The sequence below is a fragment of the Pseudoalteromonas sp. KS88 genome (assembly GCF_004766475.1).
GTDB lineage: Bacteria > Pseudomonadota > Gammaproteobacteria > Enterobacterales > Alteromonadaceae > Pseudoalteromonas.
In genome coordinates, this window is the sequence record NZ_PYHV01000014.1 from 173015 (window position 1) to 230685 (window position 57671).

Genomic DNA, 57671 nt, shown 5'->3' on the forward strand with positions numbered 1-57671 from the left:
CAAAGCAAACGGTGATCACAGCCAGCTATATTGGCCACCAACTGCAAAATGCTAAACGCCAATCTCAAGCTGATTTAATTCGCATATTATCGCATGAGCTAAATAACTCGATCACCCCTATGGCATCCATGGCAGATACACTGCTAAGTGCAGAGACATTAAATGAAAAACAAACCAGACAAGTATTAGAGCGAGTAAAATCACGCAGTGAATCACTGTTACAGTTTATAAAAGCCTACTCTGAGCTGAGTCGATTACCCGCAGCAAAACCACACGACTTTAATTTAAAAACTTTAGCTACACTAAACGCAGCAGAGCAAAGTATTCACCTTAACTTTGACGGTGAATCACAATGCTTTGCTGATAAGCTGCTTATTGAGCAGCTATTAATTAACCTATTTAAAAATACATTTGAAGCCGTTAATAGTGCACCATGTATTACTTTAAGGTGTTTTCAGCAAGCTAATATGCAAATACTGCTGCTCACCGACAACGGCCCTGGCTTTGCAAATCTAGACAACGCGCTCCAACCTTTATATACAACTAAAAAAACCGGTCACGGACTTGGTCTAGCGCTATGTAATGATATTGTGCAAAAGCACAGCGGCCAGCTACAGTTAGCAAATACCGAACATGGCGCGCAAATCACCATTAAACTTCCACAAGGCACAAAGAACAATTATAAATAAATTGTGCCTTGCATGTAGCGAACAGCCCGCCCTGTTAAAGTTACCGTATCATCACATACATCACATTGCATATGCCCACCCCGACTTGAAGCTTGATATGCGCTTAGCGTGTTTTTACCAAATTTCTGCGCCCAGTAAGGTGCAAGCCCCGTATGAATTGATCCCGTTACATAATCTTCATCACCGCCACTGGCAGGCCAAAAATAGCGCGAGACAAAATCGTATTGTGTGCTTGGCGCAGTGGCAACAACATCAAATGGATACAATGTTTTAAGTAACCCTGAGTCTGTTTTAAGGTTTAATACATCGTGCTCGTTATCATAAATAACAAAGTAAGCTTGCCTATTTTTCAACACCTTAGAAGGTTGTATAGACAAGCCATTTAGAAGTGCTGGCGGAACGGTATGTATCTCATCTGGCGCTTGCTTTGGAAAGGGCATGGCAAAACTGCCATCGTCATTTTTATTTATGATTAACTCACCCACTGCATCTGCCTGAAAGCGAATTTGAGATACATTATGCTGCTCACACAACACATAGGCAGCGGCAAGTGTTGCATGCCCACAAAAGTCTATTTCCATTAACGGTGAAAACCAACGTATTGCAAAGCTTCCATCGGCTTGTTTGCACGTAAACGCGGTTTCAGACACATTATTCTCAGCGCCTATTTTTAGCATCAACTCATCACTGAGCCACGCTTCAACATCGATTACCGCAGCATAGTTACCTTTAAACAGTTCATTAGTAAACGCGTCAATTTGATGGATAGTTAGTTGCATTAAAAGCTCAGTGTATGGAAACCTATATAGGATAAGTTGCCATACACGGAGTTAATTGAACATCAAAATTATTTCACTTTTAGTAGGCTAAGCTGCGACTGGGCGCATTTTGTAATATTGAATACAGCCAAGTTGTGCAGCATTCGTCAGCAGTATCATGACAAACGTTAAGATGTGAGAGGTGCTTGGGGTCGCCATGGCAAGTTCGGCAAATAAGCCACATAAGCCCGCTATAAACTGCAAGCTAAAGTAGCGAGCACTTAAATTGCTAATATCACCACTGCGAAGTGTTTTATAGGTTTGTGGCATTACTCGCACTGAGCTCATGATCAAGCCAACAAACGTCAGCCACGTAAGTACTTGAGCAGCCTCTAACTGAGGATTTAACAGTAATAAAAAAGGAAGCAATGAAAAACCTAGCATCGCTGCTAACTGGATCCGCTGCTCACGCTTGGCATTGTAGCGCGCAAAGTAATACAAAATAAGGCCACTTAAACCACCCGTTACGACAAAGGGTAAGACCATGTAAAAACGCTCAAAATACACGTTATAGGTAATAAAGTACGTACTTTGCGCTACGCCAAACGTCATCATCAATAATGATAATCCCGATACACTTCGGTTTTTGCGGATTTTATTTAGTAGTGGTAAAAAGCTAAACACTAAAATAAATGATGATAATATAGGCAAATAATGCGCCAAAGCAAACCTCGCTAGTTACAAATCAGTTAATAAGTTAAGGACTTTTAAATAAAACAAAATAAAAATGTAAATCACTGTTTTTGTTTGATTTATGTAAGGCGCGGCATTGTATAGATCTAAATCTAACACGCAACTATTGATGAAAAAAAAGACAAGCTTTGTTGGCAAGTTTACATTACAGTATGAATAGATTTTAAACGCATTTAGCATCAAATTGATTAAGAAAGAGATGAGCAACCCAGTTTAACTTTCTTGCTTAATTAAAAAGTGTCCTTCAGCGTCACTTAAAAATAAACGGGGGGATTATGAAGTTTTCTTTTATATTTTTTATATGCTTACTCGCAGGGTGCGCCTCAACAACCACACCCAAAGCGTCCTCAATTCAGGAGGTTCCTTCATTAACACAGCTGATTAATCATTCGCTATTCACACTTGAATCCGTGCCTTCTGAGCAGCAGCTTTTTCAACTCCCACAGCAAGAACAGCAAAAATTTATTGCTTACGTAAAGGCAAACCGCTTACTAGGCGAGTCTGACGAACTCATTATATATAATTACATTGAAAGTAGTTTGGGCGGGTTTACTTATCATGGTGATACCTTAACGGCTTCGCAAACACTCGAGAAAGCCCAAGGCAACTGTATAAGTCTAGCCATTGTGACTCAAGCGTATGCCAATATTATTGGGCTAGAAACAGCCTTTCAAGAAATGACCAGCGAACCTGTTTATGCCAAAGAAGGTAATTTGGTATTTATTGCAAATCACTTTAGAACAAAGCTGTATAAACCGCTTGAAAAGCAAGAAGGCAAAATCGTTTTTATCCGCCCTGGTGTCATCGTTGATTACTTCCCATCAAGGGGGAGTTTTTACTCTGGTAGCGCAGACATTAATGACCTCATTGCGAAATATTACGCTAATCTCGCAGCCGAAGCGCTGTCGCAAGAAAACTACAATTTAGCTTACAGCTTATTAACGAAAGCCAATACGTTCACGCCTAATGATCCTGAGTTGTTTAATTTAGCGGCTATTCTTCACAAGCGCGTGAATGATCAAGCAACAACTCAGCGTATTTACCAAAGTGCATTTGACCACCAACTAGAAAGCCTAAACTTATTAAGCAATTACAAAGCATTGGCTGAAGATATTGGCAACGAGATGCTAGTTGAACAGATTAACCAAAAATTGGATCTAACTGAGAAAGATCCTTATCAGCTAATTGTGTTAGGTGAAACAGAGGCATTAAGCGGACAATACCTGCATGCTAGAAAATATATCAATCAAGCCATTGATAAAGCCCCTTATTTATCAGAGCCCTATGTTGCATTAGCAAAAATTCGCTATCAACAAGGTCATTTAGGTGCTACTAAAAGGCTGTTGGAGCAAGCGATGAAGCTTGAGCGAGATGAGACGCAGCGCAATGTATATGCTGCAAAGCTGGCGTCAGTATTTGCTAAATCAAAATAAGCCTAACCCAAACGACTTCAACTAAGAATATAGGCGGTTTGAAGTCGTCGTTAAAATGCCTTGAAATACATCAAGGCATTTGCAAGATTAAAGAGAATAATAAAAGCCTAACCATCCTCTTAACTCATCCTCAAAGCTATCGCCTTCTACTTTTGCCAGGCCAAAATCAACATGAAGGTCGTTGATACCCGCACTTGCAAGGCCAAAGCCTATTGAGTCTTGAAATTTAATGCCATAGCTTTGCGCAAAAACTTCACTGTCAATTTGATGCTGCTGATAATAAAGCCACGGCATCCCTTGGGCGAAACTTGCCCCACCGCCGTAGCTCAGGTAACGCTCTGCCGTTGTTGCATGAAAAGGAAGTTCTTTCGCAAACACATAATCTGCATGGGTATTGTTAGCAATTAATGACGAACTATACCCACCAAGCGTCAAACTGGCATTATCACGATGCCGTTGTTGGTAGTTCACATATAAAGGGATGTCATACACTTTACCAAAAACATTGGCTGCAAAATCATAACCTTGCCAATCATTTTCATCATTATCTCCCTCATACCATTGAGCAAGAATATTTTGACCAATCGAAAATGATTGACGGTCATGATTCCAGCGCTGTGAAACACTCGCTCTTAACCACTGCTGATTACGTTTACTGCCTAAATTTGTATCTATATCAGTGTAGTTATATGCAATTGAGGGGGTTATTTTTAGTTGGCCGATACTAAATAAGTATTTCGCATCAACATAGCCACCTTGTTTGGCATATTCAGGGCTATTTGTTGCACGTGCTTGCTTTGTGCCATCCATATCAAACATAAAAAACTTAGCGTTATATTCAAGCTGGTTCAATCCATATTTTACTTCAGCAAATCCCCCTGAAAGCGCCTCATTATCAAGACTGGCACTGTAGCCTATTTGCCAATCAAGTTGTTTGAGTAAGTCACTGCCTTTTAGGCTTACATTAAGTAATGATGATGAAGCCGAGTTATATTGCGCTCCCAAAGCTGCCGTTGCATTTTGTTGCCACGGATCATACTCAAGCGATTTACCAACTTCTGCAGTGTATACCTGTGCTGCCGGTAATTGGTGCTTCTCAACTATAAATTGCGGCGCGAGGGTGTTTGTTGCAAGCTCGGTTATAACCTCGCCTTTGTAGGTAGGTGCAAGTTGTTTAAAGTCTAACCCTTCATTTGTAATGGCTAGATACAAAATAGTGCCATCACTCATAACCTGAGGATAAGCGACCGCTTCTTGGCCTTGGGTCATTTGGACTAATGTATTTTCAGCTATATCAAAGCGATAAATATCCAGTGCGCCATTCAACCCCGCCACAAAATACAGCGATTGGCCATTATGCCCCCAGCTTGGCTGAGACAAGTATTGGTAGCCTTTTGGCATAGGTACTCGATGGCTGCTTCCAGCGTCAAAATCTTGTATACACAACTGCCAATTGTGATTATAGGTTGTTCTTAAATAAGCTAATTTAGCTTTATTTGGGCTAAGTACTGGGTAATCAAATACATCTTCTAAGCTTTTATTAAATAGTGGCGTGGCTGTGGCCGTTTCAATATCGTATTTAACCAGTTCAGAGTAACCTGAACGAGAACGCTCAGCGTATAAGGTCTGGCCATTGTCAGCTATACTAAAGCGGCGTAGCCCAGCAAGCTCAGTGAGTTGCTTTACTTCGCCCGTACTAACATGCCAGCTAAAAATATCCGCCACTCGGGTATTCTCAATATCATCATTACGTGTGTACGCACCAAAATATATCTCCTCATCATTTAGCCACTGAGGATTTTGAATGCCCGCACGATTAATTTGGTTCAGTACTTTTTGTTGTTTTCGTTTAAATACCGCAGGGGCAGAATCTACAATATCAAGTGGATCGTTCTTCAGAATCTCTTGCTGAGTTTGTGCAAACTCCTCTGCCGCTTGCGTATTTTGCTCTGTACTGTAAATGACGAGTTTTGTTTTACCGTCTTTATCCCTTTCAACAACCGCAACTTTTTGCTTGTCTGGCGATAAAGCAGGGTTACTAGCGTGATACGCTAAATCGAGCCAAGGTGTGCCCTTTGGTTTAATTTCTGTTTGCTCTTTAGCCATGGCTTTGTAGGTGTATTCAGCAATGAACCGACGGTAAAGTGACTTAGCAGAATCACCGAATACACCGCTAAATGCCTCATCAAAATCACGCTTTTTAACCCCTTGCATACGCGTCCACACAGCATCTAATGTATCTGCTGAGTGACGCTCCTCTAACCAACGTAAAAAGCGAGCTCCTAACAAGTAAGCCATAGAACCTGCCATATAGCCCCCCTCAACATCACTCAGCTGGTCATAACTAGGTAATGAACCTTGCTGAGCAAACTCGGTCAAAATCGCTTCACTGTAATTATCATATAGCCGCCCACGCCCTGTCATTTTAGACTCTAATAACGTTGCATACCCTTCAGCGGCCCAACGCGGCATAGACTCATATGTTAAATCGTATATATCCCACACCTCTCTGATAGCTTGGCGCCAGTCACTGCGTGTAGGTTGTGCTAAATGTACCAAGTGAACATATTCATGCAATATGAGTAATTGCTGCCAACCGGCAGTATTTGACACGACAGTGTCAGATTGAGGAGGTGTTGTAAAAAGTGCCATCATAGGATTAGTTGAGGGCGGAATCGCAAACCCATTTGCGCTGTTTAGAGGGTCAAAAACGATAACATCGATTATTTCATCTAGCGCACGATTTTGCTGCGCTAACACCTTAGTCCGCACTATTTCCAATTCATTTGCAGCGGAGCGAGCCCAATCATGAGACTCTTGCGTGTAATGAACATTAAAATGTTCTGTGTGGATAGTTTGCCAGTTTGCTTGCGCATAGAGGTTGGTTGCGAGCAGTAAAAATAGAGTGGCGAGTACTTTTTTCATCACGATCCCTGATATTTTATTTTCAGATATTATGCGCGTAATCGACAAAAAAAGTGAGTGTTTAAATGTAAAAAAACGTGTTATTCAATCTCTAAAGGCTGCACTAAGCTAACGAGTAAACTGACTATAAGCACTGAAACAACAAAGACTAGCAATGCCCTCAAGAGCCCAATACCACCACTATACATAGCCAACGTAATTAAACATCCGACTGTTAACACGCCACAACGAGCACATAAAAGTGATGCTTTTTTACAGCAGCGAATATGAAACATTAATACCAATACACAGCAAAACGCTAATAAACATAATGTTAAAACCATCATATCCCTGATTCTTTAAAAACTGATATTGATTAGTATAATATCAGTGTGAAAAGAGTCAATGCAATTGATAACTATTTGCAATAAAGGTATTTTACATCCAATTTCGTTTCTCTGATTCAGCCTGAAACATCGTAAAGTCGATTATACCGTTAGCGATGTCTTTTTTAAGATAAGGTAATGAAACCGTGCCTGACGCTAGTTGTATAGACAAGCTTTTCAAACCACTTTTACGCATAAAGTAGGTGCTGATGCTATTAGCACTTTGCGCTTTATATAATTCAAATACGCGATATTGCACACCCAGCATGCCGCTTCTGAAAATGCCGTAGTAGCGCCCCTCATGTTGATAAAAATAATACCCGTATCGTTTATATGACAAAAATGCGAACATACTTAATAAAGCAAAAATAAAAATACAAAACAGAGGATTAATAACTTCAGTAACATAGCTAAAAGCAGCCAATAAGACACTTGGAGTCAGCGCGTAAAAGCAAAGATTTTTTAGCAGCAAAGCTCTCTCAACACCTTTAAAGTTAAGTGCTTTCAAGTCAAATCCTGTTTGATCCAGCCAAGGGTAAATCCATAACAGCATTTGGTTGACTTGCGTAACATCGAGTACAGGCATGACTAAACTTTGCTTGTTTTTTGCACCTATCGCATGCCCACTAGTGGCCTGAAAACATTGGATGGTGTAACGTTTTAAAACACGTGCGATCAGGTTTTGTTTAATAGATATTGATTGAACCTTTTCCAAGCTCACTGATAACTGGTGTCGCTCTAATAAGCCCGCAATACGTTTAAACTTACCTTCACTGAAATATAACTCATAATTATAAAACCGTATCAGCGCCATCACCACAGACAGGAAAATTGCGACGATAACGACTAAAAATAAAATCGAAAATACAGCCAATGCAGCTGCATTTACTAGCATGCCAACTTCTTGCTCATAAAAAGTTTCGAGACGATTAATAACCGCCTCTTCTAAAAACTCAAATAAAACATTCATAAACGGTGCTAAGGCAGCAAGCGCAAGAATAGCCATGTTCGACATTAAGCCAAACTTAGCCACCTCTTTATTACTGAGCGTTAAGTTGCGTTGCGATTGCTCTTCAGCCAAATCAGTTGTAGAAGGCTCTGAGCTCTGCTCTTGCTCATTTTCTTTATAAGTAAGTACACGCTCACGCATGGCATCAGCATATTTAGCCGTTACACCAGGCAATATAACTTCTTGTGACACACTTCCTGCGGCGTCGAAAATACAATTAACCAAACCTAGGGGCTTAAAATAAAAAGGCTCGGCTACATTTACATTCTGTACCCGCAAAAAGCTCAGCGTTAAACGCTCTTTTTTGAATACACCTTTGTTAAGTAAAATATCGTGTTCATCAGTTATACAAAATCGAAAGTTTATATAATAAGCAACCGAATAAATAAGTAATGCTGTAACAGCAACAACCGCAGCAACTTGACCCCAAAATAGTTTATTTTGGACTTGAGTAACAAACAGGACTGCGATTGGTAATAAATTAAAAATGCCATCTTTTATAAAGCGAAAAGCAAAGTGTAATACAAAGTACACTAACGCCCATGGCGATACTCGTTGCCATTGTTGCTCATCCATTGCTTGGGGCTTCACTTATCGTTGCGTCATTGAGCTGAGTATTTGAGTGTGTTGGCTGAGTATAATCTTGTACAAATTGGCGAATGTCTTTGCAATCATGGTGGCTTAAGCCACTAATGCTTAAGTCTGCACTCATCCCCCCAGCACTGTATAAACGAAGGCTACCAAGGCCTAACTTTCGCTCTAAAGGGCCTCTGTGTATTTCTGTATGTTGTACCCGAGAGAGCGGCAAAATTGTAACTTGCTGCCAAATAACACCTTTTTTAAAGGCAATATCATGATTTCGTACTGCGATCCCCCGCAGCCTGACACTTAGCACGTTATAAGCTAATGACAATATTAAAATAATCGGGAGCGCAATTAACAAGGGAGTTTGCGCCATGCTGGCAAATTTATCATTAAAATAACAAACAGCAGCTAGAATTAGCATTAAGGGCACGTAAAATAACAGCCAACTCAGTTGCACATAAAGTAATGCATTATCTGCAAGCGGTTTAAATACGATATCTTGGTGTTGCGGTAAAGAGTCGAGTTGGTAATTTTCAAACACGGTGCATCTATCCTTTTACAAGCCAACATAAAGTACGTTGGCTTGGTTTTGCCTGTAAACGATTAAACCCAACTAATGGTCGTGCCTAATGTGTGGCTTTGCCCAGGCGCCACCGTTGCACTATCATCCATCACGTTTGCAGCTTCTAAACACAGCATTGTATGGTATTCATCATCAGCAAAGTTAGACAAGCGCTTTGATTTATCTATCCACGGGTTCCATAGCACACAAGACGTTGAGTTTTCGCGACCCACTTCGATAATCCCATCAGGGGTAATAATTCTTTGTGTAGCAGGTGCTTGGGTATAAACCATGTCAGTCTCACGCGCAAACCCGACCAGCTCACTTTGATCAAATGGACCTTCACCGAACTCTATGAATTTAGAACCTTGAAGCCCGTCTACTTTAGTTTCTTCAATTGCGGGCGTAGGAAAATACGTATGTAAAGCTTGAGTAAAAGTAATTGCTTGGTCGCTAAGGTTAGTTGTGGTTAAACGAACTTCAAGCTTACTCGTTAATATGAATTCAACTTTCAAGGTCGATTTATATGGCCAATAAGTCTCATCTATTTGCGTCATTGGGAGCGTTAAGCTAACCCGAATTACGCCATCATTTTCTGATACTTCATCTGCACGCCAAAGATGAGTGCGTGCTACACCGTGAATAGGCCAATCAGGATTCGAGTTAACGCCAAACCAAGGCCAGCAAATAGGAATACCACCACGTATACTTTTACCTTCTTGATAATCTTCTTCACTTGATACCCAAATCAGCGGCTTTTTCCCCGCCGGCGTGAACTGGGTTAACTGCGCGCCTTGGAGGTAAATTTTAGCCGTGCACGTGTCGCTTGCGACATTAATGTACTCTAAGCCTGAATCAGAATGTTCGATGCTTACAGATGGAGATAACTTCATAATACGTCCCATAATAATGAAAAAGCCTGCCATACCTTACCCAATACTTTACGCAATAGTAAATATTTATTAAGCGTTTTTAGTTCAAAGTTATAATTTCTCACTCTGTCGCCTAAGTTCAGTAGTGTGAGTGTGAGTGTGAGTGTGAACAACATTTAATAAAATGAGAGCCCAGTTAAGTTATTTTCATTTCAACTCAAAGCAATTTTAACCTCCTTTGCATCATATCTATTAAGCTAAAACCATTCACTTTCTAAACAACATCTCGATTACCTTTACTTTGCCCATACACAAATTATTGTGCATGGCTTATGCTATATAGAGCGACTAGCAGCAATATATTGACTAAACTTTGCCCTCAACACACAAACACATTTTTCTATTTGAACTCTATTTATTTGAAGTGTAATATTTATCAACTGCGATCGCGCTAAGATCGTAATAACCTCCCTTTTTACGAGATACAAAATGCAAAAATATGATGAGTTACTGGTCGCTTTACGCCGCGTGATCCGGGCTATTGATCTTCATTCAAAGCAATTAAATAAAACATCTGGCTTAACAGGCCCCCAACTACTTATCATGCATGAGGTTGATCAAAGCGATGGCATAACAGCTAGCCGCATCGCTCAGAATGTCAATTTGAGCCCTGCAACTGTAACGAATATCCTCGACCGTCTTGAAAACCGCAACTTGGTTAGTCGTGTACGAAGCCAGTTAGACAAGCGTCGGGTTAGCTTGTATCTAACACAGATAGGTAAAGAGCTGCTCGCTAATGCCCCACAACCTTTACAAGAGCACTTTATCGAAAAGTTTACGGCCTTAGATGAGTGGGAACAAAGCCAGTTATTATCATCTATGCAACGAATTGCAGCGATGATGGATGCAGATAAAATAGATGCCTCCCCATTACTTGAAGTAGGTGCGTTAACAAAGCAAGCTGAGCAAAAAACACCTGAACAATAGAGTTTGCAAGCCTATCTGAATATAGGTCGCGCTGTGATTAACGCAACGCGAGACTAGCAATCAGTAGGCTTCATAACAGCTGAGAAATTCCCTTATTAGCTCGCATTCTTACCACAATATAATAAAAAGCTATTTATTCAAAACGACTTAAGTTTTGAAATTTATTGCTTTTTACGTCTAATTTACCGTCAAGACTTGGGTTAAAAGCTAATTTAATCTATCCTAAATAGTACCTAAATTCACATTAGCGATGACTCATGCTTAAACCTTCAAAGATAGCCCTCGCAATTATGCTGGGCGCCGTTTCAACCTCTTCAAATGCATCAGATATTGATGACATGCAAGCTCAGCTAAAGCTACTGCAACAACAGATGCAGCAACTCCAGAAAAAACTAGATGCTGCCGAGCAAAAATCGACACAACAACAGCAAGCCATTGATCGACAAATAGCGAAACAACAAAAAGTTGAAGAGCAACTCGTTGCTGAAGCTAAACCTGTTAAAGAGTCGCAGGGTATTAAAGTTGGCGGCGCAGTAAGAACCAACTACAGCCACACATCTTATGATGAAGACAGTAAAGATCGTGGTGGTGACTACGACTTTGACATTTTCAGACTGAATTTCTCTGGTGATGTTGGCGGCGTGATGCTCAATGCGGAAATTCGCTTTTTTGATTACATGACCGCAGTTAAATATGCTTATGCTGCTTATGACTTTGCCGATGATTGGCAAGTCCAAGCAGGTATCACTAAAGTGCCATTCGGCAACTGGCCATATAATTCTCATAACTATTTCTTCGGTACTACATATTACATTGGCCTTGAAGATGACCACGATATGGGTGTGCTCTTCAAGCGTAAAATCGCCGACAACTGGCAGCTTGACCTTGGCTTTTTCAAAAATGATGAGCAAGGGGGAGTTGATGGCTATGTTGATAACCGCAGCGATCGCTACTCATATGATGTTGTTGGCTTTAGAACTGTTGATGAAGGCGTTTACGCTGAGCCTGCCAGTGCGATAGGCGAATACAATACTTTTTCAGGGCGCTATGCTTATCACCTTGAACACGAGGGTGGTACTACAGAGTTAGGTTTCTCAGCCTTAGCTGGTGGTTTACATGACGGTGTTGATCGTGCTGGTGATTACAATGCATGGGCAATGCACTTAAATAGCACTGTAGGTCAGTGGAACTTTCAGTTACAACACGGTGAATACAATTACGACGTTGATAACGCCAACCGCATGGCCGTTGGCGCTTATTCGTTCTATGACAGTATTGCTGCAGAAGCAACCATGACCAATGCAAACATTGCTTACAGTGTACCTGTAGAATGGGGCCCTGTAACAGGCCTACAGTTTTATAATGACTATGGCATCATTTACGATAAGTCAGATAATACAGAAGATACTTGGATGAACGTAACCGGCTTTTCAATTGCCGCTGGTGGCCTGTTCACCTATGTAGATTACGTCTTCGCGAAAAACCAACCATTTGTCGGCGGCTCAATTGCTGGTGATAGCAGCGAAACCGAACGCCGCTTCAACATAAATGTTGGTTATTACTTTTAAGCCCCCCTCAGCCCGGTAGTCATACTGGGCTGACCTTAAATCAAACAGCTGCTTTTAAAACACACGAATACAAATAAAAACTATTGTCATTTGAGTAAATTGACGTTAGTATCCGCCCCCTTTTTAGAAACCTTAAATTGGTGCGCCTTGGAACGCTATTATGCTGAAGTATTAAGTTATATTTCTCGCTCTGTTGGATGCAAAGATAAAGCGCAAAACATCGTTCAAGAAGCATACACACGCTTATTAAGCTACCGCAAACGCAACCCTGAGCATGACACATCCCAGCAGCGGGCTTTATTTTTCAAAACGGCTAAACACATCGTTATTGATAACTATCGCCGTAATTACACCGTTACAGACCCTGTTGAGCAAGAGTTGATCGCACCTAGCGATTATGAACCCGAAGCAAAGCTGGCCAGCCAACAACAGCTCAGTCTGCTTTATAGGTGTATTGAGCAATTACCTCAGAAAACTAAACAAGCCTTTGTACTTTATAAATTTAAAAACCTAACGTACCAACAAGTTGCAGATCAGATGGGGATTTCTGTCAGCATGGTTGAAAAACATTTAGCCATCGCTATGCTGGCATGTCGCAATACAATAAAAAAATAACCACGGGAATATAAGCAATGGACCGTCAGCAAACACAATTGCAACTGCAAGCAAATACCTGGCTTGAAAAACAAAAAGTTGGGCTAACTGCATCACAAAAACAGGCTTTTATCCAATGGCTCAATACTAGTAAAGCGCATCAAGCCGCTTACCAAGAAAGTGTGCAGATTGAACGGCTATTAACGCAATTTAGTGAACATGAAATTGAACAACTCAATACACCACAACCTAAAAGATTTTTATCTACATGGGCTATAGCAGCATGTGTTGCCTGTTTAATGCTCACTATTACTGGATATCAATTGTGGCCAAATGAGGCATCGCCCACCCAGTATACAGCTCATTATAAATCAAACCGAGGTGAACAATTTGATATTGCCCTACCCGATGGTTCTCAGCTAAGCGTAGATGCAAAAACACAAATTTCACTCGACTTTAACCCTAACTCACGTAAAAACAAACTCGTTCAAGGGCGTGTATTTTTTAATGTGGCCAGTGACCTGCAGCGTCCTTTTATTGTTAGCACTGATGATACAAAAATCACTGTACTGGGCACTCGCTTCAGCGTTGATAAAAAAAAGCATAGCACGCGTATCAGCGTCGAACATGGTAGGGTAAAGATACAAAACAACCACCACCTAATTGAGTTAGTACAAGGACAGCACGTTGTATTTAACGAGCTTGGAATGAATGTGCAAACAATAGACCCTACACTCGTTGATGCATGGCGTAGTGGCCGATTAGTTTTTAGTAACGCACCGCTTGTGGAAGTATGTGCTGAATTTAACCGTTATCATGACACAGAGTTTACGTTCTCCGATAATCGAGTTGCTGCGCTAAAGTTATCTGGGACATTTTCAGCTGTTCAACTTGATAACTTTCTAAATCTATTACCACACGTGCTCCCTGTTGAAATTAAAAGCCATAATAATCAAGTCATTATAAGTAAAGCGGACAATTCTTAAAAATAAATCATCTTTTTATTGAGGGATTCTCATTATCATTCGTTTTCATATAAACAACTTTGCATTATATGGAACAATTGCAATGAATACAATAACTCGTTACGGTATTAAACTATCTCCCATCGCCTTAGCTTTAGGGGTTGCTGTTAGCTTTCCCACAACAGCTCAAAGTACCTCCACTATAGTAACGTTTAATATTGCTCAACAGCCTTTGAGTACTTCACTTAATTTGCTCGCTGAGCAAGCAAATATGAACCTCATTGCAGATGCATCTTTATTGCGAGGGCTAAAAGCACCAGCCATTTATGGACAAAAAACACTAATAGGCGCTTTAACATTTACATTAGAAGACACTGGCCTCAGTGCAAAAATTGTCAATAACAGCATTATTATCCAGAAAAATGGGACTATAAAAGAAACAAAACAACAAAATAAGCGCGATTTGCACAATAAAAAAACGAATAAGCATGCCCATAAAGATACCCCTGAAAACATCGAAGTCATTGTTGTAAGTGGCAACAAAATTCAATTAGACCGCCACCAGCTCGACCGCAGTAAAGGCAGTTCAAATTCAGATATTTTTTCAACGTTTACCGGCATCGACGCAAATAATTTACGTAACGAAGCTGGCGCACTCGATATTGGTATTCGTGGTGTTCAAGGTGAAGGTCGAGTGCCTATTTTTATTGATGGGAGCTTGCAGTCCACCCACACAAACCGTGGTTACATGGGCACCTCAGATAGAACCTACATCGACTCAGATTTTATTAGTACTGTTGCCATTGAAAAGGGTGCAACAGCAAAAAGTAGCGCATTTAGTGCTGGCGCAATTGGCGGAACAGTTAATATCAGAACACTCAACACCACTGATATTTTGACAAAGGATCAAAGCGTTGGCGCGTTGATTAAGCTTAAAACGTATAACAATAATCACACACCTACAGTTTCCGATAACCCATGGCAGCAACAGTACTATCAGGTGAGTAACCACAATAGCACTAGTGACTTTGATAATGGCGGTATTTTACTCGCAGGTGCATTTAAAACGGATCAATTAAATGCTGTGCTTGCCTATAGTGATAAAAAAACAGGTAACTATTTTGCTGGTAAACACGGCTTTGAAAACTTTGTTGAAACGTATGAGTGGGGCCAAGTATTACCCCCTGTTAATCAAAACGGTGAAGTAGTCAATACCAGCTTTGAAAGCGAATCCTACCTTGCAAAAGTACAGTATGCTTTTAACGATGAACATGACATTGAATTAAATACTCGCCATCACCAGCAACAAGCGGGTGAAATGTTGGCTTCATACTGGTTCAAGCAACGTAAAGGGGATTTTTGGATACTCCCTGATGGTGAATATGGCACAATACCCGCTAACATAGAAACCATGCCACAATGGCAGCCTGGTACAGCGCTGGTTAATAGCGCAAGCTTGCTTTATCGCTTTCTACCCACGAATAATCCATTAATCGATTTAAAAATCAACGCATGGACAACCAACGTAAAATTACAACAGTATAACGCCTTGGCCAGTAATTTAGGCCCTAATGCACTGCAATACTTTCACGAATACAGCAACCAACGCCACGGTGTCGGAATTTATAACAGCGCTGCTTTTACTGTTTCTTCAATCCCCACAGTATTAATGTATGGCGCTTCTTGGCAAAACGAGGTACTAAAACCTAAAGCAGGAGCACTGGAGTATTTTTACACAGATAAAACCACCTCTCGTGACGGCAAACAAACTGTTCGCAGTGTGTTTGCAAATGGCCAGTTTGATTTCGATCCCATTGAGTTAACCTTGAACCTAAACCACCATGATTCTAGTACGCATGACTATCAAGGGGAGCATGAAATAAAGTTTTCGCCAAAAACAGATTTTACAGCACTGCTTCATTACAATGTATTTGATAACACCACGCTAAAAGCAAAGTACAGCAAAGCGTATCGAATGCCTAATATCTACGAGACGACTATTTCAAATGAAGTATTTACCTACTCGTCTGATTACCCTGTTATACCTGAAAACAGCAACACCTTTGAATTAGGTATTGAAAGCCACTTTAGTAATGCGTTAATTAAAGGGGATCGTCTAACGCTATCCGCTAGCTATTTCGACACTCGTATTGAGCACATGTTAGCAACCGCACAATTGCCAAATAAAGATCCGGATGCTGAACCATGGCAAACTACAAAATATACATTCACCAATTACGATAGCTTTGAGTTACCAGGTATTGAGCTTAATCTTAATTACCAAAGTGATTTATTTTACAGCACAGTTTCATATACCAATTACACCAATATAAAAATCTGTTCTGCCTTAATTAGTGATATTGAGCAAGTTGATCGCTGTAACGGTCAAGGTTTTTCAGGCAGTTTAACGCCCCTTCGTATTCCTCCTAAACGAAACCTTGTTGTTGGCTTTGGGAGCACCTTTATTGATGATCAACTGGACATCGGCTTCACTTATAAAGGGCATTCTGACAAGCAGCATCCTGCAGGATTTTTAAGCGGTACTGGTGCCAAGGCAGTTAGTAAAATTCCAGCAAGTTATCAACTCGATTTTTACGCGAACTATAAGTTTAACGATATGTTCAGCGGATTTACCACAATCACTAACCTCACAGATAGATACATAGTGTCATCCGGTTCAATTGTTGCCATGCCAGAGCCAGGCAGAACTGTAACTTTGGGGCTAGAGATAAAGCTATAGCTAATTAGGGCTATTCACTTAGCCCACTTTTACTTAAACCGTCATAACTAGGAGTCAACATGACTAGCACCACTTTAGCACCCTCTCGTGCATTACAATTAAAAGCCAGTACAGCTGACGTACATGACAACATAGATAAAAGCATTATGGATAAAGACCCATTTGCAAACACTGAAAACTATATCCAGTTTTTAACGTTACAATATTATTTTTTAAGTGATGTAACTGCGCTTTATGAACACAGTGAATTAAATATGGTCATTGAAAATTTAGCAGCGCGCCGACGTTTAAATATGCTTGAGCAAGACTTTCAAGATCTTGAATACCCCGTGCCGGCATCAGCGTTCACTTCATTAATTAGCAATGAAACTGACTTAGCAACAGCGCTGGGCTGGCTTTATGTAGTAGATGGTTCAAAAGTGGGCGCTGCAATGCTAGGCAAACAAGCGCAAGCTAGACTACAGTTAACAAAAGAGTATGGCGCTCATTATTTAGCAGGCCCAGGTGCAGGTCGTGGCAGTGACTGGCGTCATCTAGTACAATTAATTGATAGTATTGAGCTAAATGACACACAAGAGCGCGCACTGATTGATGGTGCTCGCCAAGCATTTACTCGATTCCAACTTTTTCAGGCGCATGTCTATTCATGAATTTAAAGGTCGCTTTAGTCGCATATAAGAATACGGGATACCAACTATTAGGGTTAGCGTTAGTTGGTTTGGGCATCATTGGCATTTTGTTACCTGTCATGCCCACCACTATTTTCTTTATTTTGGCGTTGGCATGTTTTACACGCTCATCGCCAAAGCTTGCGACTTGGTTACTTGAACATCCTCGTTATGGCGCGACTTTGCGCCATTGGCACAGCCATAAGGTCGTGCCACTAAAAGCTAAATGGTTTGCTGGCATAGGCATGCTTGCAGGATTTATTTTATTAGTGTTAAGCACCCCACCCATTTGGATCATTGCTCTTGTTGCGGGAATTGAACTAGCTGTTATGGCCTACTTATTAACGCGCCCTTCTCGTATACCAGAAATGTAAACTTCGTAAATTTTATTGTTATAGTTAATACAAATCATTATCATAAACAAAATAATTAATTTTACTTTGTTACCTATGCCATTTATGAATAAGCGTGCGATGTACAGTATTAGCCGTATGCTGCATATTTACCTTTCTACCGCCCTGTTATTTTTACTCATTTTGTTTTGTATCAGCGGCATTGTATTAAACCATGTTGATTGGCTTAAGGGCGACAAAACAGATGGCCATCAAACCATCGCATTGCCCGAAGCCATGATAACTAAAGCCAAACATAATATTGATGCGCTTCCTACTCTTTACCCTGAAATAGAAGCCTATTTAGCCGCAGAGTATGGCTTAACACAGGTTAAAAGTATCGACTGGGAAAAAGAAGATGCACTCGTCATGCTCGACTACCCACTTCCTGCCGGCTTTGCCTTTGCTGAAATTGATTTTATCAGTGGTGAGCTCAATCTTGAATATCAAACAGGTGGTTTATTGAGCCTAATTGGTGACTTACATAAAGGCCGCCACACCGGTAAAGCATGGAGCTGGGTGATTGATATTTCTGCTGCTTTGATGATTTTATTTGCTATCACCGGCATGGTTATTTTGTTTCAAAATAGAAAAAAACGCTTGGTAGGAATATGGCTAACAGTGCTTGGGGTCGCAACGCCTGCTGTCATTTATTTATGCTGGGTTCCACAACTAAAAGGAGTGTCTTAATGTTAAAAATTAATACGTTATGCAGTGCAATAATACTATTTACAGCTGCTTTATTTCAATCAAATACCAGCGCGGCAGAGCTCGAAATAGAGCTCACCTTACCAGAACTTGATGTACAACCTTACCACCGCCCGTACGTAGCAGTGTGGCTTGAAACTCCCAAACGTAAACATGTGACCACTGTTACACTCTGGGTAGAAAAAGCTGAATGGTTTAAAGATTTACGTCAATGGTGGCGTAAAGCAGGTAAAAGCGATGCTAATTTTGATGGCGTAACAGGCGCAACAAAGCGCCCTGGCAGCTACACAATTAACTGGGATGGTAAGGATCTAGAAGGAAACCCCGTCACGGCTGGTAAGTATTTACTTAATCTAGAAGTAGTGCGAGAAGAAGGCGGCAGAGACTATAAACGCATGGAATTGGATCTGAGCGAAGATGGAAAAATGACGATTGCAGGCAAAAAAGAATTCTCCGAGAGCTTCATCACGATCAAAGCCAAATAACAGCAATAACTAGCAAGTAAAAATGCTTATACATTATTTAAATAAGGAAAGATCATGAAAACCAATTTACTTAAAAGCGCATTATTAGGCGCGCTAACATTAACCGCCCTTGCCTCTAGCTATGCAAGTGCCCATGCACAGTGGTTAGTACCTTCGCATACCTCTTTATCTGGTGATAAAGCGCATTATGTAATGATTGATGCCAGTATCTCTAACGAAATTTTTTCTGCTGATAAAGCTTACCGCCCAAAACAAAAAGGGGCAGAGTATGACGATAACTTGATTATGGCTCTTGACCCTAATGGTGAGCTGGTAAGTGATAAAATTCGCGCCTACTACTTACAACGTAAAAACTCAGCAGCGGTAAAGTTAGCTGATGAAGGCACTTATCATATCGCCATGAAACGCGAGCCGCGCATAATGACTTTTTACAAAGATGCGCAAGGCGAACGTGGCCGCGTATTTGGCCCTAAAAATAGCAAAGACATTCCAGCCGGCGCAAAAGATATCAGAACCATGAAGTCATTCTCAACTGTTGATACTTTTGTTAGCCGTAACGGCACATCTAAGCCAGCCCTACTAGGTAGCGGTTTAGAGATCAGTGGCCCAACTCACCCAAATGATTTATTTGTTGGTGAAGAAGCACGCTTTCAATTATTAAAAGATGGTAAACCAGCTGCAAATGTTGAGCTTGCGATTTTAAAAGGTGACACACGCTACCGCAACGAACGCAACGAAGTAAAAGTAACAACTGATAAGCAGGGCTTCTTTACAAATACTTGGCAGCACCCTGGTTTATACCTTATTGAGGCAAGTGTCAGCGAAGACTCAACAGAAAAAGGTATCGACACTGTTCGCTACGCTTTGTTTACTACTTTAGACGTTGCCCCTGAATAGTCGGCTTTTATAGAGTGGTTAACAATGTTAGCCACTTTCACTACTTTTTAGTACTGCGCGCTAAATGCGTATTGGATTATTTAAACTAATATAAATTAGTTTCTTATAAAACAGTATGTTAAATATTGGCTTTGTTTTTGCTTTTAGAAACCTAAGCAGTTAATCTAAATAAAAAACGAGCATACTAACAATGATGAATAAATCACTCTCTTTACTCACTAAAGCACTTCCTATTGCAACAAGCCTTCTTTTGATGAGCGGCTGTGTTGTTCATATTTCTACGGCAAGTGCCAATATAGAACAACAGCAACAACTTTCTTTATCAGCGGCTCAATTACAACAACTCGATATTGAAGCAGAAGCCGGCTCACTCAAAGTAATAGGCTCAAACACCGCCACTGAAATCACTGTTGATGCAACCATCTTCACTGCAAAAGCAGATGACCCTTATATCTTAACGCTTGAGCAAAAGGGCGACAAAGCAGTCCTTGTTGCCAAAAATGAGAGTGCATCGGGCATGGTCGTTTACCAAGGCAGCTCTCCAAGTATCGATTTAGTTGTGACTGTACCAAATTCATTCAACCTTGATATTGAAGATGGCTCTGGTGATATTAATATTAATGGTGTGCTGGGCAATATGGACATCGATGATGGCTCAGGCAGTATCAATATAGAACAAGGCCATGACCTCGAAATAGATGATGGCTCAGGCGATATCTACTTACAAAACATTACTGGAAATATCGAGATAAGTGATGGCTCAGGCAGTATCACCGCAAAAAATGTTGCTGGCATGATGGACATTGAAGACGGCTCAGGCGATTTAAGCTTAACTGATATTACTGGTAGCGTAGAGATTGATGATAATTCTGGCAGCATCAATGCCGAACGTTTAGGTAATTATTTAACGATTGAAGACGGCTCTGGTGATATATATGTCGAGCATATTAATGGCTTAGTCACTATTGAAGATGGCTCAGGCAGCATTCGTGTTAATCATGCTAAAGGCCTGACCATTATCGATGATGGATCTGGCGATTTGAGTATCGACAATATTAATGGCCCAGTAAAATTAGACTAACAAATTTTACTGTCGCAATTTAATTTAAAAACGGTCAGTTAGTTGGCCGTTTTTGATTTTGGTTTGGTGTAATCAATCGTGTGATCACAACTTCCCTCATTTTCACAGTCGTTTATCCCGTCACCATCACTATCCCAGCTAGGGTGCATAGTTTTTATGGTCATGTTGCCATCGTTGTGTTTAATGATAGTTAGCTTGTAACTACTCGTTTCATTGCGTCTGGCTGCATTACGCATTAAATAAACCCGCACAATATAATCGCCGCCTTTACTAAGCTGATACTTGGCATAATGACCCTCAACTGAGCCAATAAACACGGCTTGGTTACTCTGTGCGGGTAGAATATTAAAATAGTTACTCAAATTTGAAGGTGTCAAAGTCACATTAAGAGTATCGCCAGCATCAGCACTCACCTGATAATCATTAAACTCATTACCCGTAATTTGTTGTTCAAACTCAATGCGCTGAGTGCTAGATTGCGGATCGAAGACAACCTGATGTTGCTCGGCCCACACCGGTTTTAACAATACTGCGACGGCAAGAACCGGTAATAATATGAATTTAAGTAATAACTCACTATTCATTTTAACACCTTATAAAAACGACTCTATTGAATGAACTGCAATTTAATGACTAATATTCATCCTTTTAGAATGAACATATACTTAATCAGCCTTGTTCCTCCTATGAATTTTCGGCTAAAGACATAAAAACATTTATTATTTAATATCATTAAATTACTAAATATCTTAACTTGAGCTCGGTTGACTAATTCTAGTCAGTTATTCTGATTGATGACTACAATTAATTTAAGTTCATAACGTACATTTGTACGTTGTTGCTTATCGGAGAAAATTAAATAAAAGTGGTAAGAACAGTGTAGTACCGAAAAAGAATTTTATTCCGCTGTAATATAACAATTAAGGCATAATAACTCAGCCAAGCACTATCAAAGGACACACCATGTTAGAGATCGCGTTAATATATCTAGCCGCAGCGATTGTTGCCGTACCTATTGCTAAACGTTTGGGCTTAGGCTCTGTGCTTGGCTATTTATTAGCAGGGATACTAATCGGCCCATTTATCTTAGGGTTAGTAGGTGATCAAACCTCGGTGATGCACTTTGCTGAGTTTGGTGTTGTGATGATGTTATTTTTAGTAGGCTTAGAATTACAACCTGCGCGATTGTGGAAATTACGCCACTCTATTCTTGGCCTTGGGGGCTTGCAAGTAACACTAACAGCCACATTAATTTTTGCTGTTTGTTATTGGTTGTTAAACATGCAATGGCAAAGCGCATTGGCTATCGGCTTAATGCTCGCGTTATCTTCAACCGCCATCGTATTACAAAGCCTTGAAGAGAAAGGCTGGCTGAAAACAGAGGCTGGGCAAAATGCATTCTCAGTGTTGTTATTTCAGGATATTGCCGTAATTCCTATTCTGGCATTATTGCCGTTGCTTGCATTTGAACCACAATTAAATGCCACTGACATAAATCATTCTCTCACAGCAGGCTGGCCAGTATGGGCACAAGTAATGGCATCGGTCACCGTCATTGCAGCGATTATACTTGCCGGTAAATATATTTCTGCACCTTTATTTCGATACATTGCTGAAACACGTATGCGCGAGATATTCACAGTGTTTGCTTTATTTTTAGTGGTTGCGATTGCGCTTATTATGCAAAGCGTTGGCTTATCACCCGCACTGGGCACTTTTTTAGCTGGGGTCGTATTAGCAGAAAGTGAGTTTCGCCATGAACTTGAGGCTGATATAGAGCCATTTAAAGGATTGTTACTGGGGCTATTTTTTGTTGCCGTAGGCGCCTCGATCAATTTTGCACTGTTATTTGATCAACTGACTACAGTGGTGATGCTGGTGATTGCCTTAATCGTCACAAAAGCTGCGATCTTATACGCATTAGCGCGCGCCTTTAAAATTCATCATACTCAACAACTACTGTTTACGTTAGCCTTAGCGCAAGGTGGTGAATTTGCATTTGTATTACTCACTATGACTAACACCTTGCAAATATTAACCCCAGAGCAAAGCAGCATCACTACCTTGGTCGTAGCTATATCAATGCTCATCGCGCCATTACTTTTAATGCTATACGATCAATTACAAAAACGCAGCAATAATGATACCGCACCAGCCTTTGACAAACCGGAGCAAATAAGTCCGGCCAAGCATGTGATTATCGCCGGTTACGGTCGATTTGGACAAATAATAGGACGCTTATTGAGTACCCAAGGTTATGATATTAGCGTACTTGATCACAGTCCGAGCCAAATAGATTTATTGCGCCGTTTTGGCAACACTGTGCATTATGGTGATGCAGCACGCAAAGAACTACTCGAAGCCGCTGGTGCCGATACCGCGCAATTGTTGGTAATTGCTATCGATGACGCCGATAAAACGTTAGAAATAGTAAAACTTGCCCGCAAAAACTTTCCTCAATTAAAGATTGTTGCTCGCGCAATTGATCGCCGTCATGCTTATCAATTACTACAATTAAAAGTCGACGCCTTTAATCGTGAATCTGTCGATTCCGCCATTAATTTAGGTGTAGAAACACTGGAGTTACTAGGTAATTCGACCCCCGATGCACAACGTGCAGGACACTTATTTAGAGAGCATGATAGAGCCTCGGTACTTCAACTCGCTGAATTATGGGGTGACGATCATAGCTACGGTGTTGCAGTACGCCAACGCACAGAGGATTTAAAACAAGTACTCAATCAAGATAAGCGAGCACGGGAATCATTAAATACATGCGATCAAGGTGATTGTGAGGACTACAATAAAAATGCTTAGAATTACTTTAGAACAATGGCGTATGTTTAGAGCTGTTGTAGATCATGGCGGCTTTAACCAAGCGGCGCAAAAAATTCATAAGAGTCAATCGAGTATTCATAATGCGGTGAGCAAAATTGAAGCCTCACTCAATGTGAAACTATTAATGATTGAAGGTCGTAAAACAGTGCTCACCGAAGCAGGAACAATGATGCTACGGCGGGCTAATTATTTACTAGACGAGGCTGCAAAAATAGAAGCGGTTGGTCATACATTAAGTGAAGGAGTCGAAAGTAAACTAAGCATTGCTGTTGATGAAATATTTCCTCAAGCATTACTTTATAAAGTGCTCAATGCAACATCAGAGCAATACCCGTTATTACGCATAGAGCTTCATGAATCAATACTTACTGGTGCTAATGAGTTACTTGCAAATACCCATGCTGATATTGCAATTTCTGGCTTTACCGATGCAGCTGGCTTCAGTGAAGAGCTATGCTCAATAGAATTCATTGCTGTTGCTCACCCAAAGCACGCCCTCCATGGTATTAACCGCCCACTCACCCTTGAAGATCTTAAATCGCATCGACAAATTGTGGTACGTGACTCTGCACTGCAAAACAAACAAGATGGCGGCTGGCTCGGTGCAGAGCAACGCTGGACGGTGAGTCATATGCGCACCTCAGTTGAGATGATATGCAATGGTTTTGGCTTCGCATGGTTGCCAAAAAGCACCATCAGTGAGCAACTTAAACATGGCCTGGTGAAGCCGCTGAACCTTGCACACAATACGACACGAAACGCGAAGCTGCACTTACTCTTTAAAGACGGCGATCGGTTAGGGCCGGCAGCGCGTACTTTTATAAGCTTGCTACGCCATCAACTATTGGAATCAACACAGTCCTAATATGACCGATATATTAGACAGACTCGATGAATATTAACAAATAAATACAGGGGCTTATCTTGCCTACAAGCACAATTTTACGCCAACCTTTCTCGGTTTTAGTGGTTATTTATAAAAAGAATAAAGATTTTTTATTGATCCAACGTGCTGACGATGCAAGTTTTTGGCAATCAGTCACCGGTGGTATTGATGCAGATGAAACACCTGAAATTACGGCACATAGAGAGTTACTTGAAGAAACAGGAATAAATGCAACAGCATTAGGCTTGACCATTCGTAACCATAAAAAAACCAACCAATATACAATTCGCGAAAGCTGGCGTCATCGTTATCATGCTAACGCACTAATCAATACTGAGCATGTGTTTAGTATTTGCGTCCCTGATGATATTAGCATTCAACTCGACCCCTGCGAACATACTGACTATATGTGGTTATCACAGCAGCAAGCGGCTGAAAAAGCATGGTCGCCGAGTAATCGTGATGAAATACTCGCGTTATAAGGCTTAGTGGTAGTCTTTTTTAGTTTGTTAGGCTCGATTTCATCAACTTTATCTTCAACTGCATCTACGGCTTTGACTTAAGTTAATTACCCTTGTAGCTAATCCTAAGGTATAGCGCATGGATAAACATGCTGCGTTATAGCGATTGCGGGTGATTTAACCATCGATAATATTAATGGCCCAGTAAAACTAAATTGGGCAAGGGATCGCCTACCGCAATTATCTGTTTGTATTCACTTTTGGTTAGATGTGGTCTTTGAAAAAAGTTTTATCTTTGTAAATACGAACCTATGCGAAGTACTTGAATCGTTTTAAATACCTATCCAAAGCAACATTTGAAGCGGTTTAACTGCCCTTGGCACAGTTAGAATTTAGAAGCCCTTAAAATAACAAAATCGATACATTGATAGTTATCTAAGCTATTTATAGTGTAAAACGGGATATTCTAATCTACCCTTACAATTCTAACCAAAGCGAAAACAAACACACAAAGAAGATGTGATCATGCCCATCCGCTGACTTTTACGAGGAAAGCATGCTAAGTTTTGTATTACTTAAGCATTATGATGCAAATGTTCAGTTTAATGTTGCTGAGAACGCGGGAAGAAAACCTCTCTCACCTTGTGTTTTAAATTGGGTAGGTGCTTATTATGCTAATTAAATTTACATTGATAATTTGTTTATTCTGCATTTTGAAAGGCGAGGCCGACGCCGAGGATTTTTTTATTGATCCTATCAATGGCTCAAATGAAAACGATGGAACCTATTTACGACCATGGGCATCGTTAGATTATGTATTCAATAGTAATAAAATAAATTCCACCGATTGGTCATCTTATCCTGCACATAGTGCACAAGGAAAAATAGAAATCAATCCAAACGCTCCAATTCGCGCAGGTGATACACTTTATTTAATGCCGGGTTATTATGGCAACCTTATAATTTCAAACTATTACAACACAGACTATATCACCATTAAATCTTTTGAATCACACACAGCTGTTTTTAATGCAATACTCGTACGTTCATCCGAAAAATGGCGATTTGATGATATTGCTATTCGACCCAACACTGATGTAGACAACAGCTCTATTAGGTTCTTATTCAACGCACAATCTCACAATTTTAGAGGTGACGCTGCTTATATAGATATTTTAAATAGTAAAATTAGCAGTGTAGATGTAACACAACATTGGTCAGCTCTTGATTGGGTTGAAAACAGCAAGTCTGGTATAGCGATCAGCGCACATTCAAGCACCGTAATGAACAATACTCTTTTTAATGTTTACCACGCTATAAAGACATCTGCACAAAACACCTTAATTGCCCACAACTATATTTCTGATTTTGCTGGTGATGGCATACGAATCTCAGGCGCACATAATGCTAACGTACAAAGTAACGTGATTAAAAACTGCTACCTTGTTAATGGCAATCACCCTGATGGCATTCAGCTTTGGGGTGAGAATGTTGAAGGGGAACTTCATGACGTCTTGCTCGAAAACAACCTTATTATCAACTATCAAGAAAACAAAAATCATCCTTTGCGATGTTCTTTACAAGGTATAGGAATGTTTGATGGCCATGCTGTTAATTTAAACATTAGGAATAATAAAATCTTTGTCGACAACTACCATGGTATCTCGGTTTATGGGGGTGAATACGTAAATATGATTGGTAATGTGGTTTCGCTAATCGATCAAACAATTAAAAACAGCAACGGTTATCCAATTAAACCCCGAATTAGTTTAGGGTATTCAAAGCGAGGGGTTACTCCTACGAATTATAAAATTGAGGATAACATAAGCTATCTATATCTGATTAAAGATCAGCGAGTAAAACCTGATGGAAACTTTCTTATTTTAACTCCCTAAATAAAGAGTTATGGGGTAGATTACAGCGCAAAATAAACTTGGCCACATACTCTCTAATACGGGCTCTATCTGAATGTTCTCAAAACAAAGAGCATTGAAAACTGTTGGTATAAGTAAACGCCTCAAAATACGGAGTTAACCACACTACAGGGACTTATTATCAATAACATTACTTTATAACAAGGGCAGTAAGAACCAATACAGCACACAAGTGTCTGTTTTAAAGCAATTGAAATTACGATATTGAATTGAACATGGGAATATTTTCAGCGATCTATACTCTTGTTTAACCTCCTTTTTCATTCTAACTATGCTCACACCTTGAGCGTGGTTTTAGTTAATATTTGAGGGCTAAACATACAAATAACACTGCACGCTAATTTTTGGCAATCGGTAACAAGTGACATCAATGAAAGCGAATGCCCTACACCAACCTCCTTCCTTGAATTACCTAAAGAAACAGGAATAAATGCAACAGCATTAGGCTTGACCATTCGTAACCATAAAAAAACCAACCAATATACAATTCGCGAAAGCTGGCGTCATCGTTATCATGCTAACGCACTAATCAATACTGAGCATGTGTTTAGTATTTGCGTCCCTGATGATATTAGCATTCAACTCGACCCCTGCGAACATACTGACTATATGTGGTTATCACAGCAGCAAGCGGCTGAAAAAGCATGGTCACCGAGTAATCGCTATGAAATACTCGCGTTATAAAGCACCGCTAGTTGTTTCGTATTTACTAAAGAGTTTAGTACCTAAGCCGATACAAATATACATAGGTATCAATCCAACTAGCTAAAGTATGAACCTCGATACAAGCAAATCAGCACAAAGCATCAATACTGAGCACGCAAGCGCTAACAAGGCAGCAACCGCAACTCATTATCGCCTTTCAAAAGAAGAGCAAAACAAGCTCACTGGGCACGAAGAGAAGCGTACCGCCAAAGCAGTAGAGCTCGACGTACCTGATCATATAAAAAGAATGATTGAGCAGTTAGAAAAGCTTAAAGAGCAGCTCGAGCTTGCTAAAGAACGACTCACTGAGCTAAAACAACATAAAGATAGCCAAAGTGATGCACTGCAAAAGCAAATTGAAATACAAAGTGAAATGGTTATGGCGCTTGAACAACAGGTTATTACGCTCATGCAAGACATTGGCGATGCCATGAAAGAAGCCGGTGTTAGCGACCCTGGGATATTGTTGAGTATCCTTGCCTAACCCTCGCTACTTATAAGCGAGTTGATTCATAGAAATACCGTAACGTTCATCAACTACCAATGCTGCTAACTACGGCAAAATAATCTTAATTAAAAGCCCTCCTTTTTCAAATTACTTACAACTGATAATAATACTGTAAATTTTAAAACTTATACGCCATAGTAAAGCATCTATTTAATCTCAAAAGTATGTAATATGGATAGTGAGCTTTTTTCCAGACAACTTGATTCTGTTTGGTTATCAATCCAGTCAATGCTAAGCCAACCAGCAACTTACCTTCAATTGCTAGTAATTGTCGCCAGCTACACCGCTGCTTACTGGATTTATTCAAAAACAGTAAAAAAGCGTGTTGATAATCACAGTAAAGCGGCCTCAGATCACCCCGTTAATATTATGCTGTTTCGTCTTAGTAATGTTGTTTACCCACTAGTAGCGATAATTTTATTGCGAGTATTTACCTCCATCGGCATCACTGCTGACTTACAAGTGTGGCTCATTAATACTGCGCTAAATATTGCGGTATTAGTATTTGCTTATTCAGTCATTAAAGAGTTTGTCAGTAATAGCTTTATGTCTACACTATTTAAAGTAGTGGGCTTACCTATCTTGTTGCTACATTTATTAGGCTATTTACCAACATTTATTAAAACGCTTGAAGCAGTATCAATTAACTTAGGCAATATTCAAATTAGCCTGTATGGGCTGTCACGAGTACTCTTCTTTGGTGCCATATTATTTTGGCTAGGACGCGCATCGAGCAATGTTGGCAAGGTTATTATTCGTAATCAGCAAACTCTGGATATTAGTACTCGCGAAGTATTCACTAAGCTTTTTGAAGTAGGCTTGTTTTGTATTATCGCTCTATTGTTATTGAACATTATGGGCGTAAACCTTACAGCATTGGCTGTGTTCGGAGGCGCTTTAGGCGTTGGTTTGGGGCTAGGTTTACAAACTATTGCTTCAAATTTCATATCAGGCATTATTATCTTACTCGATAAATCACTCACCATTGGTGATTTTGTTGAGTTAGAAAACGGTAAAAGCGGCTTTGTAAGAGAGTTCAAAATGCGCCACGCCATTTTAGAGACTTACGATGGTAAAGACATACTCGTTCCTAACGAAACCTTTATTTCATCACTGCTCACCAACTGGACACATAAAGATCCTAAGCAACGCTATAGGGTTGATTTTAGTGTGGCATATGCCACCGACGTCAGAGCCATGGTAGAAATAATTAAAGCCGCTGTTGCCGAGCACCCGCAAGTTATAAGTGGCCCTGAAATACCCTTTGAGGAGCGCCCAGACTGTGAAATAGATAGCTTTGGTGATAACGGTATTAATATGTTTGTTGAGTTTTGGATGCAGGGAATTGATGACGGTAAAAATCGCGTTGGCGGCGACTTACTGCTAATCATTTTAGAAACCCTTAAAGCTAACGATATCGCTATTCCATTCCCACAACGCGAAGTCACCATACTCAACGAAAACTTTGTTGGTAAAACTTAAATTTTAGGCGTAAATTTATCCGACGCGGATCAAATTTGATTGAGCTCACTGCATTGATTGCCTACAATGGCGCACAATATATTCAATGCAGACACGATTATGACTGATACCAATAAACCAGAATTACCTGATCAACTTTCGATCAACCCTCGCAGCAAGTTTTATGTTGAAGAAGTATTTGAACATGAGATTGGTGTAAATCTTAACGGCAAAGAACGTTTTGACGTTGAAGAATACTGCATCAGTGAAGGTTGGATCAAAGTAGCGGCACCTAAAGCGCTAGACCGCCGCGGCCAGCCTTTACTTATGAAAGTAAAAGGCACTGTGGAAGTATTTTACAAATAAACAAACTGTTTACTGTTAATACTATTACGCCGACGCGAGTCGGCGTTATTATAATCATATTTGACTAAATTCATTTCAACTTGCTTGCTACTAAGCATTAGCTGAACATGGGCAATCATCACTCTTTGCAAAGCACTGGCGATAATTAAACCAATGTGCAACAGCGATAAAAGCCGCGCCCACGAGGGTAAACCCTTTTTCGCCCAACTCACCCAACAACGCTTCTGCAAATATTATAGCTAGCACCATTAACATTACGCCTATCAAGCCTGAAACCATATAACGCAGGCGCTTATGCTTTTTACAGCCTAAGCTCAATGCAAGCACACTGGTAGGGATGACGGCTACTAAAATCCACAAATGAAACTGTTCATTATCTAGTTGTAGTGCTGCAAAACTAGGTAACAGTGTAAGTAAAATAGGGGTTGCAAAACAATGCACGGTGCACACCATCGAAAGTCCTATTGCAAGCTTATCCATTACACTTTGTGTTGATTTCATTCTAGCTTCCTCTAATTGCTTTTAAGCGGCTTAAGTTTACATTGACAACATAGTCCCGAAATTTCTAACTGTGACCCACTTGGTGTAAATCCCGTTACCTCTATTTGATTGAATAAAGCCTTCACTTTGTCGTTTGCATCATCCATTTCAACAACTTTGTTACATGACCTGCAAATTAAAAACATCGAGAGCTGATGCTGGCAACCAGCATTAAGGTGACTGCATGCCATAAACTTATTTTCTGATTTTAATCGATGTACTAAACCTACAGACTCTAAAACATCTAAAATCCGATATACCGACATCGCCAAAATAGGCCCCCCCATCACCTTGTTAAACTGATCAGTCAGTTCGTAAGCAGATAATGGCGTTTTTGCATGCAGTAGAATTTCTAATACTTGTTGACGTTTTTCTGTCAGTTTTTTGCCAGAGGCTTCACACTTTGCATTGGCAAACCGAACTGTTTTTTTTAGTTGCTGTTTATTCACATTACCCACACTAACTGCTGGGGTTTGGGTTCAATCTCTGTCATTCCTTGCTCCTTATAGCTCCATCTTAGGTATTTCAAATAACATTCTTTAACTTTCACTTGATACATTATAACATTTCAAGCACAATTGATACAGTATAACATCCAACAAGGTAGTCAAATGAAACGAAGATCTCAATTAGCTGTACTAATTGCAGCTTTATTACCAGCAAGTGTGCTTGCAAATTCCATAGAAGGCATTGTGTTAAACAAACAAGGCAAAGTAGTTATCAACGCCACTGTGGAAGTTGAGGGCTCAGATGTGAAAGTCGCCACGGATAAAAATGGTAAATTTGTCATCACCGATTTAAAAGATGGATTAAAAGAGTTTCACATTACCGCTCCTGGTTATGCTCACCTTCATCGCGACATCTCATTTGACAACAATGAAAATCAATCTATTACTTTTAACTTACAACGTTCACCAATTGAAGTAATTGACATTGAAGCCACCCCAATTCATATGTCGGCAATGGAGTCCGCCTCACCAGTTAGCGTTTTATCAGGCGAACAATTAAGACGCCAGCAAGCTGCAACCCTTGGCGATAGTCTTGAAAAACTGCCAGGTGTTAATACCAACTTTCATGCAAAAGTAGCCAGCACACCCATCATTCGCGGCTTAAGCGGTCCTCGCGTACTCATTACTCAAAACGGCCTCGATGTCAGTGATGTGTCAAGAGTGGGCCCTGATCACTCCGTCGCATCAGAGGCATCAACCGCAAAACAAATCGAAGTATTACGTGGTCCTGCCACTTTATTTTATGGCAGCGGTGCAATTGGCGGTGTTGTTAATGTAGTTGATAACCGTGTACCAACAGACAGCACAACTCGCGGCGAATGGAACCTTGAACATAACTCTGTTGATAATCAAAAAGTAGCCTCGTTTAATGCCACTACCGGTACTGATTCATTCGCTTTTTATGCCGATGCCTTTTGGCGTGAAGCTGACGACTATGAAATACCTGTGGCAGCTGAATTAGCCCACGATGACCATGACCATGACCATGACCATGAAGAGCATAGTGGCGATTACACCGTTGCAAACAGCAGTGAAGAATCTGATGGTTTCACCCTTGGAACTAGCTATCTATTTGACCAAGGTTTTGTTGGGATAGCTGTTGAACAATTTAATCGTCAATATGGTATTCCTGGACACACTCATGGAGGCGAAGAAGATCATAGCGCTGAGGAAAGCGTATATGCCGATTTAGATCAAACTAAAGTGCAGTTGCTTGGTGAATATAACCTATATAATCAATGGCTTAATAAAGTAAACCTACGTGCAGGTTTTACAGATTACGAACATGCTGAAATTGAACATGGTGCAGTGGGCACCACGTTTGAAAACGAAACCAATGAGTTACGCGTAGACTTAATGCATAACCCGGTTGCGCAGTGGAATGGTGGTTTGAGCTTTCATTACAAACGCAGTGATGTAAAAGCACAAGGCTCAGAGGCATTTACACCACCTTCACAAACGCAAAGTTTTGCTGTGGCGCTGATGGAAGAAAAGCACTTTGGTAACTTTTTAGTGCAATTAGGGGGTCGTGTTGAACGTGTAACTATTGATGCAGACAACGTACTATTACCAAACATTGATGCACACGCACATGATGAAAATGTTGATCATGACCACGATAGCCATGAGCACAGCCACGAAGAACACGCTGATATCATTCGCGTATTTGATGTAGAGCAAGAGTTTACTCCAGTCAGTTTATCAACTGGTGTGGTGTGGGATTTTGCACCTAGTTACAACTTGGGTTTATCGGTATCTCGTTCTGAGCGTGCCCCTTCTGCCTCAGAGTTATTATCATTCGGGCCTCACATAGGCACAGCCACTTATGAAGTAGGCGCACTATTTGATATTCATGAAGACGGCCATTTGGGTTTATCTGAGCAAGCAATTGACCTAGAAACAGCAAACAATATTGATTTAACGTTTCGTAAAACCCAAGGTGATATCGGTTTCATTCTTAATGCTTTCTACAACCAAGTCGACAATTATTATTACCAAATAGACACAGCCCTATACGCCGAAAGCGGCCACGACCATGGTGATGAGCACGACCACAGCGGTGAGCATGACCACGGTGATGAACACGATCATGCATCTGAACTCCCAGTTTATTTATTTAAAACAGATGACGTAATTTTACATGGTTTTGAAGCCCAAGTTGCATGGCAGTTAACCAATGAATTTAAAGTAGATTTATTCTCAGATTACGTACGCGCCCGCCTCAAAGATGGTGGCGATTTACCACGCACACCACCGCTACGTTTTGGTACTGAGTTAAGCTATCAAACAAATAAGCTGAGTGCGCATCTCCATGTAACTCGCTATCAAGAACAAGACCGCATCGCGTCAGAAGAAACAGCTACAGATGGTTACACCATGCTTGATGCCAGCGTTTCATATGATTTATCAGTGCTAAACCAAGATGTTTCACTGTATCTACGTGGCACTAACTTAACAGATACCGAAGCGCGCGTTCATAGCTCATTTTTAAAGAATATAGCGCCACGTCCTGGTCGTAGCTTTGCACTGGGTATTCGCGGTTATTTTTAAGCGCTAAAAAAATTATAAATTAAGGAAATTATTATGACTAAACTATTTAAATTAAAACTAATTGCACTGGCAATAAGCAGTACATTAATCACCGCTTGTGGCGATGCTGAAACAAATATCGTTGAGAAAGACCCTATTGAAGTACCTGATGAGCATAATCATGGTGACGACCATGACCACGGCGATGAATATACAATTGATTCATTGGGTAGACTTGTCGTACTAGCTAGCGACAGCAACGCAGCAAGCTTCTTTGACTTAGACGATAATGAGCTGCTTGAAACCTTTACACTTAACAATGATTCAAACACACTGTCGTCATCACCTGATTTTCGTTATGCAGTGATCGCTTCTCGCGCACAAGATTACTTAGGCTTTATCGACGGTGGCTTATGGCGTGAAGATCATGGTGAGCATTTACATGATTACAAGCAAAGCCCGGCAGCTATCAGTTATGAGCTAACGAGCGGGAGCCGCCCAACACACCTAGTTAAACACGATGGTAAGTTAGCCATATTTTACGATGGCGATGCAGAGTCAGGTACGGTTGCATCTGTTGAAGTATTAACAGATAACGATATCACGAGCGCATCAGATACCCTTCCTGGTATAAGCTACGATATTAATATGCACGGCGTAGCAGAGCCGCGTGGTGAGCACTTATTAGCCACCATTCGCCGCGATGATGCTCAAAGTACATCAAACGCTAAAATCCTGCCTGACCAAGTGGTTGTTTATCATTTTCATGATGGCGAATATGAGCTTGAACAAACATTAGAGCTTACTTGTCCTGATTTACACGGTGCAGCACAAAACCACGACTATATTGCATTTGGCTGTAGCGATGGCGTGCTATTAGCGCATCAACACGACGACGAATACGAAGCTGAAAAAGTGGCAAACATTGATGCGGTAGGTGACTTACGTATTGGTAGAATTTACGGCCATGAAGCCAGCGAAACCTTTATTGGTATTGCCTCTGGTCACGGCGGCGGCCCTGCTGTGATTGTGAGTATAAATCCTGCGAAAGCTGAAATGGAAGAATTAGAATGGCAACTAGCCGATGGCGCAAGTGCAGTGTCTTACTCTTTCTCAGCGAATGGCGAGCACTTTTTAGTTTTAGACAGCCTAGGCTTTTTAAACGTGCTGGAAGCACATACGCACGACGGCCACATGCACTGGGAACTAGCAGGCCAAGTTGATATCACTGAACAAGACGTAACAACCATGCCTGAAGGCATGAAGTTTAGTATGACAGTGGCACAAAATGGTCATTTCGCTTATGTAGCCGACCCTATTGCTCAGCACGTTGTGCAAGTACACCTAGAAGATTTAGAAATTGAAGGTGAACTAGAACTTACATTCCCACCAGCAGCTATTACTTGGTTAGGTATTGCACAAGAGGAAGAACACGACCACGAACATTAAACTCGTAGCGTGTTTATCTAACGTTTTGGGCTAGAGCCATAAAACACAAAAACCCGTAATTAGTTAAGCTAATTACGGGTTTTGTAATCCTATGGAGGCAACTAAATCATTTACGGCGCCAGCCGCTCCAAACGTCATCTTCTTGGCTGGCTTTGTTTTTCTTCTTCTTTTTACCTGTGCCCTCTGGTTTGGCCATTGGCTTGTCGTTTTTAAGCGCCTCGGCGGCATCAAGGTTGGCTTGGTTTACAGCAAAGCCTGTTACCTCTTCGCGCTCTAAACGTAGTTTGTTTTTCTTTTCAATAATTCTAAAGTGATGAAAGTCTTCATAATCAATCAGTGATAGCGCTAAACCTACTTCACCAGCACGACCGCTTCGGCCAATACGGTGCATGTAATCAGCGGGGCTGCGTGGTAGGTTAAAGTTTATTACCACTGGCAGCTTTTCAATATCTAAACCACGGGCGGCAATATCGGTTGCAATAAGCACTTCAATCTCACCCGCTTTAAATTTTTCTATTACGCGAGTTCGTTCACTTTGGCCTTTATCGCCGTGGAATACTTGCGCGTTCACACCGCGTTTTTCAAGTTTGCTGGCTAAGTGCTCACAGTCTTTTTTGGCGTTCACAAAAATCAGTGCTTGGCGCCATTTATGAGTTTTAATTAAATGCGCTAAAACCGTGGTTTTCTCGCCTTTGTTAACACTAAACACGCGCTGTACAAGTGTGCTCTCTTCTTTGTTTTGTACTTGTATTTCAACTGGATTATTTAGCAGCTCTTGCGTTAATTGTGTTACTTGCTCAGGAAAGGTCGCTGAGAACAACATAGTTTGTTTTTTAGCAGGCATTAACGCTAATAGCTCAGCAAGTTCTTCAGTAAAGCCAAGGCTTAGCATACGGTCAGCTTCATCAAGCACAAGCGTGGTTACATTATCGAGCTTAATCGCATTGCTTGAGATTAAATCAAGTAAACGACCTGGTGTTGCCACAATAATATCAGCGCCACCACGAAGTGCCTGCATTTGGGTATTAACCGACACACCACCAAACACAGCTACTGTTTTAATCGCGCCATTAAAGTTTGCAGAGTATGATTTAACGCTATCGGCCACTTGCGTAGCAAGCTCACGAGTCGGCACTAAAATAAGCCCTGTTACAAAGTTACCCTTACTTGCAGTACTTTTAGCGCCCTGCTCTAGGAAAGCTTTTTGCAACATAGGTAATGCAAACGTTGCTGTTTTACCTGAGCCGGTATTCGCCCCAGCAATTAAGTCACTTCCCGCCAAGATACTTGGAATTGCTTTAGCCTGAATCGACGTAGGTTGCGTGTATTCAAGATCAGACAATCGAGCAATTAGCTCTGGAATAAGGCCAAGTTCGTTGAAATTACTAGGGTTTGCGGCTGAGGTCATAAAAAGTGCGGCTCATTACTAAAAATAGCCTGCAATTTTAGCGTATTTATTGCCCGTTAAGTAGGGATTAGTGATTTTTATGTGGTTTAGTTAACAGTCACGAATTTCGAGCTACAAGTTACGAGCTAATTTGTGATATTGCTTTTTGCCGAATTTTAGTAATTATAGTTACAGAACCTTGTCCCCTCATAGAAACACAAGTGAATTAGAGTGTCAGTGTCAGTGTCAGTGTCAGTGTCAGTGTCAGTGTCAGTGTCAGTGTCAGTGTCAGTGTCAGTGTTTCAAGCCTATCGAGGCATTCATAAAAAGCCAACAACTAAGTTGGCAATATTATTAGCGCTTACTTAGTTCTGCTTGCAGCCTAGCTTTTGTTTCTTTTAGGTAATTTATATAAGGGTATGAATCATCTGCGATTGCTAAAGCAGATTCCATTTGTGCAAGTGCTTGACGAGTATCACCTTGCATTTCATAACCGTAGGACAAGGCTGAAAGCGCATCAACTGATTTTGGGTAGTTTTTTATATTGTACTTAAACACCTCTATAGCGCGGGTAAACTGCTTGCTGTCCGTTAGGTTGTAACCAAGTAATCTAACAGCACGATCTGGTGGAGATACCTGCTCACCCCATTGCTGAGACAAAGTTTTGTAGTATGTATTAATAGAGGCTACCTCGTCAGTTAAAGCACCTATGGGCATTTGTTTAGGTAAAAATAAGTGGTAATAAGCATTAAATGCGCCAGCAGCAGAAGTTAAGTTATGCGAGATGCCATCAAACGCATCACTAAAAAAGCGTAACCCTCGTACTTTATACGATTGTAGTGATTGCTGTAATTCATCGTACCTTTCACGCATTATGCCGGCTTCTTCGCCGATATTCATATAAACGTAACTATTAAGCTCTTTGTTTTTAGCGATAAACGACTTTGTGCTTTTTACTGACGCGCCATAGTTCCACCATACCGCAGGACTATAAGCAATGTGCGCTTGGAATAACTCAGGTTTGGCTTGCAACGCGTATAGCGCAAATACACCACCAGCAGATGCGCCAGCAATCACTTTATAATTATGCGTACGATAGTTTTTATTTACTAAAGGAATAAGTTCTTGTTCAAAGAACGCTAAAAACTTTGCCGCGCCGCCCCCTTCACCGACAGGACCTTGCGGCTCTTTATTCACTGTAGGATAAAAATCTCTGAGTCGATTAGTGTTTTCAATAGCGACAATAATAACCTCAGGCGCACGATTATCATTTTGTAAACGCTCAATGACAGCACTGGCAAGCGGTATATTACCCGCACCATCTAAGCGATATATTACCGGATAAACTTTATCGGGCTCAGCTTGGTAGCTTTTAGGCAATTGAACGACAACTGTGCGTTCTTCGTTTAAAACAGCCGACTTAAAAGTGTGCGTGTGCACAGAGTAATCAGCACTTTGCTGTTTAGTGCCAGATTGTGAAAAGGCACTTTGTGAACTAAAAATACTAAAGCTAATAAAACACAGAACAGCAAATAAACGCATAACTAATCCCTTAGAGAATAATGAGTTACTTAAGCTAACAGAGTTTCAGGCATAAAAAAAGGCGCATTGAGCGCCTTTTTAATTTTTATTCTGGATTTACCAACCTGTTGATTTTACTCAACAGTAACCGATTTTGCTAGGTTACGTGGTTGGTCAACGTCTGTGCCTTTAATTACCGCTACGTAGTATGAAAGTAACTGTAGTGGAATTGTATATACCACAGGGGCAATCACGTCATCTACGTGGTTTACGTTGATAACACGCATTGTATCGTCTGATGCGAAGGCTGAGTCTTTATCAGCGAATACATAGATAATACCGCCGCGCGCACGGACTTCTTCAACGTTTGATTTAAGCTTTTCAAGCAATTCATTGTTTGGTGCTACAACAATAATTGGCATGTCAGCGTCAATAAGCGCTAATGGACCGTGTTTAAGTTCACCAGCTGCATATGCTTCAGCGTGGATGTATGAAATCTCTTTAAGTTTAAGCGCGCCTTCCATCGCGATTGGGTATTGTGAGCCGCGGCCTAAAAATAGTGAGTGATGCTTATCAGCAAACTCTTCAGCTAAATCTTCGATGCCATCAGCTAGCAATAACGCTTCTTCTAATTTGTTTGGCAGCGTTTTAATCGCGTTAACAATCACGCTTTGATCTAAGCCTTTTTCTTGCGCTACAGACGCAGTAAGCATTAACAAACCAACTAATTGTGTGGTAAATGCTTTAGTAGACGCAACACCAATTTCAGCGCCCGCTTTGGTCATAAAAGCTAAGTCAGATTCACGCACAAGTGATGAACCTGGCACGTTACAAATGGTCATTGAGGCCATATAACCTTGCTCTTTCGCTAAACGAAGTGCAGCTAATGTATCGGCTGTTTCACCTGATTGTGAAATTGTCACAAGTAGGCTATTTTCGTGTACGAACGATTGGCGGTATCTAAATTCAGAGGCAATCTCAACATTGCAGCTCACACCAGCAAATTGCTCAAGCCAGTAGCGAGCAACCATACCTGAGTGATACGAAGTACCACAGGCAATAATTTGTACGTGTTTTACGTCTTTAAAAATTTGCTGTGCACTGTCGCCAAAAGCATCAATAGCAACGCGGTCGTCATTTAAACGCCCGTCTAATGTATTACGTACAGCAAGTGGCTGCTCGTAGATTTCTTTTAACATGTAGTGGCGGTATTCACCTTTACCTGATGCATCTTGCGTGATGTTTGATTCAATCACTTCACGCTCAACAGCGTTACCGTTTGCATCAAAGATTTCTACACTGTCACGAGTAATACGTGCTACATCGCCTTCTTCAAGGTAAATAAAGCTGCGTGTTACTGGTAATAACGCTAACTGATCAGAGGCAATAAAGTTTTCACCAAGGCCTAAACCAATTACTAGCGGGCTGCCTGAACGAGCCACGATAATTTCGTTATCGTTAGCTTTATCAAATACCACTGTACCAAAAGCACCTTCAAACTGTTTCACAGCCGCTTGCACTGCCGCTAATAAAGTTGTGTGCTGTTGGCGAAGCTGATGAATTAAATGCACCATTACTTCGGTATCAGTATCTGATAAAAACTCATATCCGTCGCCTTTAAGCGCTTCACGCAGGCTCGCATGATTTTCAATAATGCCATTATGTACTAAGGCAATTTCACTGTTTGAGATATGTGGATGAGCGTTTGCTTCTGTCACACCGCCATGAGTTGCCCAGCGTGTGTGCGCGATACCGGTCGTGCCTTTTACACCCGCAGTCTCAAGAGCACTGTCAAGGTTTGCTACTTTACCAACCGCTTTTACAGTGTTCAGCGTGTTGCCTTCTAAAAGCGCTACACCCGCTGAGTCATAACCACGGTATTCAAGGCGTTTTAAACCTTCTACTAAAATTTTATTTACTGGACGTTCTGCAACGGCCCCAACGATTCCACACATAATATTCTCCATTTGCACGTGCCAAAATTAAATTTTAGGCCGTATGTGTTGTCATAATGATTAAAAGATAAAAGCAAATGTTGTCGGTTTGCCTTTAACTAAATTGAAAATTGCTATTCAACCTCGGCACAAACTAACTTTACACCGCATGCTTCAAGTGCCTTGCGAGTATCAAGCGCAAGGCCACTGTCGGTGATAAGTGTTGTTACACTTTGCCAAGGTAGTTCTAAATTAGGTATTCGGCGTCCAATTTTTTCAGACTCAACCAACACGATTACCTCACGAGCGGCTTCAGCCATTACTTGGCTTAGCCCTACTAACTCATTAAAGGTTGTAGTTCCTCTTTCAACATCAATGCCATCTGCACCAATAAATAGCTGATCGAAGTCATAAGAGCGTAAAACATTCTCTGCTACTTGGCCTTGGAACGACTCTGAATGCGGGTCCCAGGTTCCTCCGGTCATCAATAATGTTGGCTCATTTTCTAATGAAAGCAATCGGTTAGCTACATTGATAGCGTTAGTCATCACCACTAACCCACGCTTCTTAGCCAGCTCTGGGATCATCGCTGCTGTAGTGCGGCCACTGTCTATAATGATGCGGTTGTGATCTTTTATAAGGCTAGCTGCGGCTTGAGCAATTGCCATTTTGCGAAGCGAATCGCTATTTGCCACGATTTCTTGCGGTAATGCAATGGCACCACCGTAGCGGCGAAGTAATAAGCCGCTTTTTTCAAGCGCAGTTAAATCTTTTCGAATGGTTACTTCAGACGTTTGAAATTGCTCAGCCAGTACCTCTACACTCACTTCGCCTTGTTCATTTACTTGGCTTAGAATAGTGTGTCTGCGCTGTTGAGTGTTTCGTTTGGTCATTAAATGCCTAATAATAAGTTTCGTTTCGAAAGAAGCGAGATTTTAAACGAAACAAATACATTTGTATATGGACAATTTTTAATCTTGCACGTTATTTTAATTTCCTGCACAATGGTTAAGTAATAACAATATAAAAACAATAAGTTAAAGGAATAATTATGAAACTAATACTTACATTATGCTTAGGCATTTTCAGTTCATATGTATTAGCAGGTGTCACACCTTGGCTAGATTTCTCGTTAGAAAATGGCCACATAAAAGTACCCACCACCGTATCAGGTATACCTAGTAAAGCTGTTTTAGATACCGGCGCCCAATTGAATGGTATTAATCCTCGCTTTATTAGTAAGAACGAGCTCAACCTCAATAAAGGGGGTAAAACACGGGTACGTGGAGTGTACGGTGTTGAAGATAAAACCACATATAATAACGTGCCTATCAATTTATTTGGTATGGAGACCACCATTAATGATGCGGTAGAAATAAACCTAGGTCATCATGAAAATTCGTTACTCTTTGGTGCTGGGTTTTTCCGACAATTTATAATGCAACTTGATTATCCAAATCAAAAAATGCGCTTGGTCACTCATGATGCTTTGGACTTGGGTAAAATAAAAAATATTAAGATGGAAAAACAAAAAGGCTCTGGCATGCCTATTGTTGAAGTTGAGCTGGGCGAAGGTAAATCAATTTGGTTGATCCTCGATACCGGCAACAATGGCGGAATAATAGTCAACCGTAACGTAGCCCGTAGAATGGGTTGGATTGAAAATATTGATCGGGAATCACAAGTCAGCAGAGGTGTAACCACCAGCGCTATAACTGAAAACTTTCGTATCCCTTGGTTAAAGTTTGGCCCTTTTGAAATGGAAAATGTACACGTTAGTATTCCTGACGAAGGTGAAACAGCAAACCTTAATAGTCAGTTTGAAACAACAAATACACGTATTAAAGGTCGAAATGTACAGGGCCTTATTGGGTACGATGTGTTAAAACATTTTTTAGTTACTATTGATTATAGACGTGGCCACGCCCACATCGGTTTGCCAGAAGAGTCATAATGCACACACAATTTAACAGCTTAAATAAAAGTACCCGCGAGTCACGCAAAGCCGCTCATGAAATATGCCGCTTATTTAATAAAAGCCCAAGTAAAGGCAACTTAAAACGCATAACAGGACTGTTTGCTAACTCCGGCTCGGGCGTCATTATTGAAGCTGGCTTTCATTGTGATTATGGCTCACAAATACAAATTGGTGATCGTACTTTTATAAACATTAACTGCACTGTGTTAGATGCGCCAATTAATGAAGGAGCCATAAGCATTGGCGACGATTGTTTGATCGGCCCAAATGTTCAGCTATTAGCGGTATCGCATGCTATTAATCCCACTGAGCGGCTCAATAAAGAGAACTTTGCAGCACCGATTACTATCGGTAATAACGTGTGGATTGGGGCGGGAGTTATCGTTTTAGCGGGTGTTAGCATTGGCGATAACGCTGTAGTGGGCGCAGGGTCGATAGTGACCAAGGATGTGGCTGCAAACACTGTTGTTGCCGGTAACCCCGCGATAAAGCTTAAAGATATTTAATTATATATTGTAGGTCGTCGTTTACGGCGACAACTCCCTGCGAAATTAAATTTACAAATATACTGAATTCCAATACGGATAATCACCAATTCTAGCTACCAACTTACGCCTCAAAGGGTTTGCAGCAATATATCTTGCTATTTCAACCCTATTTTCTTCTCGCAGCGCATGATCATAATACACTCTTTGCCATACAGGCTGATTTAAATCTCGTAGTTTATTAACTTCCCGAGCTGATGCGCCTTTCAAGTGGCCCACTACAACCCCTAATTCACTATTTTTAAGCTGCAACAAGCCATGGAAATGATCAGGCATTAAGACCCAAGTTAACCAACAGCATTGATACTTGAGCTCATTATTAGCAATACATCTACAAAAAGTATTGGCAAGATCGGAATTACTAAAAACTCTTTCTCTGCGGTTGCATGTAAATGTAATGAAGTACTCACCTGATTGAATTGATACGCGCCCTTTCTTTAAGTTACTCCAGCTCATTTGATAAATCCCTTTTCCTAAAGCAGAAATAAAATATAGCCTATTTACGCGCTAAAGCACGTCCTACACCTTTCTACAACCTTGTAGGTCGTCATTTATGGCGACGATAACATAAACACTTAAGTTACACTTTACGCGCTAAAGCACGACCTACATCTTTCTACAACCTTGTAGGTCGTCACTTATAGCGACATTGTTTACTTATCTACTCGTCGCGTAAAACAAGCGCTGGCCGTGTACTGGCAGCTTTAAATGCAAGACTTGCAACGGTCAGCCAAGTTATAACTGCTACAACTAAAGCTGCTAAACCATAAACCCAAATAGGTTGCCCTATGCGGTCATTAAAACTATTTAGCCAATTATCTGTTAACCAATAAGCGAGCGGTATACTTACTACTAAACTCAATGACACAAGTTTTAAATAAGACACACTCACTGCTGTTACCAACTGAGTGATTGTTGCCCCCAAGACCTTTTTAATCGCCAACTCTTTTTGCTTCGAAAGCACCGTTTGAGATACCAATACGGCAAGGCTAATAACGGTTAGCGCTGTGCTCAGAATTAACAACCATTTTGATAAGGTTGTTATCCTACGCTCATTTTTATAATTTTTTGCGTAATCATCCTCAAATCGACTCACTTCAACATCAAGAATGGCAAAGCGCGATTTTAATAAAGCAGGGATCTGCCTTTTTAAATCAGTAAATGAAGCATCATCACTTAACTTTATAACAATATTGCCATGACCATTTGGCAAGTAGTTTCGGCCTAGGTTAAAAGAAAGCGGTGTCATTTTATGTTTAGCTGAGCCAACTTTCACGTCAGCAACAACACCAACAACAGTAGCGTTTAAGTTAGCTTCTGCATTGCTGAGCGTCATACCAATCACTTGTTGCATTGACTCATACCCCGCTAAATGCACCATAGACTCAGTGACAATTAACGCAACATGTTCAGAGCCATCCGGCTGCTTTTCAAACCAATCACTTTGAAAGTCGCGATTAAAGTCTCTACCCGCTAACAACTTAAGCCCCAATGCTTCAACCACATCAAAGCTTGTTACCACTGAAGGAGCAACCCCATCAACGAACTGCCCATTAGGCCAAGTTAGTTGCACACCGCCGCGCACTTGTTCAGTAAGGTTTATGTCGGTTGCACTGAGCGAAGCAACGCCTGGTAAATCGGCAATTGCTGATATTACGCGTGTGTTATCTTTATCAAAAAGTTGTGTAGTTGGAATGTTTTTAACGATGAGTCTATTTTGGGTTTGATAGCCCACATCCATATTCGCAACAAACTCAAGCTGCAACTGCGCAATAACAAATACAATAAATATGAAAGTGGCTAAACCTGCTTGAAAGCTCAGTATACCTTTGACCAGTAACCCCAAATGATACTGATAGTGTGTTCTTACTAAGAGTTTTACATCAACATTTGCAACCACTAAGCCTGCATATACGCCATTAAATATACCTATTACACAAGTTATCAAAATAGCCATCAACACCATTGATTTATCAAGCACAAACGAGATATGCGACTCAGCTAGCTGGTTAAAATAATCATGACTCAACTCCACAAATGCCAAAGACAACACTACGGCAAAACCAGTGAGCACAATTGATTCAACTATAAATAGCCGAAACAATTGACCTCGGCTGGCACCAATCGCCTTTTTAATCGCTATTTGCTTGGCAGTCCTGCCCACACTGACTAAATTAAAGTTGATAAAATTACAGGTTATTTGTAAAAAAATAATAAAAATAAGTCCGCAAGCAATAGCCACCGCAGTGATTGACCCAGGCGCTTTCATTTCATAAGTGGAGCGACCTTTTAAATAAATATCAGTGATATTTATTAATTCATATTGCACCGTTTTGTGCTCTGCTGATTTTGTTGTTAAATACTGCTCAAACAACTTATTTTCAAGTGCAGTAATATCTGTGTCGACTGCTGTTTTTATATAAACATAACCATGGGGTTGTTTTTCAAGAGCTGTGGGGAAAGCGGTGAGTACGTCAAACGCAAAGTGAGTTTGTGTTGGTAAGTCTTTAAATACAGCGCCGATTGTGTAGTTTTGTTCATTGGCACTTAGCCGCTCACCTATCACATCAGTACCAGCAAACAGCCTGATAGCTTCAGATTCACTGATCGCGAGTTGATTAGGCGTATTCAACACCTCGTTTATATCTCCACGCGTCACATCTAGGTAAATAAATTGCGATAAATTATTTGAAGCAAAATAAACGTTTTTTAGCTTCACTTTAGTTTCGCCATTACTTGTGCCTACATGACTTACTTCTGTATTAAAGTGGTGACCTACATACCCCATAAATTCAGCTGGTATTAAACCAAATACGTCTTCAACATCACTATCGTTTAGCAGTGCTTGCGCCACAGCTAAATCGCGCATCGGCATTAATGTATCGAAACCAAAACTTGTAAAATCTACGTGCGCCCGATAAACCCGCTGTTTATCCGGCTGATTACTATCATAAGAGAGTTCATGCTGTACAAATAAAGTCAGCAATATTACTGCTGCCAACCCAGCACTATAACTAACAAAGTGGAGCCAAAATAATCGAGTCACTTTTGTTCTTATTGAGGTAATTAATTGTTCCAAAATGATCATCCTTTTCAACTTGCTTTACGCTGCCAAAATTTAACTCGACACTTTGGCAGCGTTAACATTTTTATCTAAAGCATCACTTTTTATTACTCATAACGTAGAGTAAGCGATGGTCTCGTACTGGCGGCTTTAAAGGCGATGCTTGCAACCGTCAGCCAAGTGATCGCAGCAACACTCACAGCAGCAACCAAATAAACCCATAGCGCTTGATCAACACGCTCATTAAAGTTCGCAAGCCAATCACCCACCAGCCAATAGGTTAGCGGGTATGCTATAGCCACACTTCCTAACACTAAAATTAAAAACTCTTTTGCCAGTAGATTCATAATACTGATGCGTGATGCGCCAAGCACTTTGCGTACAGCGACTTCTTTTTGGCGACGAATCGTAGCAAATGAAGCTAAACCAAAAGTACCTAAGCAAGTTAAGAACACTGCAAGGCCAGTAAATATAAGTACGACAAGAGAAACACGCTCATCACCTTTTAATACCGCTTTATAGTTTTCAGCTAGCAGGTTTATTTTTGGCTCATAAATATTAGACACTTCAGCTAAAGCTGTGATCACTGCTTGTTTTATAGCAGGGAGGTTTTGCACGTTCACGGTTAAAATTACTTCAGATACTGGTGTTAAATAGTTATAACCACATAAAAACATAATGTTAGAATTCGCATCTTGTGCATTACCAACCTTTACATCTTTTACAACACCAACAACTCGCATATCCACATTACGCCCTGTGTCTTTAATTGTTTGTCCAACAATATCAGCCATATTGCTATAACCAGCCTGCTTGGCAACGGTTTCTGTAATAATTGTACCTACTGTTGTAACCCCGTTTACTCGCGTCGCCCAGTCTGAGGAAAACTCACGGCTAAAGTCTCTACCAGCAATAAGCGTAAGGCCTAGCCCTTTTACAACATCAAAACCAGAACCTATCACAGGGGTTATTCCACCTGAAAATTCACCATTGGGCCAAGTAGGCTGTAATGTATTATTAATTGAAACGGTTAAACGAGTATCAATAATCGTTGCTTGCTCTACACCATCTATAGCCGTCAAGCGATTAATTAGTGCGCTAGGCTGCTGCGTAAATACCGATTGCACCGGCAACTCTGAAACCACTAAGCGTTGCTGCGTTTGATAGCCCAAAGGAAGACTTTGTAAGTGAGATAATTGTTTTAACAACGTAACCGATGCAATGATCAAACCGATTGCCAATGAAGCTTGCAAGGTCAATAAACATTTACGTACCCAAATGGCCGTATTACCGCGTTGTAAATCGCCACTTAACACTCGTTTTGCGCTAAATGATGAGATAAACAATGCCGGGTACAAACCTGCAAGTATGCCTACAGCAATAACAACAGCCATAATGCCCAAACCAAAGGCTGAAAAATAACTCACTACCAGTTCACGATCGACCAGCTGGTTAAAACTTGGCAATAACAGCTCCACTAACACACAGGCAATAATCATCGACAATAGAGCAACCAAAGTAGATTCAGCTAAAAACTGTGTTACTAACTGCAGCTTACTTGCACCAAGTGCTTTGCGCACACCCACTTCTTTAGCGCGCTTTGCAGACTGTGCCACCGTCATATTGATAAAGTTAAAGCCAGCAATCAAAATAAGTAACACGCTCAACCCTGCACAAATCGTTACAACTTGCTTTGCGCCGCCTGCTTTCATTTCAAATGGCGATTTTGCTGTTAAATGTAAGTCTAGTAATGGGTGTAACTCAATGGCAACTTGACCCGCCATTTGCCCATTGAAGTACTGTTTAGACAGTGTATCAGCGAGTGCTTTTGGATCTGCTTGCGGCGCCAAACGCATATAAACATAACTGCTATTAACCATCAGGTTATTTGGATCATGTTTTACATATACGAGGTTTTTAAATGCAAAGTGAGTATTGCTTGGTAAATCTGCAAACACCGCCCGTACAGTATATTGCCCTTGTTCGTGCTGTAGCGTGTTACCAATAACATTTATTGTACCGAAAATTCGCAGTGCTTCAGATTCACTTAGAGCCAAGCTCTCAGGTGTACTCATTGCATTTTTTAAATCCCCTGCCAATGTGTTTATATTGATAAAGTTCTCAATATTTGGCGTTGCCCCATACAAGTCATTAAGTTTAAAACCCTGATCCCGGTACTGCACGTCAACCATCGCCTCTCTGGTCCACGATACCATCGTCAAACCAAACACTTCTTCTACTTGGCTATATTCAGTGGCTTTTGCCGCTTGAGAATAATTAAAAATAGGAATGACTGATAACCCTAACTTTGAGTAATCTTGGCCTACACGGTAAACACGTTCAGCGTGAGGTTGCTGACTATCGTATGACAACTCGTTTTGTGCAAACAGTGCCACTAAAATTGCCGCAGCTAAGCCGATACTTAGCCCTAAAAGGTTTAGGATAAAATGCTGTTTTTGTTGCTTAAATGATCTTAAAGCAGTGACTAAATAATTAATAAACATATTAAGCAACCTCAACAACGGCTTGCTGCGCAATATTTGCTTTATCAAGCATCACTTGGCCATCCAATAGGCGCACTAAGCGATCAGCATAGGCACCTTCTTTTTCTGAGTGAGTCACCATAATAACCGTGGTGCCCTCGCGGTTTAATTCGCGTAGCATCGCCATCACTTCATCACCGTTTTTAGAATCGAGGTTACCGGTTGGCTCATCGGCTAAAATTAGCTTGGGATTAATCACTAATGCACGCGCAACGGCTACCCGCTGCTGCTGACCACCCGACAGTTGCTGTGGTAGATGCTCGCCGCGGTGATCAATACCCACGCGCTTTAAAATGGTTTCTACGCGTTGCTTACGCTCACTTTTTGATATTTTTTGGTACTGTAATGGCAGCTCTACGTTTTCATAAACTGTTAGCTCATCAATCAAGTTAAAGCTTTGAAATACAAAGCCAATTGATTCTTTACGTAGCTCTGCTAGTTGCTTTTCGCTATAGCCTGCAATGTCAGTTCCCGCAAAGTCAAAGTTGCCTGAGGTCGGTGAATCAAGCATACCCAAAATAGAAAGTAGCGTTGACTTACCACAGCCAGATGGCCCCATTATCGCTAAAAAATCGCCTTCGTTTACAGTTAAGTTGATATTGCTTAGCGCTGTAGTTTCAACATCTTGAGTACGAAATACGCGGCTTAGATTAGTTAGTTTGATCATTGTTATTATCCTTAAAATTGTAATTGCTGTGCTTTGTCAAAGTTGCTGTAGCTTGAGGTAATCACTTGATCCCCAGCATTGAGCCCTTCAAGCACTTCAAAATAGTGTTGATTCTTTTTGCCTAGGCGGATATCACGGCGCACTGCTTTATCACCGCCTTGTTCGATTACATAAACCCAGTTACCGCCCGAGTTAGTAAAAAAAGCCCCGCGTTTAAGCAGTAAGGCATTGTTATTGTCACCCCCTAGCATTAACTCAATATCAATGCTTTGGCCGCGCTTAATGCTTTTAGTGTTACTGGGTAAGTCCACTTCTACTTGAAATTGTGACTGCTGTACGCGGCTATCAATTTTGCTCACTTTTGCATTCACCGTGCCGCTTTCAAGCTCAATCATTACCGCCATGTCACGCTGCACTTGGTTTAAATAAAATTCATCCATGCGCACCACTAATTTATATTCATTAGGAATATCTATTTGGCCTAACCGCGCACCACTGTTTTTAGATTCGCCAATTTCCACATCAAGTTCGCTTAAATAACCCGATACAGGTGCTTTGATTAATAAGTTGTCGAGATTTCGACGCGCAAATTGCAGATTTTTTTCGAGCATTTTAGCGCTGTCTGACAACTGCGCCACTTGCACCTCACGGATTGAATTTTCTTGTTTTTGGCGCTCAAGGGTGAGCTCTTTACGCGCTTGGTAATAATTTAAATCTTCTTCGAGCTCAGCTAGTTGGTCTTGCGCCAATACGCCACTTTTAACCAGAGGTTTAGTTTGTTTTAATCGACGTGTTAAATGAGTTATTTTTAATTCGATTTCTAATAAGTCGCGGCGTAAGTTTAACCGGCTGGTTTCCATCATCATCTGCGTATTACGTAAAAAGTTAAGCTGCTCGGTAACTTGCGCTTCACGGCTCATTACATCAAGTTGTAAGTTAGTGTTGCTTAAGCGCACGAGCGGTTGGCCTTTCTCAACATATTCACCTTGCTCGACTAATCGCTCTTCCACTTGACCACCAGCAATGGTATCGAGATAAATACTGGTTTTTGGCACAACTTGACCGCGTAAGCTTAAGGCATCTTTAAAGGCACCTTGTTTAACCGTGCTAACCGTTAAACCACTACGCTCGATATTTTGGCTACGGCCTGTATCACTGCTTTGCGTAAAACCATATGCAGCCGCAGCAACACCTAAAGTAAGAGCTGCAAAAGTAAATTTTTTAAAATACTTTTGCGTAAATGAGCGTTCTATTTTTTTGTCCATGTCGACTACCTTGATACAGGTTTAATTTAACTAATTACCTATTGTTGTTACAAAGCGTGTGCCAACTTTAATTAACCAGTAAAATCAAGCACTTAACCTCAAGTTAAGTTTTTGAACTAATTATAGTGTCCGTTTATAGAACACTTTGTTATCTTATGAACGTCCATTTATGGACACTGTCCCCTTTTTGTTTTAGGCTAAATAAAACTCTATAAGAATAAAAAACATGAAACACACAGGCTCTCTTCTAATTGTTGATGACAACCCAGACATTCTCATTGCAGCACGTTTATTACTAAAACAGCATTATCAAAGTGTTAAAACCACAGACAATCCATTTAATATTGCAGGCATCATTAACGAGCAACGCAAGCTCGAGCAGCCCGTTGACGTAATACTGCTTGATATGAACTTTACCCAAGACTCAATCAGTGGCAAAGAAGGCTTTTATTGGCTGAAAAAAATTATCGAACAAGACGCTAATATCGTTGTTTTATTAATGACCGCTTACGGCGATATTCAATTAGCCGTAGATGCAATTAAAGCGGGGGCCTCTGATTTTATTGCCAAGCCTTGGCAAAACGAGCAATTACTTGGCGCAGTTGCTGCCGCATTTTCACACGCAAAAGACAAACAGCAAGTGGGCAAATTAACGCGGCAAAAACAAGGGTTAAACCAAGCCTTAAACACGCCTAACTTTGAATTTTTAGGTCAAAGCAATGCGATGCAACAGGTGTTTAGCACCATAGAAAAAGCAGCTCAAACTGATGCCAACATATTAATAACGGGTGAAAGTGGCACAGGGAAGGAGTTGACCGCGCATGCCATTCATCAAGCAAGTATGCGCCACAATCAAACCTTTATGAGTTTAGATATGGGTGCAGTAGCGCAGAATTTGTTTGAAAGTGAACTATTCGGCCACAAAAAAGGCGCGTTTACTGATGCTAAAGCCGATCGCATTGGTAAATTTGAGCTTGCCCACGGTGGCAGTTTATTTTTAGATGAACTGGGTAATTTACCCCTAGAGCATCAAGCCAAATTACTGGCTGCACTGCAAAATAGACAAATAACGCCCGTTGGCAGTAGTAAAGCCGTTGATATTGATATCCGCCTTATTTGCGCCACTAACGACAACCTTGATCAAGCCGTCGCAGAGGGGCGTTTTCGTCAAGATTTATTGTATCGGATAAACACCGTTGAAATTCGCCTTCCTGCATTACGGGAGCGCAGCGATGACATTCCATTATTAGCTAATTACTACCTAAAACACTTTGCGCAAAAATATAAACGCAGCTTAACCATTAGCGATGATGATATGAGTGCGCTTTGCCAATACGCGTGGCCAGGTAATGTGCGAGAGCTTGCCCACGCTATAGAGCGTGCGGTTATTTTAACTGAAGGGGATAAACTCGATATAAGCTCAGTGGTTGGTAATTCAGCATCAGTTAGTACTGACGAGAAAATCCAAAGCACGGAGGTTTTAAACAATGTAGCGCAGTACGACACTTTTGATTTAGACATACTTGAACAACGAACAGTTCGCGCAGCACTTAAGCACCATCAAGGTAATGTTAGTCATGCAGCCAAAGCACTGGGTTTAACCCGCGGTGCCATGTACCGCCGCCTTGAAAAGTATGGGCTATAATTATGCGGGCTAATTTATTGCTTTCGTTTAATATCACCACACTTATAAGTGTAAGTGCGTTGCTTAGCTATGTAGTGCAAAAACATGGTTTTTCAGCGACGACATTGTTAATAATGCTAGTCGCAGCGGCATTAATAGCGCATATTTTTACGCTGTTTAAGCGCCAACAAAAACAAGCTGAAATGGTGATCCGAGCCTTAGCCAATGGCGACAGCACCTTGGGGCTTGGTCAACAACATCCTATGCTTAAGCAATTTGAACAAGTAAAAACGCAAATGCAAACGGCACGTTTTAATGCCGAGCAACAAGCACAGTTTCTACAAGCTTTGCTCATCCATGTTGATTTAGCTGTTATGGTATGTGATGACAACGGCGAGGTGATCGAATCAAATCCAGCCGTCAGTAAGTTACTGGGGAAGAGTTTTCGACATTTACATGAGTTAGGGGCTGTAGGTGAGTTAATCTTAAACGCCAGTCATAATCTTCGCAGCACCTCCTACTGGCAAAATGGCGAGCAGCACGACACCCTCTCAATTCAACTTAGTATCGCCGAAATTCAAGGTAAAGTTCGCCGTGTAGTGAGCCTACAATCAATTCACGACCAGTTACAACTTAAAGAACAACAAGCGTATAAACGCTTAACTAAAGTGCTCACTCACGAAATTGCTAACTCTATTACGCCACTTTCATCGCTAGCTGATACTTGTAGCAATTTACTGCCACAAGAGCTATGTTTTGATGAGCTTGAAGATAAACAAGACTTACAACTTGCGCTAAACACGTTAGCATCAAGAACCGCTCATTTAGGGGATTTTATTGCTCGTTTTCGCCAAGTTAGCAGCTTACCTAAACCCAATTTAACACCGGCAAATTTAGCCGATATGCTAACGCGTATTGTCGCTTTACATCAACAACAAGCACGCTTTCAACACACCCATATTGAACTGTCGATTAAAAATCAGCAGTTAGTCATGCTTGATAGCAGCCAAATAGAACAGGTATTAGTAAACTTAATAAAAAATGCACTTGAAGTACTACAGAGTAACCAAAAGTACAGCGCAGAGAATGCCGCTCAACCAAGGATCGAAATTAGCTTGGCGCAAAACACTAGCCAGCAACTTTATATAGAAATCAACGACAACGGCCCAGGTATCAGTGAGCATGTGATAGATATGATCTTCGTGCCATTTTTTACCACCAAGCAACAAGGCTCCGGCATTGGCCTTAGCCTCTCTCGGCAAATAATGCTCAACCACGGTGGTGATTTAATTTATGTACCAAAACCACAAGGCGCCTGCTTTAGGTGTGTATTTGGTTGAGTGTAGAACGCCATTTAAGGTGACGACTTATTAGCATTGGCACTTTCGCGCTAAAGCACGACCTACAAAATTGCACGGCATGTCTCGTAGGTCGTCGTTTCAGCGATAGTTAATTTGCAATACAGATAATTAAATCAACCTAAAGATCAGCGGGCTTACCAATATTAGCCCGCAACCAAAGCCCACTTTAACTTGCCAAGCTTTATATTTACCTGTGACTTTAATCCCTACCAGTGGGCTTAATAAGTCGATACGGCGCGCAGCAATAAACACCAGCCAACAAATAATGAAAGTGAGGCTGAGTATAAGTAATGGCTCCACAAAACCACCTAATTGCAGCTTCGACAAATAAAACGCAAGGCCAATAATTACACTTTGATGCAATAAATAAAAAGGGAATACTGCACAGTTTAATAAAGCCAATTTAGGGTGATCATGATTCAAAAAGCGTTGTGCTAGTGCCAGCATTAACAACACACCCACTAATCGTTGCGCAGTATATAGCATATCAATACTAGTAATTTGCCATTGGCTAGCAGCAGGGTTTTGCCAAATCGTGTTGTAACACTGCACAACAACTATATAACCTAAAGTGAATACCACGAATAGCACTCGCCAATGGCGAAGTAGCTGGCTATAAAATGTAGGCTGCCAAGCAAGCAAGTAACCATAAAGTAAGAACAGCGCGCCTATGGGGTATCTAAATGTGTCGCTTGGCCAGCTGAGTTTTAAAATACACAGCGGCAATAGCAATACAATAAAAATAGTCAATAACGAGCGCCCACATAAACGCGCGATTATTGCTTGCACTGTAGTGTAGTGAAGCAACGGCAGCACTAACACCAGCAATAAAGTAAATTGCCATAAAGAACGTAAGTACCAAAGGTGATTCACATCGACATGAGGCCAAATCCCAGCTTGATAGCGCTCGAATAAAGGATTGGTTAAATCAAAGAACTGGCTGTAAAACTGCCAAAAGCCCATAGCTAAACTGGCTTCTTGGCTCATTTGCGCATAAAGCTGAATAGGCACAATAAACCAAATGCCAAACAATAAAGGCAGTAATATTTTTACACTTCGTGTAGTTAAAAACATACCTAGACTAAAGCGCACAACAATAAAGCGCAGCGCCACACCTGAAATAAACCAAATTAATCCCATCCGCCATGGCGACAATAAAAGCATGATGTTTTCAATACCGCTGGATAAGTACTGACTTTTAAAATGAAAGCCCCAGTTTTCACTGTATAACATACCGGTGTGATAAAAAATTAATAAGCCAAAGGCAAGTACTCTCAGCCAATCTAAATCATAACGGCGAGATGGCAACTCTTCGCCTTGGTTAAACACATTTAACCAAGGTTTTAATAGCGTACGTGTTGTATTTTTAATGACTATTTTAAGATTCATAGGAGATTTAACTTACGATTAATTAATAACAACTATGGACAACACACTGTGTTAAGCAATTACAAAAGGCTTATAAAACAGTCAATAGGGATAAACGGTGGATATCAGGGATGATATAAACTTGGTGTTTTATCACTCTCTTGCTAGTCTAATTGCGGTCTTTTAAAGAGTTACAATAATAATGATCACTTTATCGCACTTTCAGCGCTATCAAACTTGGTACGCGGCTTTATTTTTATGTAGTTATATTTTTATAAACAACACCATTAATGCCAGCTCAAATATTATGGAAGCCCAACGTGATGGCGCACTTCCTTTTATGATCTGGGAGCCCTTTGTATGGGAATACTCGAGTGCTATTGGCACTTTATTATTGTTTCCGGCTTTAGTTTGGTTACTAAAAGCTAAGCCCTTTAATTGGCAAAAAATCTCTCATTCAATATTACTGTACTTAGTAGCGAGCATTGCTTTTTCGTTATTACATATTGGTATTATGGTCGCTATCCGCAAACTCATTTACACCGTGCAGGGTATGCAATATGACTTTGGGTTAGTGTGGTTTGAGTTACTTTATGAATACCGCAAAGATTTGTGGGGATTCTTATTTTTGATTATTGTTATTAAAACCTATCAATATGTCGTGAGCCAATTAACAGGTGAAGCAGCCCCGATCAGTCAAGGCGAAGATACTGCTGAACATGTAAGCTTAGACAGGCTACTGGTAAAAAAGCTGGGAAAAGAATTTATTGTTCGCGTAGCAGAAGTAGATTGGCTTGAATCAAATGGCAATTATGTAAATCTACATATTGGCGCTCGAATTTACCCTTTTCGTGCAACCATGACACAACTTATAACTCAGTTAGAGCCACAAGGGTTTTGCCGCATTCACCGTTCTCATGCGATTAGATTAGACGCGGTTGAATCAATCACGCCATTAGCAAGTGGCGATAGTGAAGTAAAACTTACAACAGGAAAAGTACTTAACTTATCGCGTCGCTATAAAGAACAGTTTAAACAATACTTAAATTCAGCCACCGCACATTTTTAGCTCACCCTATGTTAAGCTTAACGGCTTTAGTTTAGCTGCATTTATATTTTCGGAGTAGTTTAGTACGTGTTTGTAAATCGATTTATCCGCATTCTACCGCTGGTTATTATTTTATCTGGCTGTGAAACCACGCTCAACGCCCCCCCCCCTGAGCCTAAAAAAACTACAACGCTGCCAACTCCCGTTGTAAAAAATGAGACCGAAGAGGTTAAAGAGCATATTCCACCTATCAGTGCACAAGCACTAGACGATGTATGGGGTCGCATTAAGGCGCAGCTGTCATTTGCTGATTCCAGCCACCCGGCGGTGCAAAAACGCATTGCATGGTACTTAACTCATCCAAATTATATGGATGAAATTAGCCGCCGAGCCGAACCTTACCTTTATTATATTGTAAACGAAGTCGAAAAACGCGGGTTACCCATTGAGTTGGCATTAATGCCGTTGATTGAAAGTGACTTTGATGCCAGTGCGTACTCACATAAACATGCCTCTGGGTTGTGGCAACTAACGCCTGCTATTGCTAAATATTTTAAAGTGCAAATATCCCCTTGGTATGACGGACGTCAAGACGTAATAGACAGTACCCGAGCTGCGTTGGATTTTATGGAATATTTACACAAGCGGTTTGATGGTGACTGGTACCACGCAATTGCGGCTTATAATGTAGGTGAAGGCAGAGTGTTAAGAGCCATCAATAATAATAAAAAGCAAGGTAAGCCCACCGACTTTTTTAGTTTAAAACTGCCTAAACAAACCAGCCAATATGTGCCAAAGCTCCTTGCAGCAGCACAACTTTTAAAAAGTAATAAAATGGTCTTTCCACCCATCAGCAATCAACAGACTATAGTAGCCTTACCCGTCTCTGGTGCAGTTATTTTAGATAACCAAGAAGAATGGCGGTCATTAGAGGGGTTAAACCATGGCGTTATCCGCTTTCCTGCGGTCATTGATGCACCTCACATTGTTGTGCCAGCGAGTAAACAAGCCGAATTTAAGAGTATGTTGGCTAATCAAAAAGAAAATGATTACAGCCAATGGCAGCATTACACAATTCAACCGGGGGATAGTTTAAGCGTGATTGCAAAACGTTATGCAATCAGCGTTAAACAGCTAAAAGCGTTTAATAATTTGAAGACTGATCGCATCCGCGCTGGTAAGAAATTAATACTGCCGATGCTGGCCGATCAACAGGTAGAACACTTAGTAAAGTCAGGCGAAAGTTTATGGAAAATAGCCAAACGCTACAACGTCAGCATTACCAAGCTAAAACAATGGAATAACCTGTCGCGAGATCGTTTGCAAATAGGTGAGAAGTTAACGGTGTTTTTATCTAATAGTTAAGTGAAAGGGGGCTGGCAAAGCTGTCAGCCCCTTTCAATTAGGTGGTTTTAGTCTGTTTCATCGTCTTGCGCGTGCCTGCCGTACCAGTTTACTCTGCGCGTCAACATCATTATTAAACTGAGTACCACGAACACCAGTACACTGCCCATTAATAATGCGTAATCCTCTGCACTGAGTAATCCGTATAAAAGACTATAGAGAAATAACACTCCACATAAGAATAGCCCTCCATGTTTGCTATTTTTAAGCATACCCGCAACATAAACACTCAATAGAATTGCTGATGCAAGCGCCGATAATAAATACGCAATATTAAAGCCCAAGTGCTCACTAAGTGAAATCAGTAGTAAATAAAATACCGCTAAAGCAAGCCCTACAAAACCATACTGTACAGGGTGTATTGGCTCATCACGCAGTACCTCGAGCAGAAAGAAACTCGCAAAAATAAGTACAATAACCAAGATGGCATAATTACTTGCTCGATAATTTTTAAGGTAGTGATTAACACTATCGACTAAATTAACTCCCATGTTACGTTGCTTGAACAAGGTGCACTCATTACGAAATAAACATTGGTTAAATAGCTCTTTTAAATTGGTCGCAAAGTAATTGGTTTGCCAACTCGCAGAAAAGTCCCGTGCCGAAATTGATGACTCGATAGGCAGGTAATCCCCTACAAAACTTGGGTGTGGCCAATCGGCTTGCATTGTCAATGAGCTGTTTTTACCAACCGGTGCAAATGAAAGTTGACGCATACCTTGCAGGTTTAAGCCTATTTG

Annotated in this window: 49 protein-coding genes (2 of these 49 running past the window's edge); 29 read left to right on the forward strand and 20 right to left on the reverse strand. The window is 40.8% G+C overall.

Annotated features, from left to right (window positions below):
- Positions 1 to 689: the 3' portion of a HAMP domain-containing sensor histidine kinase gene (locus tag C7Y70_RS09320; protein WP_135474606.1), read on the forward strand. 565 nt of this gene lie to the left of the window's left edge; the window shows 689 of its 1254 coding nt (coding positions 566-1254); its start codon lies beyond the left edge, outside the window; its stop codon occupies positions 687 to 689.
- On the opposite strand, the gene C7Y70_RS09325 is transcribed toward C7Y70_RS09320, so the two are convergent.
- Both C7Y70_RS09325 and C7Y70_RS09330 read right to left on the reverse strand, forming a co-directional pair.
- Complete coding sequence (locus C7Y70_RS09325; protein ID WP_135474608.1) at positions 680 to 1468, reverse strand: PhzF family phenazine biosynthesis protein; 789 nt, start codon at positions 1466 to 1468, stop codon at positions 680 to 682. The two genes, C7Y70_RS09320 and C7Y70_RS09325, sit on opposite strands and share 10 nt — an antisense overlap.
- 87 nt (positions 1469 to 1555) lie before the next feature.
- Positions 1556 to 2170 (reverse strand): PQ-loop repeat-containing protein, encoded by a 615-nt coding sequence (locus tag C7Y70_RS09330; protein WP_099295126.1) that lies wholly within the window; start codon positions 2168 to 2170, stop codon positions 1556 to 1558.
- Between the two features lie 305 nt (positions 2171 to 2475).
- Here C7Y70_RS09330 and C7Y70_RS09335 point away from each other — a divergent pair, with 305 nt between their 5' ends.
- Positions 2476 to 3633, forward strand: a complete 1158-nt coding sequence (locus tag C7Y70_RS09335; protein ID WP_135474610.1) for a hypothetical protein — start codon at positions 2476 to 2478, stop codon at positions 3631 to 3633.
- A gap of 87 nt (positions 3634 to 3720) precedes the next feature.
- Here the strand turns inward: C7Y70_RS09335 and C7Y70_RS09340 are convergent, their stop codons facing one another.
- The 4 genes from C7Y70_RS09340 to C7Y70_RS09355 all read right to left on the reverse strand — a co-directional run bounded on the left by C7Y70_RS09340 (position 3721) and on the right by C7Y70_RS09355 (position 9972).
- On the reverse strand, positions 3721 to 6558 hold the full coding sequence (locus tag C7Y70_RS09340; RefSeq protein WP_135474612.1) for a hypothetical protein: 2838 nt from the start codon (positions 6556 to 6558) through the stop codon (positions 3721 to 3723).
- Between the two features lie 417 nt (positions 6559 to 6975).
- Positions 6976 to 8508, reverse strand: a complete 1533-nt coding sequence (locus C7Y70_RS09345; RefSeq protein ID WP_135474698.1) for a PH domain-containing protein — start codon at positions 8506 to 8508, stop codon at positions 6976 to 6978.
- Positions 8501 to 9058, reverse strand: a complete 558-nt coding sequence (locus C7Y70_RS09350; protein ID WP_135474614.1) for a PH domain-containing protein — start codon at positions 9056 to 9058, stop codon at positions 8501 to 8503. Before C7Y70_RS09350 ends, C7Y70_RS09345 begins: the two co-directional genes overlap by 8 nt.
- Before the next feature lie 62 nt (positions 9059 to 9120).
- The gene (locus C7Y70_RS09355) at positions 9121 to 9972 is read right to left on the reverse strand and encodes a D-hexose-6-phosphate mutarotase (protein WP_099295274.1); all 852 of its coding nucleotides are present in this window, start codon (positions 9970 to 9972) and stop codon (positions 9121 to 9123) included.
- Between the two features lie 468 nt (positions 9973 to 10440).
- On the opposite strand from C7Y70_RS09355, the gene C7Y70_RS09360 reads away from it, so the two are divergent.
- The 11 genes from C7Y70_RS09360 (at position 10441) to C7Y70_RS09410 (ending at position 21036) form a co-directional block, all read left to right on the forward strand.
- Positions 10441 to 10938, forward strand: a complete 498-nt coding sequence (locus C7Y70_RS09360) for a MarR family transcriptional regulator (protein ID WP_099295120.1) — start codon at positions 10441 to 10443, stop codon at positions 10936 to 10938.
- 257 nt (positions 10939 to 11195) lie between these two features.
- Positions 11196 to 12506 (forward strand): porin, encoded by a 1311-nt coding sequence (locus C7Y70_RS09365; protein ID WP_135474616.1) that lies wholly within the window; start codon positions 11196 to 11198, stop codon positions 12504 to 12506.
- 147 nt (positions 12507 to 12653) lie between these two features.
- Positions 12654 to 13121, forward strand: a complete 468-nt coding sequence (locus C7Y70_RS09370; protein ID WP_099295118.1) for a sigma-70 family RNA polymerase sigma factor — start codon at positions 12654 to 12656, stop codon at positions 13119 to 13121.
- Between the two features lie 17 nt (positions 13122 to 13138).
- The gene (locus C7Y70_RS09375) at positions 13139 to 14086 is read left to right on the forward strand and encodes a FecR domain-containing protein (protein ID WP_135474618.1); all 948 of its coding nucleotides are present in this window, start codon (positions 13139 to 13141) and stop codon (positions 14084 to 14086) included.
- Between the two features lie 82 nt (positions 14087 to 14168).
- Entirely contained in the window at positions 14169 to 16805 is a 2637-nt protein-coding gene (locus tag C7Y70_RS09380; RefSeq protein ID WP_135474620.1) for a TonB-dependent receptor, read from the forward strand.
- Between the two features lie 59 nt (positions 16806 to 16864).
- Complete coding sequence (locus tag C7Y70_RS09385; protein WP_135474622.1) at positions 16865 to 17455, forward strand: biliverdin-producing heme oxygenase; 591 nt, start codon at positions 16865 to 16867, stop codon at positions 17453 to 17455.
- Positions 17452 to 17847, forward strand: coding sequence for a YbaN family protein (locus C7Y70_RS09390; protein ID WP_099295114.1), 396 nt, complete (start codon positions 17452 to 17454; stop codon positions 17845 to 17847). The genes C7Y70_RS09385 and C7Y70_RS09390 overlap by 4 nt, the downstream gene beginning before the upstream one ends.
- A gap of 75 nt (positions 17848 to 17922) precedes the next feature.
- Entirely contained in the window at positions 17923 to 18555 is a 633-nt protein-coding gene (locus C7Y70_RS09395; RefSeq protein WP_135474624.1) for a PepSY-associated TM helix domain-containing protein, read from the forward strand.
- Positions 18555 to 19058, forward strand: a complete 504-nt coding sequence (locus tag C7Y70_RS09400) for a DUF2271 domain-containing protein (RefSeq protein ID WP_135474626.1) — start codon at positions 18555 to 18557, stop codon at positions 19056 to 19058. The genes C7Y70_RS09395 and C7Y70_RS09400 overlap by 1 nt, the downstream gene beginning before the upstream one ends.
- A gap of 54 nt (positions 19059 to 19112) precedes the next feature.
- Positions 19113 to 19955 carry a DUF4198 domain-containing protein gene (locus C7Y70_RS09405; RefSeq protein WP_135474628.1) on the forward strand — a complete coding sequence of 281 codons (843 nt, stop codon included), beginning with the start codon at positions 19113 to 19115 and terminating at the stop codon, positions 19953 to 19955.
- A 190-nt stretch (positions 19956 to 20145) separates the two neighbouring features.
- Positions 20146 to 21036: a hypothetical protein gene (locus tag C7Y70_RS09410; protein WP_135474630.1), complete on the forward strand. Its 891-nt coding sequence runs from the start codon at positions 20146 to 20148 to the stop codon at positions 21034 to 21036.
- Between the two features lie 38 nt (positions 21037 to 21074).
- Here the strand turns inward: C7Y70_RS09410 and C7Y70_RS09415 are convergent, their stop codons facing one another.
- A complete protein-coding gene (locus tag C7Y70_RS09415; RefSeq protein ID WP_135474632.1) occupies positions 21075 to 21620 on the reverse strand; it encodes a hypothetical protein in 546 nt (181 codons plus the stop codon).
- A 379-nt stretch (positions 21621 to 21999) separates the two neighbouring features.
- Here C7Y70_RS09415 and C7Y70_RS09420 point away from each other — a divergent pair, with 379 nt between their 5' ends.
- The 8 genes from C7Y70_RS09420 to C7Y70_RS09455 all read left to right on the forward strand — a co-directional run bounded on the left by C7Y70_RS09420 (position 22000) and on the right by C7Y70_RS09455 (position 30195).
- Positions 22000 to 23853 carry a monovalent cation:proton antiporter-2 (CPA2) family protein gene (locus C7Y70_RS09420; protein WP_135474634.1) on the forward strand — a complete coding sequence of 618 codons (1854 nt, stop codon included), beginning with the start codon at positions 22000 to 22002 and terminating at the stop codon, positions 23851 to 23853.
- Positions 23846 to 24739, forward strand: coding sequence for a LysR family transcriptional regulator (locus C7Y70_RS09425; RefSeq protein ID WP_135474636.1), 894 nt, complete (start codon positions 23846 to 23848; stop codon positions 24737 to 24739). Before C7Y70_RS09420 ends, C7Y70_RS09425 begins: the two co-directional genes overlap by 8 nt.
- Positions 24740 to 24798: 59 nt before the next feature.
- The gene (gene nudB, locus C7Y70_RS09430) at positions 24799 to 25242 is read left to right on the forward strand and encodes a dihydroneopterin triphosphate diphosphatase (RefSeq protein ID WP_135474638.1); all 444 of its coding nucleotides are present in this window, start codon (positions 24799 to 24801) and stop codon (positions 25240 to 25242) included.
- A 650-nt stretch (positions 25243 to 25892) separates the two neighbouring features.
- Positions 25893 to 27116, forward strand: coding sequence for a right-handed parallel beta-helix repeat-containing protein (locus C7Y70_RS09435; protein WP_135474640.1), 1224 nt, complete (start codon positions 25893 to 25895; stop codon positions 27114 to 27116).
- Between the two features lie 369 nt (positions 27117 to 27485).
- Complete coding sequence (nudB, locus tag C7Y70_RS09440) at positions 27486 to 27839, forward strand: dihydroneopterin triphosphate diphosphatase (RefSeq protein ID WP_280953829.1); 354 nt, start codon at positions 27486 to 27488, stop codon at positions 27837 to 27839.
- Between the two features lie 88 nt (positions 27840 to 27927).
- Positions 27928 to 28344 carry a hypothetical protein gene (locus C7Y70_RS09445; RefSeq protein WP_135474644.1) on the forward strand — a complete coding sequence of 139 codons (417 nt, stop codon included), beginning with the start codon at positions 27928 to 27930 and terminating at the stop codon, positions 28342 to 28344.
- 195 nt (positions 28345 to 28539) lie between these two features.
- Positions 28540 to 29850, forward strand: a complete 1311-nt coding sequence (locus C7Y70_RS09450; protein ID WP_135474646.1) for a mechanosensitive ion channel domain-containing protein — start codon at positions 28540 to 28542, stop codon at positions 29848 to 29850.
- Between the two features lie 99 nt (positions 29851 to 29949).
- Entirely contained in the window at positions 29950 to 30195 is a 246-nt protein-coding gene (locus C7Y70_RS09455; RefSeq protein ID WP_099295100.1) for a DUF3297 family protein, read from the forward strand.
- A gap of 90 nt (positions 30196 to 30285) precedes the next feature.
- Here the strand turns inward: C7Y70_RS09455 and C7Y70_RS09460 are convergent, their stop codons facing one another.
- Complete coding sequence (locus C7Y70_RS09460) at positions 30286 to 30696, reverse strand: MerC domain-containing protein (protein WP_135474648.1); 411 nt, start codon at positions 30694 to 30696, stop codon at positions 30286 to 30288.
- An 11-nt stretch (positions 30697 to 30707) separates the two neighbouring features.
- Complete coding sequence (locus C7Y70_RS09465; protein ID WP_167850807.1) at positions 30708 to 31184, reverse strand: Fur family transcriptional regulator; 477 nt, start codon at positions 31182 to 31184, stop codon at positions 30708 to 30710.
- A gap of 162 nt (positions 31185 to 31346) precedes the next feature.
- On the opposite strand from C7Y70_RS09465, the gene C7Y70_RS09470 reads away from it, so the two are divergent.
- Both C7Y70_RS09470 and C7Y70_RS09475 read left to right on the forward strand, forming a co-directional pair.
- The gene (locus tag C7Y70_RS09470) at positions 31347 to 33794 is read left to right on the forward strand and encodes a TonB-dependent receptor (RefSeq protein ID WP_135474652.1); all 2448 of its coding nucleotides are present in this window, start codon (positions 31347 to 31349) and stop codon (positions 33792 to 33794) included.
- A 33-nt stretch (positions 33795 to 33827) separates the two neighbouring features.
- A complete protein-coding gene (locus C7Y70_RS09475; RefSeq protein ID WP_135474654.1) occupies positions 33828 to 35222 on the forward strand; it encodes a 5-methyltetrahydrofolate--homocysteine methyltransferase in 1395 nt (464 codons plus the stop codon).
- 106 nt (positions 35223 to 35328) lie between these two features.
- Here C7Y70_RS09475 and C7Y70_RS09480 read toward each other — a convergent pair whose 3' ends face one another.
- The 4 genes from C7Y70_RS09480 to C7Y70_RS09495 form a co-directional block, all read right to left on the reverse strand.
- Positions 35329 to 36630 carry a DEAD/DEAH box helicase gene (locus C7Y70_RS09480; RefSeq protein ID WP_135474656.1) on the reverse strand — a complete coding sequence of 434 codons (1302 nt, stop codon included), beginning with the start codon at positions 36628 to 36630 and terminating at the stop codon, positions 35329 to 35331.
- 333 nt (positions 36631 to 36963) lie between these two features.
- Positions 36964 to 38151, reverse strand: coding sequence for an alpha/beta hydrolase-fold protein (locus C7Y70_RS09485; protein ID WP_135474658.1), 1188 nt, complete (start codon positions 38149 to 38151; stop codon positions 36964 to 36966).
- A 113-nt stretch (positions 38152 to 38264) separates the two neighbouring features.
- Positions 38265 to 40085, reverse strand: a complete 1821-nt coding sequence (gene glmS, locus C7Y70_RS09490; protein WP_099295093.1) for a glutamine--fructose-6-phosphate transaminase (isomerizing) — start codon at positions 40083 to 40085, stop codon at positions 38265 to 38267.
- Positions 40086 to 40198: 113 nt separating this feature from the next.
- Positions 40199 to 40957 carry a DeoR family transcriptional regulator gene (locus C7Y70_RS09495; RefSeq protein WP_099295092.1) on the reverse strand — a complete coding sequence of 253 codons (759 nt, stop codon included), beginning with the start codon at positions 40955 to 40957 and terminating at the stop codon, positions 40199 to 40201.
- A gap of 158 nt (positions 40958 to 41115) precedes the next feature.
- Here C7Y70_RS09495 and C7Y70_RS09500 point away from each other — a divergent pair, with 158 nt between their 5' ends.
- Both C7Y70_RS09500 and C7Y70_RS09505 read left to right on the forward strand, forming a co-directional pair.
- On the forward strand, positions 41116 to 42018 hold the full coding sequence (locus C7Y70_RS09500; protein WP_135474660.1) for a pepsin/retropepsin-like aspartic protease family protein: 903 nt from the start codon (positions 41116 to 41118) through the stop codon (positions 42016 to 42018).
- Complete coding sequence (locus C7Y70_RS09505; protein WP_135474662.1) at positions 42018 to 42548, forward strand: sugar O-acetyltransferase; 531 nt, start codon at positions 42018 to 42020, stop codon at positions 42546 to 42548. The genes C7Y70_RS09500 and C7Y70_RS09505 overlap by 1 nt, the downstream gene beginning before the upstream one ends.
- A 51-nt stretch (positions 42549 to 42599) precedes the next feature.
- Here the strand turns inward: C7Y70_RS09505 and C7Y70_RS09510 are convergent, their stop codons facing one another.
- The 5 genes from C7Y70_RS09510 to C7Y70_RS09530 form a co-directional block, all read right to left on the reverse strand.
- Complete coding sequence (locus C7Y70_RS09510) at positions 42600 to 43043, reverse strand: transposase (protein ID WP_135474664.1); 444 nt, start codon at positions 43041 to 43043, stop codon at positions 42600 to 42602.
- Between the two features lie 205 nt (positions 43044 to 43248).
- Positions 43249 to 45666: an ABC transporter permease gene (locus C7Y70_RS09515; protein WP_167850808.1), complete on the reverse strand. Its 2418-nt coding sequence runs from the start codon at positions 45664 to 45666 to the stop codon at positions 43249 to 43251.
- Positions 45667 to 45758: 92 nt separating this feature from the next.
- The gene (locus C7Y70_RS09520; protein WP_135474668.1) at positions 45759 to 48155 is read right to left on the reverse strand and encodes an ABC transporter permease; all 2397 of its coding nucleotides are present in this window, start codon (positions 48153 to 48155) and stop codon (positions 45759 to 45761) included.
- Between the two features lies 1 nt (position 48156).
- Positions 48157 to 48861 (reverse strand): ABC transporter ATP-binding protein, encoded by a 705-nt coding sequence (locus tag C7Y70_RS09525; protein ID WP_054454271.1) that lies wholly within the window; start codon positions 48859 to 48861, stop codon positions 48157 to 48159.
- Between the two features lie 11 nt (positions 48862 to 48872).
- Positions 48873 to 50126 (reverse strand): efflux RND transporter periplasmic adaptor subunit, encoded by a 1254-nt coding sequence (locus C7Y70_RS09530; protein ID WP_135474670.1) that lies wholly within the window; start codon positions 50124 to 50126, stop codon positions 48873 to 48875.
- Positions 50127 to 50352: 226 nt separating this feature from the next.
- Between C7Y70_RS09530 and C7Y70_RS09535 the strand changes: the two genes are divergently transcribed.
- Both C7Y70_RS09535 and C7Y70_RS09540 read left to right on the forward strand, forming a co-directional pair.
- The gene (locus tag C7Y70_RS09535) at positions 50353 to 51771 is read left to right on the forward strand and encodes a sigma-54 dependent transcriptional regulator (protein ID WP_135474672.1); all 1419 of its coding nucleotides are present in this window, start codon (positions 50353 to 50355) and stop codon (positions 51769 to 51771) included.
- A gap of 2 nt (positions 51772 to 51773) precedes the next feature.
- Positions 51774 to 53090, forward strand: a complete 1317-nt coding sequence (locus C7Y70_RS09540; protein WP_135474674.1) for an ATP-binding protein — start codon at positions 51774 to 51776, stop codon at positions 53088 to 53090.
- A gap of 129 nt (positions 53091 to 53219) precedes the next feature.
- Here C7Y70_RS09540 and C7Y70_RS09545 read toward each other — a convergent pair whose 3' ends face one another.
- Positions 53220 to 54500 carry an acyltransferase family protein gene (locus C7Y70_RS09545; RefSeq protein ID WP_135474676.1) on the reverse strand — a complete coding sequence of 427 codons (1281 nt, stop codon included), beginning with the start codon at positions 54498 to 54500 and terminating at the stop codon, positions 53220 to 53222.
- A gap of 184 nt (positions 54501 to 54684) precedes the next feature.
- Here C7Y70_RS09545 and C7Y70_RS09550 point away from each other — a divergent pair, with 184 nt between their 5' ends.
- Entirely contained in the window at positions 54685 to 55548 is an 864-nt protein-coding gene (locus C7Y70_RS09550) for a LytTR family DNA-binding domain-containing protein (RefSeq protein ID WP_099295273.1), read from the forward strand.
- 66 nt (positions 55549 to 55614) lie between these two features.
- Complete coding sequence (locus C7Y70_RS09555) at positions 55615 to 56892, forward strand: LysM peptidoglycan-binding domain-containing protein (protein WP_135474678.1); 1278 nt, start codon at positions 55615 to 55617, stop codon at positions 56890 to 56892.
- 47 nt (positions 56893 to 56939) lie between these two features.
- Here the strand turns inward: C7Y70_RS09555 and creD are convergent, their stop codons facing one another.
- A protein-coding gene (gene creD / locus C7Y70_RS09560) for a cell envelope integrity protein CreD (RefSeq protein WP_135474680.1) crosses the window boundary here: on the reverse strand, positions 56940 to 57671 show its 3' portion. Its footprint extends 573 nt past the window's final position; the window shows 732 of its 1305 coding nt (coding positions 574-1305); the start codon falls outside the window, past its right edge; the stop codon is at positions 56940 to 56942.

Bases quoted from the DNA above. Each gene is read 5' to 3' on its own strand.
- C7Y70_RS09325 (WP_135474608.1), bottom strand. From the start codon at position 1,468: ATGCAACTAACTATCCATCAAATTGACGCGTTTACTAATGAACTGTTT.
- C7Y70_RS09505 (WP_135474662.1), top strand. From the start codon at position 42,018: ATGCACACACAATTTAACAGCTTAAATAAAAGTACCCGCGAGTCACGC.
- C7Y70_RS09455 (WP_099295100.1), top strand. From the start codon at position 29,950: ATGACTGATACCAATAAACCAGAATTACCTGATCAACTTTCGATCAAC.
- C7Y70_RS09495 (WP_099295092.1), bottom strand. From the start codon at position 40,957: ATGACCAAACGAAACACTCAACAGCGCAGACACACTATTCTAAGCCAA.
- C7Y70_RS09360 (WP_099295120.1), top strand. From the start codon at position 10,441: ATGCAAAAATATGATGAGTTACTGGTCGCTTTACGCCGCGTGATCCGG.
- C7Y70_RS09535 (WP_135474672.1), top strand. From the start codon at position 50,353: ATGAAACACACAGGCTCTCTTCTAATTGTTGATGACAACCCAGACATT.
- C7Y70_RS09385 (WP_135474622.1), top strand. From the start codon at position 16,865: ATGACTAGCACCACTTTAGCACCCTCTCGTGCATTACAATTAAAAGCC.
- C7Y70_RS09355 (WP_099295274.1), bottom strand. From the start codon at position 9,972: ATGAAGTTATCTCCATCTGTAAGCATCGAACATTCTGATTCAGGCTTA.
- C7Y70_RS09450 (WP_135474646.1), top strand. From the start codon at position 28,540: ATGGATAGTGAGCTTTTTTCCAGACAACTTGATTCTGTTTGGTTATCA.
- C7Y70_RS09395 (WP_135474624.1), top strand. From the start codon at position 17,923: ATGCCATTTATGAATAAGCGTGCGATGTACAGTATTAGCCGTATGCTG.
- C7Y70_RS09390 (WP_099295114.1), top strand. From the start codon at position 17,452: ATGAATTTAAAGGTCGCTTTAGTCGCATATAAGAATACGGGATACCAA.
- C7Y70_RS09525 (WP_054454271.1), bottom strand. From the start codon at position 48,861: ATGATCAAACTAACTAATCTAAGCCGCGTATTTCGTACTCAAGATGTT.
- C7Y70_RS09400 (WP_135474626.1), top strand. From the start codon at position 18,555: ATGTTAAAAATTAATACGTTATGCAGTGCAATAATACTATTTACAGCT.
- C7Y70_RS09500 (WP_135474660.1), top strand. From the start codon at position 41,116: ATGAAACTAATACTTACATTATGCTTAGGCATTTTCAGTTCATATGTA.
- C7Y70_RS09380 (WP_135474620.1), top strand. From the start codon at position 14,169: ATGAATACAATAACTCGTTACGGTATTAAACTATCTCCCATCGCCTTA.
- C7Y70_RS09445 (WP_135474644.1), top strand. From the start codon at position 27,928: ATGAACCTCGATACAAGCAAATCAGCACAAAGCATCAATACTGAGCAC.
- C7Y70_RS09510 (WP_135474664.1), bottom strand. From the start codon at position 43,043: ATGAGCTGGAGTAACTTAAAGAAAGGGCGCGTATCAATTCAATCAGGT.
- C7Y70_RS09415 (WP_135474632.1), bottom strand. From the start codon at position 21,620: ATGAATAGTGAGTTATTACTTAAATTCATATTATTACCGGTTCTTGCC.
- C7Y70_RS09345 (WP_135474698.1), bottom strand. From the start codon at position 8,508: ATGGATGAGCAACAATGGCAACGAGTATCGCCATGGGCGTTAGTGTAC.
- C7Y70_RS09410 (WP_135474630.1), top strand. From the start codon at position 20,146: ATGATGAATAAATCACTCTCTTTACTCACTAAAGCACTTCCTATTGCA.
- C7Y70_RS09485 (WP_135474658.1), bottom strand. From the start codon at position 38,151: ATGCGTTTATTTGCTGTTCTGTGTTTTATTAGCTTTAGTATTTTTAGT.
- C7Y70_RS09405 (WP_135474628.1), top strand. From the start codon at position 19,113: ATGAAAACCAATTTACTTAAAAGCGCATTATTAGGCGCGCTAACATTA.
- C7Y70_RS09435 (WP_135474640.1), top strand. From the start codon at position 25,893: ATGCTAATTAAATTTACATTGATAATTTGTTTATTCTGCATTTTGAAA.
- C7Y70_RS09340 (WP_135474612.1), bottom strand. From the start codon at position 6,558: ATGAAAAAAGTACTCGCCACTCTATTTTTACTGCTCGCAACCAACCTC.
- C7Y70_RS09545 (WP_135474676.1), bottom strand. From the start codon at position 54,500: ATGAATCTTAAAATAGTCATTAAAAATACAACACGTACGCTATTAAAA.
- C7Y70_RS09470 (WP_135474652.1), top strand. From the start codon at position 31,347: ATGAAACGAAGATCTCAATTAGCTGTACTAATTGCAGCTTTATTACCA.
- C7Y70_RS09420 (WP_135474634.1), top strand. From the start codon at position 22,000: ATGTTAGAGATCGCGTTAATATATCTAGCCGCAGCGATTGTTGCCGTA.
- C7Y70_RS09480 (WP_135474656.1), bottom strand. From the start codon at position 36,630: ATGACCTCAGCCGCAAACCCTAGTAATTTCAACGAACTTGGCCTTATT.
- C7Y70_RS09530 (WP_135474670.1), bottom strand. From the start codon at position 50,126: ATGGACAAAAAAATAGAACGCTCATTTACGCAAAAGTATTTTAAAAAA.
- C7Y70_RS09335 (WP_135474610.1), top strand. From the start codon at position 2,476: ATGAAGTTTTCTTTTATATTTTTTATATGCTTACTCGCAGGGTGCGCC.
- C7Y70_RS09365 (WP_135474616.1), top strand. From the start codon at position 11,196: ATGCTTAAACCTTCAAAGATAGCCCTCGCAATTATGCTGGGCGCCGTT.
- C7Y70_RS09540 (WP_135474674.1), top strand. From the start codon at position 51,774: ATGCGGGCTAATTTATTGCTTTCGTTTAATATCACCACACTTATAAGT.
- C7Y70_RS09375 (WP_135474618.1), top strand. From the start codon at position 13,139: ATGGACCGTCAGCAAACACAATTGCAACTGCAAGCAAATACCTGGCTT.
- C7Y70_RS09520 (WP_135474668.1), bottom strand. From the start codon at position 48,155: ATGTTTATTAATTATTTAGTCACTGCTTTAAGATCATTTAAGCAACAA.
- glmS (WP_099295093.1), bottom strand. From the start codon at position 40,085: ATGTGTGGAATCGTTGGGGCCGTTGCAGAACGTCCAGTAAATAAAATT.
- C7Y70_RS09425 (WP_135474636.1), top strand. From the start codon at position 23,846: ATGCTTAGAATTACTTTAGAACAATGGCGTATGTTTAGAGCTGTTGTA.
- C7Y70_RS09460 (WP_135474648.1), bottom strand. From the start codon at position 30,696: ATGAAATCAACACAAAGTGTAATGGATAAGCTTGCAATAGGACTTTCG.
- C7Y70_RS09475 (WP_135474654.1), top strand. From the start codon at position 33,828: ATGACTAAACTATTTAAATTAAAACTAATTGCACTGGCAATAAGCAGT.